The sequence below is a fragment of the Pseudomonas sp. B15(2017) genome (assembly GCF_002113215.1).
Taxonomy (GTDB): domain Bacteria; phylum Pseudomonadota; class Gammaproteobacteria; order Pseudomonadales; family Pseudomonadaceae; genus Aquipseudomonas.
The window spans coordinates 57,672-115,342 of sequence record NZ_NEJZ01000014.1; the positions used below are offsets into that span (position 1 = coordinate 57,672).

At 60.2% G+C, this 57,671-nt stretch carries 49 protein-coding genes and 1 pseudogene (1 of these 50 only partly in view); 29 read left to right on the forward strand and 21 right to left on the reverse strand.

Translation table 11 applies throughout. The features are described 5' to 3' along the window. Positions 1 to 29: 29 nt before the first annotated feature. The 3 genes from CAF73_RS19965 to CAF73_RS19975 are packed head-to-tail and all read left to right on the forward strand — an operon-like array spanning position 30 to position 1,795. On the forward strand, positions 30 to 419 hold the full coding sequence (locus CAF73_RS19965) for a carboxymuconolactone decarboxylase family protein (protein ID WP_085703660.1): 390 nt from the start codon (positions 30 to 32) through the stop codon (positions 417 to 419). 58 nt (positions 420 to 477) lie between these two features. Continuing rightward, positions 478 to 1,230, forward strand: a complete 753-nt coding sequence (locus CAF73_RS19970) for a GntR family transcriptional regulator (RefSeq protein WP_085690311.1) — start codon at positions 478 to 480, stop codon at positions 1,228 to 1,230. Between the two features lies 1 nt (position 1,231). Continuing rightward, the gene (locus tag CAF73_RS19975) at positions 1,232 to 1,795 is read left to right on the forward strand and encodes an NUDIX hydrolase (RefSeq protein WP_085698309.1); all 564 of its coding nucleotides are present in this window, start codon (positions 1,232 to 1,234) and stop codon (positions 1,793 to 1,795) included. A 160-nt stretch (positions 1,796 to 1,955) separates the two neighbouring features. Here CAF73_RS19975 and CAF73_RS19980 read toward each other — a convergent pair whose 3' ends face one another. Further along, complete coding sequence (locus CAF73_RS19980) at positions 1,956 to 2,252, reverse strand: DUF1330 domain-containing protein (RefSeq protein WP_085698308.1); 297 nt, start codon at positions 2,250 to 2,252, stop codon at positions 1,956 to 1,958. Positions 2,253 to 2,317: 65 nt separating this feature from the next. Here CAF73_RS19980 and ribBA point away from each other — a divergent pair, with 65 nt between their 5' ends. The 5 genes from ribBA to CAF73_RS20005 all read left to right on the forward strand — a co-directional run bounded on the left by ribBA (position 2,318) and on the right by CAF73_RS20005 (position 7,550). Then, positions 2,318 to 3,427, forward strand: coding sequence for a bifunctional 3,4-dihydroxy-2-butanone-4-phosphate synthase/GTP cyclohydrolase II (ribBA, locus tag CAF73_RS19985; RefSeq protein ID WP_064380429.1), 1,110 nt, complete (start codon positions 2,318 to 2,320; stop codon positions 3,425 to 3,427). 166 nt (positions 3,428 to 3,593) lie between these two features. After that, on the forward strand, positions 3,594 to 4,619 hold the full coding sequence (locus CAF73_RS19990; protein WP_085703580.1) for an ABC transporter substrate-binding protein: 1,026 nt from the start codon (positions 3,594 to 3,596) through the stop codon (positions 4,617 to 4,619). Continuing rightward, complete coding sequence (locus tag CAF73_RS19995; protein ID WP_085703581.1) at positions 4,616 to 5,563, forward strand: ABC transporter permease; 948 nt, start codon at positions 4,616 to 4,618, stop codon at positions 5,561 to 5,563. Before CAF73_RS19990 ends, CAF73_RS19995 begins: the two co-directional genes overlap by 4 nt. A 6-nt stretch (positions 5,564 to 5,569) precedes the next feature. Then, on the forward strand, positions 5,570 to 6,379 hold the full coding sequence (locus CAF73_RS20000; protein WP_007957396.1) for an ABC transporter permease: 810 nt from the start codon (positions 5,570 to 5,572) through the stop codon (positions 6,377 to 6,379). Between the two features lie 16 nt (positions 6,380 to 6,395). Next, a complete protein-coding gene (locus CAF73_RS20005; RefSeq protein WP_085703582.1) occupies positions 6,396 to 7,550 on the forward strand; it encodes an ABC transporter ATP-binding protein in 1,155 nt (384 codons plus the stop codon). Positions 7,551 to 7,692: 142 nt separating this feature from the next. On the opposite strand, the gene map is transcribed toward CAF73_RS20005, so the two are convergent. Both map and CAF73_RS20015 read right to left on the reverse strand, forming a co-directional pair. Beyond that, positions 7,693 to 8,484: a type I methionyl aminopeptidase gene (map, locus tag CAF73_RS20010; RefSeq protein WP_085703583.1), complete on the reverse strand. Its 792-nt coding sequence runs from the start codon at positions 8,482 to 8,484 to the stop codon at positions 7,693 to 7,695. Next, the gene (locus tag CAF73_RS20015; RefSeq protein WP_085698303.1) at positions 8,481 to 8,741 is read right to left on the reverse strand and encodes a ParD-like family protein; all 261 of its coding nucleotides are present in this window, start codon (positions 8,739 to 8,741) and stop codon (positions 8,481 to 8,483) included. Before CAF73_RS20015 ends, map begins: the two co-directional genes overlap by 4 nt. A 338-nt stretch (positions 8,742 to 9,079) precedes the next feature. Between CAF73_RS20015 and CAF73_RS20020 the strand changes: the two genes are divergently transcribed. The 5 genes from CAF73_RS20020 (at position 9,080) to yecR (ending at position 13,775) form a co-directional block, all read left to right on the forward strand. After that, the gene (locus CAF73_RS20020) at positions 9,080 to 10,456 is read left to right on the forward strand and encodes a cystathionine beta-synthase (protein WP_085698302.1); all 1,377 of its coding nucleotides are present in this window, start codon (positions 9,080 to 9,082) and stop codon (positions 10,454 to 10,456) included. After that, on the forward strand, positions 10,453 to 11,631 hold the full coding sequence (locus CAF73_RS20025) for a cystathionine gamma-synthase (protein WP_011334626.1): 1,179 nt from the start codon (positions 10,453 to 10,455) through the stop codon (positions 11,629 to 11,631). Before CAF73_RS20020 ends, CAF73_RS20025 begins: the two co-directional genes overlap by 4 nt. Before the next feature lie 690 nt (positions 11,632 to 12,321). Further along, entirely contained in the window at positions 12,322 to 12,873 is a 552-nt protein-coding gene (locus CAF73_RS30235) for a hypothetical protein (protein WP_176247749.1), read from the forward strand. Positions 12,874 to 13,091: 218 nt separating this feature from the next. After that, a complete protein-coding gene (locus tag CAF73_RS20035) occupies positions 13,092 to 13,406 on the forward strand; it encodes a hypothetical protein (protein WP_085698300.1) in 315 nt (104 codons plus the stop codon). A 60-nt stretch (positions 13,407 to 13,466) separates the two neighbouring features. Continuing rightward, positions 13,467 to 13,775 carry a YecR family lipoprotein gene (gene yecR / locus CAF73_RS20040; protein ID WP_085698299.1) on the forward strand — a complete coding sequence of 103 codons (309 nt, stop codon included), beginning with the start codon at positions 13,467 to 13,469 and terminating at the stop codon, positions 13,773 to 13,775. Here the strand turns inward: yecR and CAF73_RS20045 are convergent. Beyond that, positions 13,747 to 15,384, reverse strand: a complete 1,638-nt coding sequence (locus CAF73_RS20045) for a hybrid sensor histidine kinase/response regulator (protein WP_085703584.1) — start codon at positions 15,382 to 15,384, stop codon at positions 13,747 to 13,749. The two genes, yecR and CAF73_RS20045, sit on opposite strands and share 29 nt — an antisense overlap. Positions 15,385 to 15,497: 113 nt before the next feature. On the opposite strand from CAF73_RS20045, the gene CAF73_RS20050 reads away from it, so the two are divergent. Next, positions 15,498 to 16,103, forward strand: coding sequence for a response regulator transcription factor (locus CAF73_RS20050; protein WP_085703585.1), 606 nt, complete (start codon positions 15,498 to 15,500; stop codon positions 16,101 to 16,103). Positions 16,104 to 16,109: 6 nt separating this feature from the next. Here the strand turns inward: CAF73_RS20050 and CAF73_RS20055 are convergent, their stop codons facing one another. The 6 genes from CAF73_RS20055 to CAF73_RS20080 all read right to left on the reverse strand — a co-directional run bounded on the left by CAF73_RS20055 (position 16,110) and on the right by CAF73_RS20080 (position 20,838). Then, positions 16,110 to 16,274, reverse strand: coding sequence for a rubredoxin (locus CAF73_RS20055; RefSeq protein ID WP_085703586.1), 165 nt, complete (start codon positions 16,272 to 16,274; stop codon positions 16,110 to 16,112). Between the two features lie 17 nt (positions 16,275 to 16,291). Then, entirely contained in the window at positions 16,292 to 16,630 is a 339-nt protein-coding gene (locus tag CAF73_RS20060) for a hypothetical protein (RefSeq protein WP_085703661.1), read from the reverse strand. A gap of 14 nt (positions 16,631 to 16,644) precedes the next feature. Beyond that, on the reverse strand, positions 16,645 to 17,358 hold the full coding sequence (locus tag CAF73_RS20065) for a hypothetical protein (RefSeq protein ID WP_256574749.1): 714 nt from the start codon (positions 17,356 to 17,358) through the stop codon (positions 16,645 to 16,647). Between the two features lie 26 nt (positions 17,359 to 17,384). Next, entirely contained in the window at positions 17,385 to 18,107 is a 723-nt protein-coding gene (locus tag CAF73_RS20070) for a hypothetical protein (protein ID WP_085703587.1), read from the reverse strand. A gap of 28 nt (positions 18,108 to 18,135) precedes the next feature. Continuing rightward, positions 18,136 to 19,461 carry a saccharopine dehydrogenase C-terminal domain-containing protein gene (locus CAF73_RS20075; protein ID WP_085703588.1) on the reverse strand — a complete coding sequence of 442 codons (1,326 nt, stop codon included), beginning with the start codon at positions 19,459 to 19,461 and terminating at the stop codon, positions 18,136 to 18,138. Positions 19,462 to 19,839: 378 nt separating this feature from the next. Beyond that, entirely contained in the window at positions 19,840 to 20,838 is a 999-nt protein-coding gene (locus CAF73_RS20080) for a bile acid:sodium symporter family protein (RefSeq protein ID WP_085703589.1), read from the reverse strand. Positions 20,839 to 20,922: 84 nt separating this feature from the next. Between CAF73_RS20080 and CAF73_RS20085 the strand changes: the two genes are divergently transcribed. Together CAF73_RS20085 and CAF73_RS20090 are read left to right on the forward strand one after the other, a co-directional pair. Further along, positions 20,923 to 21,711, forward strand: coding sequence for a helix-turn-helix domain-containing protein (locus CAF73_RS20085; RefSeq protein WP_085698295.1), 789 nt, complete (start codon positions 20,923 to 20,925; stop codon positions 21,709 to 21,711). Between the two features lie 138 nt (positions 21,712 to 21,849). Further along, positions 21,850 to 23,562, forward strand: a complete 1,713-nt coding sequence (locus tag CAF73_RS20090) for an amidase (protein ID WP_085703590.1) — start codon at positions 21,850 to 21,852, stop codon at positions 23,560 to 23,562. 36 nt (positions 23,563 to 23,598) lie between these two features. Here CAF73_RS20090 and CAF73_RS20095 read toward each other — a convergent pair whose 3' ends face one another. Then, complete coding sequence (locus CAF73_RS20095; protein WP_371918976.1) at positions 23,599 to 24,630, reverse strand: Dyp-type peroxidase; 1,032 nt, start codon at positions 24,628 to 24,630, stop codon at positions 23,599 to 23,601. Between the two features lie 109 nt (positions 24,631 to 24,739). Here CAF73_RS20095 and CAF73_RS20100 point away from each other — a divergent pair, with 109 nt between their 5' ends. Further along, positions 24,740 to 25,717: a TerC family protein gene (locus CAF73_RS20100; RefSeq protein ID WP_085703591.1), complete on the forward strand. Its 978-nt coding sequence runs from the start codon at positions 24,740 to 24,742 to the stop codon at positions 25,715 to 25,717. 37 nt (positions 25,718 to 25,754) lie between these two features. Here CAF73_RS20100 and CAF73_RS20105 read toward each other — a convergent pair whose 3' ends face one another. Together CAF73_RS20105 and CAF73_RS20110 are read right to left on the reverse strand one after the other, a co-directional pair. Continuing rightward, complete coding sequence (locus tag CAF73_RS20105; protein WP_085703592.1) at positions 25,755 to 26,855, reverse strand: polyamine ABC transporter substrate-binding protein; 1,101 nt, start codon at positions 26,853 to 26,855, stop codon at positions 25,755 to 25,757. A gap of 252 nt (positions 26,856 to 27,107) precedes the next feature. Continuing rightward, positions 27,108 to 28,514, reverse strand: a complete 1,407-nt coding sequence (locus CAF73_RS20110; protein ID WP_085703593.1) for a cytosine permease — start codon at positions 28,512 to 28,514, stop codon at positions 27,108 to 27,110. 325 nt (positions 28,515 to 28,839) lie between these two features. Between CAF73_RS20110 and CAF73_RS20115 the strand changes: the two genes are divergently transcribed. Continuing rightward, a complete protein-coding gene (locus tag CAF73_RS20115; RefSeq protein ID WP_085703594.1) occupies positions 28,840 to 29,325 on the forward strand; it encodes a flavin reductase family protein in 486 nt (161 codons plus the stop codon). 67 nt (positions 29,326 to 29,392) lie between these two features. After that, entirely contained in the window at positions 29,393 to 30,436 is a 1,044-nt protein-coding gene (locus tag CAF73_RS20120) for an LLM class flavin-dependent oxidoreductase (RefSeq protein ID WP_085703595.1), read from the forward strand. Between the two features lie 341 nt (positions 30,437 to 30,777). Here the strand turns inward: CAF73_RS20120 and CAF73_RS20130 are convergent, their stop codons facing one another. From CAF73_RS20130 to CAF73_RS20140, 3 genes are all read right to left on the reverse strand, one after another. Next, entirely contained in the window at positions 30,778 to 40,665 is a 9,888-nt protein-coding gene (locus tag CAF73_RS20130; protein WP_085703597.1) for a hemagglutinin repeat-containing protein, read from the reverse strand. A 24-nt stretch (positions 40,666 to 40,689) separates the two neighbouring features. Next, positions 40,690 to 42,396, reverse strand: coding sequence for a ShlB/FhaC/HecB family hemolysin secretion/activation protein (locus CAF73_RS20135; protein WP_085703598.1), 1,707 nt, complete (start codon positions 42,394 to 42,396; stop codon positions 40,690 to 40,692). Between the two features lie 148 nt (positions 42,397 to 42,544). Further along, entirely contained in the window at positions 42,545 to 42,994 is a 450-nt protein-coding gene (locus CAF73_RS20140; protein ID WP_085703599.1) for a helix-turn-helix domain-containing protein, read from the reverse strand. A gap of 179 nt (positions 42,995 to 43,173) precedes the next feature. Between CAF73_RS20140 and CAF73_RS20145 the strand changes: the two genes are divergently transcribed. The 6 genes from CAF73_RS20145 (at position 43,174) to CAF73_RS20170 (ending at position 49,589) form a co-directional block, all read left to right on the forward strand. Continuing rightward, positions 43,174 to 43,992, forward strand: coding sequence for an alpha/beta fold hydrolase (locus tag CAF73_RS20145; protein WP_085703600.1), 819 nt, complete (start codon positions 43,174 to 43,176; stop codon positions 43,990 to 43,992). A 259-nt stretch (positions 43,993 to 44,251) separates the two neighbouring features. Then, positions 44,252 to 45,559 (forward strand): NAD(P)/FAD-dependent oxidoreductase, encoded by a 1,308-nt coding sequence (locus tag CAF73_RS20150; RefSeq protein WP_085698285.1) that lies wholly within the window; start codon positions 44,252 to 44,254, stop codon positions 45,557 to 45,559. Positions 45,560 to 45,617: 58 nt separating this feature from the next. Next, complete coding sequence (locus CAF73_RS20155) at positions 45,618 to 46,034, forward strand: RidA family protein (RefSeq protein ID WP_007950460.1); 417 nt, start codon at positions 45,618 to 45,620, stop codon at positions 46,032 to 46,034. A 27-nt stretch (positions 46,035 to 46,061) separates the two neighbouring features. After that, the gene (locus CAF73_RS20160) at positions 46,062 to 46,739 is read left to right on the forward strand and encodes a DUF1028 domain-containing protein (RefSeq protein ID WP_039766940.1); all 678 of its coding nucleotides are present in this window, start codon (positions 46,062 to 46,064) and stop codon (positions 46,737 to 46,739) included. Then, entirely contained in the window at positions 46,736 to 47,884 is a 1,149-nt protein-coding gene (gene argE, locus CAF73_RS20165; RefSeq protein WP_085703601.1) for an acetylornithine deacetylase, read from the forward strand. The genes CAF73_RS20160 and argE overlap by 4 nt, the downstream gene beginning before the upstream one ends. A gap of 289 nt (positions 47,885 to 48,173) precedes the next feature. Further along, positions 48,174 to 49,589, forward strand: coding sequence for a cytosine permease (locus CAF73_RS20170; RefSeq protein ID WP_085703602.1), 1,416 nt, complete (start codon positions 48,174 to 48,176; stop codon positions 49,587 to 49,589). Between the two features lie 70 nt (positions 49,590 to 49,659). Here the strand turns inward: CAF73_RS20170 and CAF73_RS20175 are convergent, their stop codons facing one another. Beyond that, positions 49,660 to 50,157: a helix-turn-helix domain-containing protein gene (locus CAF73_RS20175; RefSeq protein WP_085698281.1), complete on the reverse strand. Its 498-nt coding sequence runs from the start codon at positions 50,155 to 50,157 to the stop codon at positions 49,660 to 49,662. 99 nt (positions 50,158 to 50,256) lie between these two features. Between CAF73_RS20175 and CAF73_RS20180 the strand changes: the two genes are divergently transcribed. Together CAF73_RS20180 and CAF73_RS20185 are read left to right on the forward strand one after the other, a co-directional pair. After that, positions 50,257 to 50,895 carry an isochorismatase family cysteine hydrolase gene (locus CAF73_RS20180; RefSeq protein ID WP_085703603.1) on the forward strand — a complete coding sequence of 213 codons (639 nt, stop codon included), beginning with the start codon at positions 50,257 to 50,259 and terminating at the stop codon, positions 50,893 to 50,895. Beyond that, positions 50,892 to 52,463: an aldehyde dehydrogenase (NADP(+)) gene (locus CAF73_RS20185; protein WP_085703604.1), complete on the forward strand. Its 1,572-nt coding sequence runs from the start codon at positions 50,892 to 50,894 to the stop codon at positions 52,461 to 52,463. Before CAF73_RS20180 ends, CAF73_RS20185 begins: the two co-directional genes overlap by 4 nt. A gap of 46 nt (positions 52,464 to 52,509) precedes the next feature. Here the strand turns inward: CAF73_RS20185 and CAF73_RS20190 are convergent. Together CAF73_RS20190 and CAF73_RS20195 are read right to left on the reverse strand one after the other, a co-directional pair. Continuing rightward, positions 52,510 to 52,785: pseudogene (locus CAF73_RS20190) on the reverse strand ((Fe-S)-binding protein); the annotation flags it as partial. A 10-nt stretch (positions 52,786 to 52,795) separates the two neighbouring features. After that, a complete protein-coding gene (locus CAF73_RS20195; RefSeq protein ID WP_065259876.1) occupies positions 52,796 to 53,677 on the reverse strand; it encodes a LysR family transcriptional regulator in 882 nt (293 codons plus the stop codon). A gap of 103 nt (positions 53,678 to 53,780) precedes the next feature. On the opposite strand from CAF73_RS20195, the gene CAF73_RS20200 reads away from it, so the two are divergent. After that, positions 53,781 to 55,172 carry an aldehyde dehydrogenase family protein gene (locus CAF73_RS20200; RefSeq protein WP_085698278.1) on the forward strand — a complete coding sequence of 464 codons (1,392 nt, stop codon included), beginning with the start codon at positions 53,781 to 53,783 and terminating at the stop codon, positions 55,170 to 55,172. A 118-nt stretch (positions 55,173 to 55,290) separates the two neighbouring features. Here CAF73_RS20200 and CAF73_RS20205 read toward each other — a convergent pair whose 3' ends face one another. Further along, positions 55,291 to 56,121 carry an oxidoreductase gene (locus CAF73_RS20205; protein WP_085703605.1) on the reverse strand — a complete coding sequence of 277 codons (831 nt, stop codon included), beginning with the start codon at positions 56,119 to 56,121 and terminating at the stop codon, positions 55,291 to 55,293. 129 nt (positions 56,122 to 56,250) lie between these two features. Here CAF73_RS20205 and CAF73_RS20210 point away from each other — a divergent pair, with 129 nt between their 5' ends. Beyond that, the gene (locus tag CAF73_RS20210; RefSeq protein WP_085703606.1) at positions 56,251 to 57,156 is read left to right on the forward strand and encodes a LysR family transcriptional regulator; all 906 of its coding nucleotides are present in this window, start codon (positions 56,251 to 56,253) and stop codon (positions 57,154 to 57,156) included. Between the two features lie 6 nt (positions 57,157 to 57,162). Here the strand turns inward: CAF73_RS20210 and CAF73_RS20215 are convergent, their stop codons facing one another. After that, positions 57,163 to 57,671: the final stretch of a DUF1624 domain-containing protein gene (locus tag CAF73_RS20215; RefSeq protein WP_085703607.1), read on the reverse strand. It continues 661 nt past the right edge of the window; the window shows 509 of its 1,170 coding nt (coding positions 662-1,170); the start codon falls outside the window, past its right edge; it ends in the stop codon at positions 57,163 to 57,165.

The following is a 57,671-nucleotide window of genomic DNA, read 5'->3' on the forward strand; positions in this document are numbered from 1 at the left end:
CACAGGGAATGGTGGTGTGAGAGGTAATGATGAACAACGAGAAGTATGAAAAGGGCCTGAAGATCCGCACACAGGTGCTGGGCGAAGCCTATGTGCAGCGCTCGATCGAGAGCGCCGACGACTTCACCCGTCCGCTGCAGGAAATGGTCACCGAATACTGCTGGGGCCACGTCTGGGGACGCGACGGTCTGTCGCTCAAGGAGCGCAGCATGATCAACCTGGCGATGATCTCGGCGCTCAACCGCCCGCACGAACTGAAACTGCATGTGCGCGGCGCCTTGCGTAACGGCCTGAGTCGTGAGCAAATACGCGAAATTCTGCTTCAGGTCGGTATTTATTGCGGCGTCCCGGCAGCCGTGGACAGTTTCCGGCTCGCCCGTGAAGCCTTCGCCGAAGCCGACGCCGAGGCCTCCAGTTAACCCCTCGGCTGTTTGAATGCCCGTCTGGCATGGACAGCCAACTTAAAGAGCGGACCCCATGAAACGCCTGCCACTCGACGACAGCTTCAAGGTCAATCGCAACCCCGTCACCCTGCGCGAAATCGTGCTGGATAAACTGCGAAGCGCCATCATGAACTTCCAGCTGCTGCCGGGCGATCGCCTGGTGGAGCGCGATCTGTGCGATCGCCTGGGCGTGAGCCGTACGTCGGTGCGTGAAGCCTTGCGTCACCTGGAATCCGAAGGCCTGGTGGAATTCGCCGACGCCAAGGGCCCGCGCGTGGCGATCATCACCCTCGCCGATGCCGTCGACATTTATGAACTGCGTTGCGTGCTTGAAGGCCTGATCGTCCAGCTGTTCACCCTGCGTGCCAAGGCCAAGGACATCAAGGCCCTGGAAAAAGCCCTCGACGAGAACCGCAAGGCGCTCAAGGACGGCGAACTGCAACAGGTGATCGACTCGGTGCAGGGTTTCTACGACGTGCTGCTGGAAGGTTCGGGCAACCATGTGGCGGCCACCCAGTTGCGCCAGTTGCAGGCGCGCATCAGTTACCTGCGGGCGACGTCGGTATCCCAGGAAAACCGTCGCGGCGCCAGTAATCACGAAATGGAAAAAATGGTCGAGGCGATCAAGAGCGGTGACGCACTCGCAGCGCATCAGGCCTGCGTCGATCACGTTCGTGCGGCGGCGGCAGTGGCCCTCGATTACCTGAAGCGCAAACAGGAAGAAACCGGCGCCACACCGGCGATCACCCTGCCCATAGCGCTGAAAGAACCACGCATAGGTCACTGACATGTTCAGCCCGAGCTTTTGCCCGAAATGCGGTGGCACTGACCTTGGTCAGCAAGTACCGCCGGGCGATACGCACGAGCGCCTGATGTGCCGCGGCTGCGGCTACATCCACTATGTGAACCCGAAAATCATCGCCGGCTGCATCATCGAGCAGGACGGCAAATACCTCTTGTGCCAACGGGCGATTCCCCCGCGCCCCGGCACCTGGACCCTGCCCGCCGGTTTCATGGAAAGCGGCGAAACCACCGAACAGGCCGCCCTGCGCGAGGTCTGGGAAGAAAGCGGCGTACGTGCGGAAATCGTCTCGCCGTATTCGATCTTCAGCGTGCCGAAGATCAGCGAGGTCTACATCATCTTCCGCGCCCTCGCGCTGGAAATCACCGGCCAGTACGGCCCGGAAACCCTCGCCTGCAAATTCTTCGCCCCCGAAGACATTCCGTGGGACCAGATCTACTACCCGGCGATCCGGCAGATCCTCGAACGCTACATCGAGGAACGCCAGGCCGGGGTGTATGGCATGTACATGGGTAATGACGACAGCGGCAAGATTCATTTCATGCGTTGACAGTCACCTTCCTCCTTTTTCTGCTCGTTCCCACGTCGAGGCGTCGAACCGTCCGCGTGGGAATGCCTGTTCGGACGCTCCGCGTTCGGCGGTTCAGGGACGCGGAGCGTCCAGGGCTGCATTCCCACGCAGAGCGTGGGAACGATCAATACCGTGGAGTTCAGAGGTGGCCGATGCCTTCAACGATGACAATCTCCGCCCTAGCCCATTCCTCCCTGTAACTTTTCGCTTCCTGATACGCCGCCGAGCGATAACACGCCACGGCCTGTTCGTAGCTGTCGAATTCGATCACCACGCTGCGCTGCGGTGTCGTCCGCCCTTCCATCGCTTCGCTGCGCCCGCCTCTGGCCAGAAACTTCGCGCCGAACTCCGCAAACGCCTTCGGCGCGCGCTGGGTGTATTGGCTGTAGTGATCGGGATCGGTGATGTCCACGTGAGCAATCCAGTACGCCTTCATAGTGACCTCTTGGCTGATTCTGTATTATGGTATACCACAAATTTCATCCACATCGAGAGTCCAGCATGGCCTTCAACAGCATCGAAGAAATCATCGAAGATTATCGCCTCGGCAAAATGGTGCTGCTGGTCGATGACGAAGACCGGGAAAACGAAGGCGACTTGCTGCTGGCTGCTGATCGTTGTACGCCCGAGGCAATCAGTTTCATGGCCCGCGAAGCTCGAGGGCTGATTTGCCTGACTCTGACCGACGATCATTGTCAGCGCCTGGGACTTGAGCAAATGGTGCCGAGCAATGGCAGCGTGTTCAGTACCGCGTTCACGGTTTCCATCGAAGCGGCGGTGGGCGTGACTACCGGGATTTCCGCAGCCGACCGCGCTTGCACGGTGGCTGCTGCGGTGGCGCCGAACGCTCGCGCTGAAGACCTGGTGCAGCCCGGTCATATCTTCCCGCTGCGGGCCAAGGAAGGTGGCGTGCTGACCCGCGCCGGCCACACCGAGGCCGGTTGTGATCTGGCGCGGCTCGCCGGGTTCACGCCAGCCTCGGTGATTGTCGAAGTGATGAACGACGATGGCACTATGGCCCGCCGTCCGGATCTGGAAGTCTTCGCGCGCAAGCACGGGATCAAGATCGGCACCATCGCCGACCTGATCCACTATCGCCTGAGCACCGAACACACCATCGAGCGCATCGGCGAGCGGGAACTGCCGACGGTGCATGGCACGTTCCGTTTGATCACTTTCGAAGATCGTATCGAGGGCGGCGTGCACATGGCGATGGTCATGGGTGAGCTGCGCCGCGAAGAGCCGACGCTGGTGCGCGTGCATGTCATTGATCCGCTGCGGGATCTGGTCGGCGCCGAATACAGCGGGCCGACGAACTGGACATTGTGGGCGGCGCTGCAACGGGTCGCGGCCGAAGGGCATGGCGTGGTGGTGGTGCTGGCCAATCATGAGTCTTCGCAGGCTTTGCTGGAGCGCATTCCGCAACTGACTCAACCGCCACGGCAGTTCAGTCGTTCGCAATCGCGAATCTATTCCGAGGTGGGCACCGGGGCGCAGATTCTGCAGAACCTGGGCGTCGGCAAGCTGCGCCATCTGGGCCCGCCGCTCAAATATGCCGGTTTGACCGGCTACGATCTGGAAGTGGTCGAGAGCATTCCGTTCACCGAATAATCCCGTTTGCCAGATAGCCGGTAAGGCAAAGTGCTTGCACAAAGTTTGGAATACCATAATATGATATTCCATAGACCGGACGACCTGAAAAACCGTCCAGCTACTGCTCCCGACAGGCGGGCAACAACGCAAGCCCGCTCAAAAACACAACAATGAGGGCGTAAAAATGGTGTTGAACAAAGCTGCAACCGCGATCTTTCTTGCGGGACTGCTGAGCGTGACCGGCCAGGCCGCGATGGCCGCCGAGAGTGTGAACTTTGTCAGTTGGGGCGGTAGCACCCAGGATGCGCAGAAACAGGCCTGGGCCGATCCGTTCAGCAAGGCCAGCGGCATCACCGTCGTGCAGGACGGCCCGACCGACTACGGCAAACTCAAGGCCATGGTCGAAAGCGGCAACGTGCAATGGGATGTGGTCGACGTCGAAGCCGATTTTGCCCTGCGTGCTGCGTCCGAAGGCCTGCTCGAGCCCCTCGATTTCAAACAGATCCAGCGCGACAAGATCGACCCGCGTTTCGTCAGCGACTACGGCGTCGGCTCGTTCTTCTTCTCCTTCGTCCTCGGCTATAACGAGGGCAAACTCGGCGCCAACAAGCCACAGGACTGGAGCGCGCTGTTCGACACCAAGACTTTCCCCGGCAAACGCGCCCTGTACAAATGGCCGAGCCCAGGCGTGCTTGAACTGGCTCTGCTCGCCGACGGCGTGCCGGCCGACAAGCTCTACCCGCTGGACCTGGATCGCGCCTTCAAGAAACTCGACACCATCAAGAAAGACATCGTCTGGTGGGGCGGCGGCGCGCAGTCGCAGCAACTGCTGGCTTCCGGTGAAGCGAGCATGGGCCAGTTCTGGAACGGCCGGATTCACGCTCTGCAAGAAGATGGCGCACCGGTCGGCGTGAGCTGGAAACAGAACCTGGTCATGGCCGACATTCTGGTCGTGCCAAAGGGTTCGAAAAACAAGGACGCGGCGATGAAGTTCCTGGCCAGCGCCAGCAGTGCCAAAGGCCAGGCGGACTTCTCCAACCTGACCGCCTACGCCCCGGTCAACGTCGACAGCGTGCAGCGTCTGGACTCGACGCTGGCCCCGAACCTGCCGACTGCCTACGCTAAGGATCAGATCACTCTTGATTTCGCGTACTGGGCCAAGAACGGTCCGGCCATCGCGACACGGTGGAACGAATGGCTGGTCAAATGAAAATGGCGGCCACCGCGTCCCGTCCCTCCACTGCCACCGGGAGCGCCACGAGCGCTACCGGGTCGGCCGCCGGAAAAAAGGCCAGTGTCATGGCGCCAGCCCCGTCCCTCAAGCAACGCTGGCGCGGCGCCGGTAACCTCGCGCCGGCGCTGTTGTTCCTCGGTCTGTTCTTTCTCGCCCCGCTGATTGGCTTGTTGCTGCGCGGCGTGCTGGAACCGGTGCCGGGCCTTGGCAACTATGAGCAACTGTTTGCCAACTCGGCGTACGCACGGGTGCTGTTCAACACCTTCTCGGTGGCCGGACTGGTGACGGTGTTCAGCCTGCTGCTGGGCTTCCCGCTGGCCTGGGCGATCACTCTGGTGCCGCGCGGCTGGGGCCGCTGGATCCTCAACATCGTGCTGCTGTCGATGTGGACCAGCCTCCTCGCCCGCACCTATTCCTGGCTGGTGTTGTTGCAGGCCTCGGGCGTCATCAACAAGGCGCTGATGGCGCTGGGCATCATCGATCAGCCGCTGGAAATGGTGCACAACCTGACCGGCGTGGTGATCGGCATGAGCTACATCATGATCCCGTTTATCGTGCTGCCGTTGCAGGCGACCATGCAGGCCATCGACCCGATGATCCTGCAGGCCGGTTCGATCTGCGGCGCGAGCCCCTGGACCAACTTCTTCCGGGTGTTCCTGCCGCTGTGCCGGCCGGGTCTGGCGTCCGGCGGGTTGATGGTGTTCGTGATGTCGCTCGGTTACTACGTCACCCCGGCGTTGCTGGGCGGGGCGCAGAACATGATGTTGCCGGAGTTCATCATTCAGCAGGTGCAGTCGTTCCTCAACTGGGGCCTGGCCAGCGCCGGCGCCGCGTTGCTGATCGTCATCACGCTGGTGCTGTTTTACGTCTACCTGAAGCTGCAGCCGGAATCCCCGGTTGGCGCCAGTCACGCGAGGTAAACCGACATGCTCCTGACGCCCAATGCCATGAGTCGCCGGATGCGCTTCGGCCTGTATTTCACCACCGGGCTGATCGGCCTGTTCCTGCTGTTGCCGATCGTGTTCATCGTCCTGCTGTCGTTCGGTTCGTCCCAGTGGCTGGTGTTCCCACCGCCGGGCTGGACGCTGAAATGGTACGTGCAGTTCTTCTCCAATGCCGACTGGATGAGCGCAGCGCTGGCCAGCCTCAAGGTCGCCGTGCTGACCACGATCTGCGCCGTCGCCCTCGGTTTGCCGACTGCCTTTGCGCTGGTCCGTGGACGCTTCCCCGGCCGGGAAATGCTCTACGGTCTGTTCACCCTGCCGATGATCGTGCCGCTGGTGATCATCGCGGTGGCGGTGTACGCGCTGTTCCTCAAACTCGGTTACACCGGGACGATGTTCGCCTTCGTCGTCAGCCATGTGATCGTCGCGCTGCCGTTCACCATCATCTCGATCATCAACTCGCTGAAGCTGTTCGATCAGTCGATCGAAGACGCGGCGGTAATCTGCGGCGCGTCACGCCTGCAAGCGGTGTTCAAGGTGACATTCCCGGCGATTCGACCGGGCATGGTCGCCGGCGCCCTCTTTGCCTTCCTGGTTTCGTGGGACGAGGTGGTGCTCAGCGTGATGATGGCCAGCCCGACCCTGCAAACCCTTCCCGTGAAAATGTGGACCACCCTGCGCCAGGACCTGACGCCCGTGATCGCCGTCGCCTCGACGCTGCTGATCGGCCTGTCGGTATTGGTCATGGTGATCGCCGCCGCTTTGCGCCGGCGCAACGAAATCAGCGCCTGAGCGCCAGGAGTACGACATGAGTGCCGTGATCAAAGACGCATCCCAGCAGAACGACAAACCCCTGGTCAGCCTGCGCAACCTGAACAAGCACTACGGCGATTTTGCGGCCGTGGACAACATCTCGCTGGACATCAAGGACGGCGAGTTCCTGACCTTCCTCGGCTCCAGCGGCTCGGGCAAAAGCACCACGCTGTCGATGCTCGCCGGCTTCGAAACCCCGAGCAGCGGCGAGATCCTGGTCAACGGCCAGTCGCTGGTGAACGTGCCGCCGCACAAGCGCGACATCGGCATGGTGTTCCAGCGCTATTCGCTGTTCCCGCATCTGTCGGTGCGCGACAACATCGCGTTCCCGCTGGCGATACGCAAACTCGCTGCAGCCGAGCGTGACAAGCGCGTCGATGCGATGTTGAAACTGGTACAACTGGAACAATTCGCCCATCGCCGCCCTTCGCAACTGTCCGGCGGCCAGCAGCAGCGGGTCGCCATTGCACGGGCGCTGGTTTACGAGCCACGTATTCTGTTGATGGACGAACCGCTCGGTGCGCTGGACAAGAAGCTGCGTGAAGACTTGCAGGATGAACTGCGTCAGTTGCACCGTCGCCTCGGCATCACCATCGTTTACGTGACCCATGACCAGGAAGAAGCCATGCGCCTGTCCCAGCGCATCGCAATTTTCAGTCACGGCAAGATTGTCGGGCTCGGCAGCGGTTATGACCTTTATCAGAACCCGCCGAATGCGTTTGTGGCGTCGTTTCTGGGCAACTCGAACTTTCTCAAGCTCAAGGCGCAGGGTAATGCGGCGGCGAGTTTCGAGGGGCAGTCGCTTTCGATTCGCCTGACGGCCGGATTGCAGACCGGGCAGGATGTTTTGCTGATGGTGCGCCCGGAAAAGGCGTTGGCGTTGAGCGTGCAGCAAGCGAATGACGAGCCACTGGCGGCGGGTTGGAATGAGGTTTCGGCGAAGGTGGTCGAGGTGTTGTTTCTGGGTGAAAGTCAGACTTGCAGCGTGGTCACATCGGGTGGCACTTCCATGACGGTCAAGGCGCTATCGGCAGCCGGGATGCCGTTGAAGGCTGGCGATCCGGTGCGGGTTCGCTGGGCGACGGCGGATGCATGTGTCTACACCGACTGGGCCGAAAGCGACCTCAACAAGGCCGCCGGATCGCACTAAGGTCTTCAGAAAACAACGCACTCCTGTGGGAGCGGCGGTGCGACGATTCGACTTGCCCGCGAATAGGCCGGCACATTCAACATCAATACTGAATATGCTGACGCCTTCGCGAGCAAGCTCGCTCCCACAAGTCTTGCACCAGTCAGTTAATTGGCGGATACCCTTCGATCTGATCGGGCCAGGCTGTCAACACCTCAAACCCGTCTTCCGTCACCGCCACCATGTGCTCCCACTGCGCCGACAACGACTGATCCTTCGTCACCACTGTCCAGCCATCCGCCAGGCTCTTCACATGCCGCTTGCCGGCATTGAGCATCGGCTCGATGGTGAAAATCATCCCCGCCTTCAATTTCAGCCCCTGCTCCGGGTAACCGTAATGCAGCACCTGCGGTTCATCGTGATAAACCTTGCCGATCCCGTGCCCGCAATATTCGCGCACCACGCTGAACCCTTCTTTCTCCGCCAGCGTCTGGATCGCATGACCGATGTCACCCAACGTGGCGCCCGGCCGCACGACGCGGATGCCCGCGCACATGGCGTCGTAAGTGGTCTTGATCAGATGCCGCGCCTCGGGCGTCGGCTCACCGACCACGTACATGCGGCTGGTGTCGCCAAACCAACCGTCCTTGATCACCGCGATGTCGAGGTTGACGATGTCGCCGTCCTTCAACACGCGCTTCGACGGAATGCCGTGGCAGACCACTTCGTTGACTGACGCGCAGACGGTTTTCGGAAAGCCGTGATAACCGACGTTGGCCGGAATCGCCTTCTGCACATTGACGATGTAGTAGTTGCACAACTGGTCGAGCTGATCGGTGGTGACGCCAGCCTTGACGTGCGGCACCAGCATCGCCAGTACTTCAGCAGCCAACTGCGCAGCCACCCGGGATTGGGCGATTTCGGCCTGGGTGTTGATCTTGATCGGGTTTCTCATACCTTGGCCGCCTCTTTGACCGAGGCGTTCTGCGCGGCATCGGCCAATGCGCAGACTTGCTGCAGATCCAGACCGCCCGACTGTTCGGCGCGAATCAGCAACCGGCAAATGGCATGGTGATCCAGGTCGGGATACAGCTCGGCGAGCATGCCGATGCGCATCCAGTGTTCAGCCTGCGCGTTGATCGAACGGCTGAGTGCGTTGCTGGAGATGCGCAGATTCTCGTGCATGTCCTCTGAAATCTTTACGATGCCCATGGCAATATCCGATACGAAATGTATATGGATCGTATATTAATCGTGTATCGACCGGGATTGCAAATGTTGGTGTCCGGTCGCGCGCGGTGGTCACCGGCCTGTTGCGCTTGTCTCTGCGTTTGTTGAACGCTGAAGACGCCCTTTCAATACTCGATGACGCCTGCGTATAAACCCTGCAAGTCACTTCCTTCCCCTCGCTGATTTCGTTCTATCGTTAGATCGAAATGGCAGCATTTACGGCCGTTTAAAGGTTGCGACAGCTCAGGTCTGGGCCTATGTTGCACGCGAGCTTTTTCCCCGCGAATGGAACGCGATCAACACCACAAAGAGGTGAAGAGATGTCAAAGGATTCACGCCCTGCCGTACTTGGGCTGATCGGCAATACGCCGCTGGTAAAAGTCACCCGCTTCGATACCGGTCCCTGCACCCTGTTTCTCAAACTCGAATCACAGAACCCCGGCGGTTCGATCAAGGACCGCATCGGCCTGGCCATGATCGACGCCGCTGAACGCGACGGTCGCCTGCAACCCGGCGGCACGATTGTCGAGGCCACCGCCGGTAACACGGGTTTGGGCCTGGCCCTGGTCGGACGCGCCAAAGGCTACCGCGTCGTGCTGGTGGTGCCGGACAAAATGTCCACCGAAAAAGTCCTGCACCTCAAGGCCATGGGCGCCGAAGTGCACATCACTCGCTCCGATGTCGGCAAAGGCCATCCCGAGTATTACCAGGATGTCGCCGCGCGTCTGGCCAAAGACATTCCCGGCGCCTTCTTCGCCGACCAGTTCAACAACCCCGCCAACCCGCTGGCCCACGAGTGCAGCACCGGGCCGGAAATCTGGGCCCAGACCGAGCATGACCTGGACGCCGTCGTGGTCGGTGTCGGTTCGGCCGGCACGCTGACCGGCCTGACCCGTTTCTTCAAACGCGTACAACCTGATCTGGAAATGGTCCTGGCCGACCCGGTCGGTTCGGTGATGGCCGAATACAGCCGCAGCAAGCACTTGGGCACCGCCGGATCCTGGGCGGTGGAAGGCATCGGCGAGGACTTCATTCCTTCGATCACCGATCTGTCGAGCGTGCGCAGCGCCTACTCGATCAGCGACGAAGAAAGCTTCGATCACGCGCGCCAGCTGTTGAAAGCCGAAGGCATTCTCGGCGGCTCGTCCACCGGCACCCTGCTCGCCGCCGCGCTGCGTTACTGCCGCGAGCAGACCGAGCCGAAACGCGTGGTCAGCTTCGTTTGCGACACCGGCACCCGCTATCTGTCGAAGGTCTACAACGATCAGTGGATGACCGATCAGGGCCTGTTGCAGCGCAAACGCTACGGCGACCTGCGCGACCTGATTGCCCGTCGCTTCGAAGACGGCAAGGTCGTCAGCGTCGGACCGGACGATACGCTGATGACCGCGTTCCAGCGCATGCGCCTGGCAGACGTTTCGCAACTGCCGGTGTTGGTAGATGGCAAGCAACTGGTCGGCGTGATCGATGAATCGGACATTCTGGTGCGCGTGCACGAAGACGCCTCGCTCTTCAGCAAACCCGTTTCCAGCGCGATGACGGACAAGTTGCAAACCCTCGCCCCCGGCGCCACGCTGGCTGAACTGGAAACCGTGCTCAGCAGCGGCCTGGTGGCCATCATCGCCGACGCTTCAGGCTTCCACGGCCTGATCACTCGCGTCGACATGCTCAATCAATTACGGAGATCCCTGGCATGAGCCAGCACGACAAGAACGCCCGTCAACAAGGCTTCGCCACCCGCGTGATCCACGCCGGGCAAACGCCGGACCCGACCACTGGCGCGCTGATGCCGCCGATCTACGCCAACTCCACCTACCTGCAAGACAGCCCCGGCGTGCACAAGGGTTTCGACTACGGCCGCTCGCACAACCCGACGCGTTTTGCTCTGGAGCGTTGCGTGGCGGATCTGGAGGGTGGCACCCAGGCGTTTGCCTTCGCTTCCGGGCTGGCGACGATTTCCACCGTACTCGAACTGATCGACGCCGGCTCGCACATCGTCTCCGGCAATGACTTGTATGGCGGCACGTTCCGCCTGTTCGACAAGGTGCGCCAGCGCAGTGCGGGGCATCGTTTCAGCTACGTCGATCTGGCCGATCTGTCGGCGTTCGAAGCCTCGCTGCAGGACGACACGCGCATGGTCATGGTCGAGACCCCGACCAACCCGCTGCTGAGCCTGTCCGACCTCGCCGCCATCGCGCGCATCTGCAAGGCGCGCGGGATCATCTGCGTGGCCGACAACACCTTCGCCAGTCCATGGATCCAGCGTCCGCTGGAACTGGGTTTCGACATCGTGCTGCACTCGACCACCAAATACCTGAACGGTCACTCCGATGTGATCGGCGGAATCGCGGTGGTCGGTGACAATCCTGCGCTGGCCGAACGCCTGGGCTTCCTGCAGAACGCCGTTGGCGCCATCTCCGGCCCGTTCGACGCGTTCCTGACTCTGCGCGGCGTGAAGACCCTGGCACTGCGTATGGAGCGTCATTGCAGCAACGCACTGGAACTGGCGCGCTGGCTGGAGCAACAGCCGCAGGTCAAACGCGTCTACTACCCGGGCCTGGAATCTCACCCGCAGCATGAACTGGCCAAGCGGCAGATGCGTGGTTTCGGCGGAATGATTTCCCTGGATCTGAACAGTGATCTGGCGGGCGCCCGGCGCTTCCTGGAGAACGTGCAGATCTTTGCGTTGGCCGAAAGCCTTGGCGGCGTGGAAAGCCTGATTGAGCACCCGGCGATCATGACTCACGCGACCATTCCGGCCGAAACCCGTGCCAAGCTTGGCATCGGTGACAGCCTGGTGCGTCTGTCGGTGGGCGTCGAGGATATCGAGGACCTGCGTGCGGATCTGGCGCAGGCGCTGGCCAGCATCTAACCCGCAGAAACGTCAAAGCCCGCACGAAGCGGGCTTTGGTGTTCGAGTAGGCGGCCAGTGCTGGTCTCTGGCTTACGAGGTTTCTCAGGACTCCCACAGTACAGGCAATATGCTCTGCTGCTTCACACGGCATAAGGGCTGGAACCCAGCGCGGGGTTCTTTCTAACCGTGTACCCTTCGGAACGCGCCCAACGCTTCCTCGCTATCCGCTTGCGCATCAGTCTGCGTCTTCGCCTACATGCTTGAGCCTAGCAAACACGCTGCATTGCGCTACGCGGTTTTTAGACTGATTGTTTTCTAGCGCTGCCCTGCAAGGAAGTTAACCGACTATCGCTTTCACGGCCCGTAAGCCTGCCTCCCGCCAAGGGCGAACTATACTTTTCAGCTGGCTGTCCAGATTTCCTGTAAACCATCGACACCCGTGCACCCTGCGGTGCCCTGTGCCACTCACCAATCTGGTTGACCCCGGGCCGACGAGCCTTCCGTCAATGATCAAAGATCGAATGACGGATAAAGCTCGGTTGCTGTGTGGCTGATGGGGCGTGGAGAAAATCATGAAGCACACGCTTTGGCCGGGCCTCGTCCTGGCAGTTGCGGCAACGGTGGCAATGCCCAATGGCTGGGCTGCGAAGGCGCAGGCATTGGCGTCGGACGGGGCGGATCATGTGGGTGCGGGAGCGGTGGCTTCCGATGGATCGGATCATGTTGGCGCTGGCGCCGTTGCTTCTGACGGCGCGGATCATGTCGGTGCAGGCGCCGTTGCTTCTGATGGCGCGGATCATGTCGGTGCAGGTGCCGTTGCTTCTGACGGCGCGGATCATGTCGGCGCGGGTGCCGTTGCTTCTGACGGCGCGGATCACGTTGGCGCAGATGCCGTTGCTTCTGACGGCGCGGATCACGTTGGCGCAGGTGCCGTTGCTTCTGATGGCGCGGATCATGTCGGTGCAGGTGCCGTTGCTTCTGACGGCGCGGATCACGTTGGCGCAGGCGCCGTCGCCTCTGACGGCGCGGACCACGTCGGCGCAGGTGCCGTTGCTTCTGACGGCGCGGATCATGTCGGTGCAGGTGCCGTCGCCTCTGACGGCGCGGATCACGTTGGCGCAGGCGCCGTTGCCTCTGACGGCGCGGATCATGTCGGTGCAGGCGCGCTCGCCGCCGATGGCGCAGACAAGGTCGGTGCCAGCCGACTCGCCTACTCCCGCGCAGGCGTCGGTTCGGACCAGGTGGCTTCCGCCCTCATGAGCGGCAGCTATTCCGACCAGTTCAACAGCCCTCAATAACCGCTATCGGCGCAACCAGCCTGCCGCTGGTTGCGCCGCACTAGCACATTTGTGCTAATCGACCACCCCGTTCCCTGGCGTTATATTCCCTCGCAACCCCCGACACTCCCCAACATTGCCGCTGCGCAGTGCGCGGGATCGTTGTGCCTGGAAAAACAACAACACCAAGGAAGAAACACCATGAAACTACACGCCAGCCTCGCCAGGATCACAGTCCTCGGTGCCCTGCTTCTCGGCGCCAGCGGTTGCCAGACCGCCAAACCCACTGAAGACAGCATGCGCGAACGCGCCCAGACCGTCATCGGCCAACCGGTCACCAGGATCGGCAACATCCGCAACGACAGCACGCTGACCTACTACACCGCCTACACCGCCGCCGGCGAATACAACTGCGAGTTGCCCAGTGGCGCGATCATCGCGGTGGCCAGCATGGGCATCATGACACCTCCGCTGTCCTGCCTGCCCAAAGGTGCGTCGCCGATTCCGTACCAGTAATCCGGCGCAGAAAAACCGTCTTAGTGCCTCCTCTCACCCGGTAAAGGATTCCGCTCGATCATGAAAACACTCATCGCCAGCCTCACCCTCGCGGCCTTAGCGCTCACCGGCTGCGCCACCCCCAAACAATGGGAAGCCACCGGCGGCAGCAAGACCGATGGCGTTGTCCAGGTCTCCTATGAACTGGGCCAGTTCGAAAGCGGGCAAACCTCCGCCGCTCAAGGGTTGGCCGCAGCTGAAGGCCGTTGCAAGGTCTGGGGCTACAAGAGCGCCGAAGTATCAGGCTCGGAGAAAAACATCTGCCGCACCATGGGCCAGTACAACTGCCTGCAAACCACCATTACGCAGGACTATCTGTGTAAGCGCTGACAGCTTCGGTCTGCCGGTCGCGCAGCGCACGCAAGGTCGCGCGCAGCTCGGCCGGGCGTACCGGCTTGGACAGAATGGCGATCTGCCGATCATGCAGAGCCGCCTGGATTTTTTCGATGTCATGCCCGGTGATGATCATGGCCGGTACCGCATGACCCCGCTGACGACGAACCTCATCAATGCACTCGATGCCGGTGCTGTGGGAGCCGAGGTCATAGTCGGCAACGATGATGTCGCAGTCCGTGACCAGCCCCTGCCCGCTCAGCTCGGCCTGCACGACGCAGCCCCAACGCTCGAGCAACGCTGAAGTCGCCAGCAGAACGTTGCGATCATCCTCCACCAGACACACCTTCAACCCCGTCAGCAACCCGATTTGCCGAGGCTCCTCTCGATTGACCGGCATCTGTGGCGGCGCCAGCGGCAGCCCATGCAAGGTCACCGCCGTGCCATGCCCCAGCCGTGAGCGGATCGCGACATCGACACCGATCAACTGCCCCAGACGCCGGACAATCGACAGCCCCAGGCCCACGCCTTCAACGTCTTTGTCACGCAGCTGGCGAACCCGATAAAACTCTTCGAACACCTTGGGCAAATGCTCTTCGGCGATCCCGTTGCCGCGGTCATAGATCGAGATGGCCAGTCCCGCGCCGCGCTTGCGCACACCGATCAGCACCGGCCGGTGTGCACCGTATTTGAAGCAGTTGGAGAGCACATTCTGGACCATGGTCGCGAGCAACGCCGGATCGGAACGCACCCAATGTTCACAGCGCCGCAAGCGTAACTCCACACCCGCCCAACGTGCGGCTTCGGCGTTCTGGCGGATCAGATCCGCCAGCCATTCGCCCAGTTCAAGCGTCTGCAGGCGGGGCAGAATCCGCCCGTTATCGAGGGTGTAGAGATCGAGAATCGAGCGAAACAGCTGCGACACGTTGAGCAGCGAACGGTCGATGCTGTCCACCAGCCGCCGCTCCTCTTCGCCCAGCCGCGACTCACGCAGACACGCGGTAAACAACCCAATGGAGTGGATCGGCTGACGCAGGTCATGACTGGCCTGGGCCAGGAAACGCGATTTTTCCAGATTGGCAGCCACCGCCTCTTCCGATGCCTTGCGCGTGCGCTCCAGCAGCAGGTGCGCATACACCGGAATCACCGTGCTGGTGATCATCAGCATCAACACCATGAACGGTTGCGCTTGCCAGTACGGCGTCAATCGATAGACCGCCAACAGCGCGAGCAATGCCAGCACCGTGGCGATCGCCAGGTAGCGCGAGCCGTAACGCATGCCGTTGCCGAGATTGACCCAGACCATGACGGCGTAGATGGGCAGCGCCGCCTCGCCGCCGACCACCAGCCCGAAACTGGTGCCGGTGTAATCGTGGAGCATGCCGAAAATCCGCCGCGCCGGATAATGCCCCGGCCAGCGCACGATGGCCTGGCGCAGCACAACGGAGGCCAGCAAAAACAGGGCAATGTAGGTGACCACCGGCAGGTAAGTATCGAAGCGCTGGCCCGGCAGGAAACCGAGCACGGCCATGTAAACCAGCGCGATGCTGGCGATGATTATGCGCAGATTGGCCTGGTCGAGCTCGGTGTTCTTTTCGAACTTCATGGCGGAACGTCCTTGTGCGGCAGTCGTCATAACAGCACGAATCAACAGGCAAACCCTTCGCCCGGTGCTAAGGTGCATGCCGTGAGAAATGCTGACCCAGGGAGGGTTTTGCCATGGCGTGCCGAATCATCATAGCCGACGATCACCCGTTGTTTCGCGAAGCGCTGCTGCGCACTGTCCAGCGTTTGCTGCCCGACGCCCTGATCGAAGAAGCCGGCGACCTCGACACCGTGCTCGCCCTGCTGCCGGCCGGCGATGAGCCCGACACCTTGATCCTCGACCTGCGTTTTCCCGGACTGACCTGTGTCAGCCAGCTCGCGGAACTGCGTCGGCGCCTGCCGAGAACCACGCTGATCGTGGTGTCGATGGTCGATGACGAAGTGCTGATCGGCGAAGTCATGGCTGCCGGTATCGATGGTTTTATCGGCAAGAACATCGCCCCGGACGAGATCGGTCAGGCAATCCGGGCGATTCGTGAAGGTGAGGTTCTGGTGAAATTCGCCCCGTCCGGCCTGCTGCCGCTGGACACCGGCCCCCCCCTCACCCCGCGTCAGCAAGAGGTATTAAGGCTGATCGCCCAGGGCAAAACCAACAAGGAAATCGCCCGTGAACTGGACATTTCGCCGTTCACGGTGCGGATTCATGTGTCGTCTTTGCTGCGTACCTTGAACGTACCGTCACGAGCCGCAGCGGCGGTGAAGTACAGTGGGGCGGGCTGACAGCCGTTATTCGAAATCCTCCTTGGGCATCTGACAATCGGGGCACAGCCAATCGTCATGCACGTCCTCCCAGGGGGTACCCGCCGCGATCCCGTTCTGCGGATCGCCCACCGCCGGGTCGTACTCATATCCACATACCGAGCAGGTCTTGATAGCGTCTTGCGTCGACATAAACAATCTCCTTTTGCTTAAAGTGCCACGGTTGAAATCAGTCCTGCTGCGCCAAGCAGGAAACCGATCAACGCTCCCCGCTCTGGCAATTCGCGAAGCATGGCGTAGATGACGATCGGTTCCAGCACCAGCAGCAACGTCAGGGAAGCGACCGTCACGACCCAGATATTGCCTGTCCCCTGGTAGCCCAGCCAATACGCCAAAATCAGGCTGATGCCGGCGATGCAGATCAAGAACATGGGCTTTAAGAACATGGACGGCGTTTCCATGACCCGACCCGGAAGTTTCGAGGCGTAAACCTCACTGTAGATCGTCAGGATCTCGCCAAAGACCATCAATACGAGAGCCACGACGATGTAATATTCCTTCTTCACAGTGACCTCTTTTGCAGTATGGAGAGAATTTCATCAATCACGGCACCACCAACCTCATCGCTTTCGAGCAAAAAGTGCGGCCCGTCGTGATCGAACAGAAACGTGTTTTTGTAAGCCTCCCCCTCGAAACCCGCGATCGCGTTCAACACGTCCTCGGCCTGATTAAGCCTGTCGGCATGGAAGGTCTTGAGGATCTTCACCGCATTGCCGAAATGAATCGCTTCATCGGCGATCAGGTTCTTGATCCAGCTGTTGAAGCCTGAATGACCGAAATTTTGATAAAAGGTGTCCTTCTTGTAGGTCTTGACCGAGACATATTCGTCATAGGCAAACAGCAGCAACAGATTGAACTCACTCGACAAGATGTCTTCCAGACCTGAAAAGTCGCCGACCCGGTGTTTCAGTGCATTGACCAGTTCAGCTTCCCCCGTACCGAAAACCAGCCGGTTCAGTTCAAAGAAGCCGTCCGCATGGTTGCGTTCATCCGCGTACCAGAAATCCAGGTACTGCACGAAATATGGCGAAAACTCCCTGCGTTTCGGATAGAGAAAGTTGTAAAGATTTATGGAGTCGTATTCGGAAACGAGGTCGGCCATGAAAAACTCCCGGAACGACGCATCGATGCCCGGATTGACCCACCCGCTGGAACTGATGTCTTCAAAGATCGCCCTGGAACTCCAATTACGCTTTTTCAGAAACGCCGCTTCCATGTCCCACCTCCTTGTGCCTGACGCTGTCACTCACTGAACTTCTTGATGATTGCCGGAATGATCATGTCCTTGATCTCGTGTTTGGCAATCGGGAAGTCCGGCGCATTGTGATCCAGAACAAAAGTTCCCGTGTAGCTGGGCTTCTCGAAATCGATCTGGAATATCTCGTCCAGAATCGCCGGAATCTCATCCATTCGATGGGGAAACAGCTCTCTGGCTTTCTTTACAAACGAAAAGAAGTGGGTGACTTCATCTTTCTTCGTCTTGCGTATCCAGGCGGATAACTGTTGAGAGTCGAAACGATCATAACTTTCGATACTTCGGTGATAGACATGCGTCGTGATGATCTCGTCGTACGCCAGTGTCACCAGGAGTTTCAGCGGGTCGGCAGCTATCGACTCGATGATACTGAAGTCGGGCTTGCGAAGTTCGACACTCAACGAGACTTCGTCAAAAGGAATGCGGGTATAAGCTGCGTAGATCAGCGCAAACCCATAAGCATGATAGATCTCATCCTTTAGCCAGGGATTGAGCACATCCTGCAGACTCGCGAAGACCTGCGGATAGTTCGCTTCCAGATACCAGTACAGACGTCGGGCATCGTATTCAGTGATCACCGAGTCAAAGAAGATCTCTTTCCATTCCTGCCATTGCGAATCTTCCAGTTCTACCGGCGGGAACCTGAAGCCAGACAGAACGGCTGAAGCTTCTGGAGTGGTACGCGTTACCGATCCGATGGACATCGACATACATTCATCCTTGATTTTGACAGTGGAATTACACCAGGAAGTGATTGAACGAGAGGGAATCTGACGCATTTGTCGGACGCCAGTCGATCTGCTGACAAACGATCGGCTGCCAATACGTCTCGGCGATGTCGTAAACAAACTTCCAGTCCAGCGCCTCACTTTCCAGTACACCCGCTTGCGGGTGAGCCTGCGCCCATGCCATTCCTGCAACGATGCTCGACACGACTTGCAGGCTGGTGGCGCTGTTGTGCCGGGCCATGTTCCTCGCTTTGCCGATAGAGAGGTTCGACCCCATCCACATTGACGGGTATTTATCGCTGATCAGAAAAACGCCCAATTCGTCGATGCCGGAGAGGATGTTTTCTTTCAGCACCTCCTTGGAAAGAACACGCTCTTCATTTCCGCCAGTCAACAGACTCATCGACTCCACGGCCTGATCACAAGGGTGATAGGCGTAATAGACGGTAGGCCGGTAGGCATCACCCAGAGTCAGGTACTCGGCGATGGACAACGATTCGTTGTGAGTCAGCAAATAGCCGGTAAAGTCCAGACAGTTCGGCGACCAGCTCTTGACCCTGATTTCACGCCCCTGCTCTTTCAGGGCCAGCGCATAACTGTTCAACGTCGCGCCCTCAGGCACTTGAGTTTCATGACTGCCCCAACCCATTTCAGCAGGTTGCAGACATTCGGTTATCAAGCCGTCCACAGACCAGGTGCACAGGAAGTGACCCGATGAACGTTCGACATTGGCGAATTGAGTATCACGTTCCGATATCTGTATGACCCGGATGCCCAGTTGCCGGGACAATCCTGCCCAGTCCTGTTGCCGGGTGCCGTCAAAAGTGATGCCGTTCAGGGCGGCCATATGCGTCAGTGCCTTTTTTAAAAGCACAGAAATGAAACCGGGATTGGCCCCATGCGCCACGATCGCGGTAGCGCTTTCACGCGGTCGATCGCTGGAGAAGTACTTCAGACTTTCGCGCAACGAGAAATTGCTCGTCAGATTCGAATCCTGCTCGGCGCTGTACTCCCAAGGTTCTATGCACGTGTCGAGATACAGGGACTGGAAGCTCTGAGCCAGCGCAATCAGCGCCTCACTCGAAACCGACACTGCCAGATTCAGCAGAAACGTGTCTTCATTCAGGTGATGCCCGATCACCTCCTTGAAGTTTCGCGGCGTTATCAATTTTCTGATCAGACATGCCGAATACTCATCGGCAATCGACTGCCTGACTTCATCGACTGTTTTATCGAAAATAATGATTTCAGCGTCGTATCGCGTAACCAACAACGGCATCAAAGCCTGGGCAATACTGCCAAAACCGACAATGACGATCCGGTTTATTTTCTTCATGTGTAGAGTCCCTGCCACAATTCCGTTTCCAATCCTGGAAACACAGTCAACCGCTTGAGTCGCCGTGTGGCGTCAAGATGATCTGTTTTCTGGAAGATGAACTATCGGCTATTCAGCGACCGTTCATGAAAATGAAGAAGAGGGAATTTCGCTGTCCATAAATCCCTGCGCAGCTGAACTTCTTGTCCAGGCTTGTATTGATTTGAGATTGGATCCTAAACACGCAGCGATAGCGTTACAACCGCCCTGCGGGAGTTTTTTCAATATATTTCAAAGCATATTTCGAGTTTTCATTTCTCTGACAAACACAACTTGTTGATTATCCTGAAATAACTCGAAAGCCGGCGGCGCTCGTCACGAGCACCACACATGTCTGCCTTACGGATCCACTTGCGCCATCAACGCCTGAACAGTCTCCTGTCGCTTCGCATAGCGCTGCGCCAGCACCGCACAAACCATCAATTGAATCTGATGGAACAGCATCAGCGGCAGAATCAGCACACCGATCGCACTCCCGGCAAACAACACCTGCGCCATCGGCACACCGGTGGCCAGGCTTTTCTTCGAGCCGCAGAACAGGATGGTGATGCGGTCTTCCTGACTGAAACCAAATGTCCTGCCCAGCAGCGTGGACGCCAACAGCACCAGCGCCAGCAGAATGCAACAGACCACTACCAGCCCCAGCAGGTCGATCACCGGAATCTGGTGCCAGATACCCTCGTTCACCGCCTCGCTGAACGCGCCGTAGACCACCAGCAGAATCGAGCCTTGATCGACGAATTTCAGCCAGTTCTTGTTGCGACCGACCCAGGCGCCGATCCAGCGCCGAGCGATCTGACCGGCGATGAACGGCAGCAGCAATTGCACGCTGATTTTCACGATCGCGTCGAGGGTCGAGCCGCCGTCGCCGTGGACGTTGAGCAGCAGCGTCACCAGCAGCGGCGTGAGGAAAATCCCGAACAGACTGGACGCCGCCGCACTGCAGATCGCCGCCGGAATATTACCCCGCGCCAGCGAAGTAAAGGCAATCGCCGACTGCACCGTGGCCGGCAGCGCACACAGGTAAAGCATGCCCATGTACAGCTGATCACCGATCAGCGGTGACAACAGCGGCTTGAGCGCCAGACCCAGTAGCGGGAACAGGACAAAAGTCAGACCGAACACCAGCAAATGCAGGCGCCAGTGGCCGGCGCCGGCGATGATCGATTCCCGCGACAGCTTGGCGCCGTGCAGGAAAAACAGCAGCGCAATCGCAATGTTGGTCAGCCAGCCGAAACCGGTCGCGACCTGGCCGCTGGCGGGCTGGAAGCTGGCCAGCAGCACCACGCCGATCAGGGTCAGGGTGAAGTTGTCGGGCAAAAAGCGTGGGCGCGTCATGGTTTGTTCATCCGGGGGTTGCCAGTACGTGGAAGCGACTCTAACGTGACTGGAAATTACCGACTAACGCCGAAGAACCCACAGATGCCGCCAAAAGGACACGACAAGAGCGTCAGACGCAGCATTCCCGGGTTACCCAGCCTGCCGCGTCCGCTGTACGGGCGCACTGAATCACTGCCCAATCGCGCGCTGACCCGCCGTCACAGTCATCCGTGGGTGCAGTTGTCCTACGCGATCCAGGGCGTGCTCGAAGTGCAAACCGCCGTCGGTCGTTTCGTCGCACCACCGGAACGGGCGGTGTGGATTCCGGCGGGCGTGCCGCATCGGGTATTCAGTTCGCCGCACACGGAAATGCGCAGCCTTTACATTGATTGCAGTGTCGCCAACTGGGCGCCCGAGCGTTGTCATGTACTCGGCGTCAGTGATCTTTTGCGGGAGCTGATTCGGGCCTTCAGTCAGATACCTGTCGAGTATGACCAGAGCGGCCCGCACGGGCGTTTGGCCCAGGTGATCCTCGATCAACTGGCCGATGCCCCGCCTATCGATCTGATGCTGCCATTGCCGCAGGACAGTCGCTTGCGCCAGATTTATCAAAGTCTGGAGCAACATCCGGAACAGCAGACCACCCTGGCGCACTGGAGCGAAAAATTCGGCGTAACCGAGAAAACTCTGACTCGGCTGTTCCTGCGCGACACCGGTTTGACCTTCCGCACCTGGCGTCAGCGCCTGCGTCTGTTGAGGGCGCTGACGCCGCTGGAACGTGGCGAACGCGTCACCGACGTGGCTTTGGCCTGCGGTTACGACTCGACGTCAGCGTTTATTGCGGCGTTTCGCCAACAGTTCGGTGAAACGCCGGGTGAGTTTTTCCGATGAAATTAACCGATATTTATCGACTTTGTGCATGCCATTGGGCAAATTTCAGGGTAGAGTTTCGCCCATCAAGAATCTTTGACATCTTTCGACGATAACAATGATCAACCACCCTTTAGCGAACCTGTCGGCGGTAACAGCATGATCGAAGTCACTGAAGTTTCCATTGCCCAATTGCGCGCGGCGCTCGAATCCGGCCAGACCACAGCGGTTGAACTGGTGCAGGCCTACCTGGCGCGCATCGACGCCTTTGACGGCCCGGGTACCGCCACTGCCCTGAACGCAGTAATCGTGCGAAATCCTGACGCACTGAAAGAAGCGCAGGCCTCGGACGACCGTCGTGCCAAGGGGGAAACCCTCGGTCCGCTGGACGGCATCCCTTATACCGCCAAGGACAGTTATCTGGTCAAAGGCCTGACCGCCGCGTCCGGCAGCCCGGCCTTCGCCGATCTGGTGGCCCAGCGCGACGCGTTCACCATCGAACGCCTGCGTGCGGGCGGCGCGATCTGCCTGGGCAAGACCAACATGCCGCCGATGGCCAATGGCGGGATGCAGCGCGGGGTCTATGGCCGTGCCGAAAGCCCTTACAACGCCGACTACCTGACGGCTCCCTTCGCTTCCGGCTCGTCGAACGGTGCCGGTACCGCCACCGCTGCAAGCTTCTCGGCATTCGGTCTGGCGGAAGAAACCTGGTCGAGCGGTCGCGGCCCGGCATCCAACAATGGCCTGTGCGCCTACACGCCATCGCGCGGGGTGATTTCGGTACGCGGCAACTGGCCGCTGACGCCGACCATGGACGTGGTGGTGCCATACGCCCGCACCATGGCTGACCTGCTGGAAGTGCTCGATGTGGTGGTCGCCGAAGACACCGACACCCGAGGCGATCTGTGGCGCCTGCAACCTTGGGTGCCGATCCCGAGCGTCGCCTCGGTTCGCCCTGCTTCCTATCTCGAACTCGCGGTGAAAAGTGATGCACTGGCCGGCAAACGTCTGGGCGTACCGCGCATGTACATCAACGCCGACCCCGAGGCCGGCACCAGCGAAGCACCGGGCATCGGCGGCCCGACCGGGCAGCGCATCAACACCCGCGCCTCGGTAATCGATCTGTGGAAACAGGCCCGTCAGGCCCTTGAGGCCGCCGGTGCCGAAGTGATCGAAGTGGATTTTCCACTGGTCTCCAACTGCGAAGGCGATCGTCCGGGCGCACCGACCGTGTTCAATCGCGGCATCGTTTCGAAAGAGTTCATGCACCACGAACTGTGGGATCTGTCGGCCTGGGCGTTCGATGATTTCCTGCGCGCCAACGGTGATCCGAAACTCAATCGACTGGCGGACGTCGACGGCCCGAAAATCTTCCCGCACGACCCCGGCACACTGCCCAACCGCGAAGGCGACCTCGCCGCCGGCATGGACGAATACGTGCGCATGGCCGAGCGTGGCATCACGCCGTGGGATCAGATCCCGACCCTGCCGGACGGCCTGCGCGGCCTGGAAAAGACCCGCAAGCTCGACCTCGAAGACTGGATGGATCGCTTGGGCCTCGACGCCGTGCTGTTCCCGACCAACGCCGACGTTGCCCCGGCTGACGCCGACGTCAACCCGGCTTCGGCGGACATCGCCTGGAGCAACGGCATCTGGGTCGCCAACGGCAACCTCGCGATCCGCCACCTCGGCGTACCGACCGTCACGGTACCGATGGGCGTGATGGCAGACATCGGCATGCCGGTCGGCCTGACCTTCGCTGGTCGCGCCTATGATGATTCGACGTTGCTGCGCCTTGCTGCGGCGTTCGAGGCGACCGGTTCGAAACGACGGATACCGCCACGTACGCCAGCACTGGCGACAGGCAAGTAAATGCAAAACGGCGGGATCAATTGATCCCGCCGTTTTTTATCGCTCTGCCAGCTCTTCCAGCAAATCCGCCGAAGGCACGAAGAACAGACTGCCCGTGACGGCCGTGCTGAAGTCCAGCAAGCGGTCGTAATTGCCGGGCGGCTTGCCAACGAACATGTTCTCCAGCATCTGCTCCAGCGGCTCCGGGGAGCGCGCGTACCCGATGAAGTAAGTGCCGAATTCGCCTGCCCCTGGCCGGCCGAACGGCATGTTGTCGCGCAGGATCTTCACCTCTTCGCCATCCTTGGTGATGGTCGTCAACGCACTGTGGGAATTGCTCGGTTTGACTGAGTCGTCCAGTTCGATATCGGACAGTTTGGTACGCCCGATCACCCTCTCCTGCGCCTCAACCGACAATTCGTTCCAGGCCTTCATGTTGTGCAGATACTTCTGCACCAGCACGTAACTGCCGCCACTGAACGGCTGATCTTCATCGCCGACCAGAGTGAAATGCTCGGCTTTGCGGCCGACCGGATTTTCCGTGCCGTCGACGAAACCGATGATGCTGCGCATGTCGAAATAGCGGAAACCCTGCACCTCGTCGGTCACCGTCACGGCGCCGTCCAGCGCCGACATCAACTGCGTCGCCAGTTCGAAACACAGGTCCATCTGATCGGCTCGAACGTGCAACAGCAAGTCGCCAGGCGTGGAAACAGCCCGCCGCCCTTCTACACCGAACTCGCGAAAATCATGCAGGGACGCGGGGCGTGGACTGCCGAACAGTCGATCCCATGCGCTGGAAGAAAATCCGCACACGCAGGACAGATTTCCCGATGGAACGCGCTTGCCGACCGAGCGCGTCAGGCCCGCTATATCGGCGCACCAGCCACGGACTTTTTCAGCGGCCTCGGCCTCGGCGTTGAGAGTGGCCACGATGAATATGGCAGCGCTGGTGATCGGGCTGCAGACGGCTTGAGGATCTGGCGTGTCGATGATCGTGACTCCCGAAGTGGTGAACTGGCTCGACAGCGAGGTTAGCAAAGAAGCGTTGAACGAAGTATTACCCGCGCCTGCCCTGTCGTCCGACATTTCGTTTTTAACGAACAATACCCACGAAATAAACGATTTTTCTTTGTCGGAAGGCTCCTACTAGGATGGCCGCGTCTACCCCGAAAAACATAACGACAGGGAGAACGGCATGAACCCCATCAACATCGGCGAACCCTGGATGTGGGTCGCCTTCATCGTTTTTGTCCTCGCCATGCTGGCCGTCGACCTGTTCGTCTTCGGTGGGCGCAAGGCGCATCGGGTCTCTGTGCGAGAAGCTTCATCCTGGGTGATCGCCTGGTGCATGCTGGCAATGGCCTTCGCCGGGTTGCTCTGGTGGTATCTGAACGGCGAATTCGGTCCCGACATCGCCAAGGTCAAGACCCTGGAATTCCTCACCGGCTATTTGATCGAACAGTCGCTGTCGATCGACAACATGTTCGTGTTCGTGATGATCTTCAGCTACTTCGCCGTGCCGCCGGAGTTGCAGCGCAGGGTGTTGCTGTACGGCGTACTTGGAGCGATCGTGATGCGCGCGGCGATGATTTTTGCCGGGGTGTGGCTGGTGTCGCAGTTTACGTGGCTGCTGTACGTGTTCGGTGTGTTCCTGATCATTACCGGGATCAAGATGTTGATGTTCGCCGATCAGCAGCCAGATCTTGAAAAAAATCCGATCGTGCGTTGGGCCCGTGGACATTTACGCATCACCAATAGCTTGCACGGCGAGCGCTTTTTCGTGTTGCAAAACGGCGTGCGCTGGGCCACGCCGATGTTTCTGGTGCTGGTGCTGATCGAGGCCAGTGACCTGATGTTCGCGGTCGACAGCATCCCGGCGATCTTCGCGGTGACCACCGATCCGTTCATCATTTTTACCTCGAATATCTTCGCGATCATGGGCTTGCGGGCGCTGTACTTTCTTTTGGCAGACATGGCCGACCGCTTTCATCTACTCAAATACGGGCTGGCGCTGGTGCTGGTGTTTATCGGTGGGAAGATGACGGTTATGCCGTGGTTTCACATGCCGGTGGAGTGGTCGCTGGCGATTGTCGGCGGGGTGATTCTGACATCGGTGTTGCTGAGTCTGATCCTGACGAAGGACAAGTCGCCCGAGGAAAGTCAGGCGAAATAATGGCCGAGGGAGCGAATTCGCTCCCTCGGCTTTTAACCTATTTATCGGATTTGATGCTGGTCCACACCCGGGTCCGCACCCGCTCCAGCTTCTGAGGCAACGGCTGCACCACGTACAGTTTCTTCAGCGCTTCGCTGGTCGGCGTCAGGTTGGGGTTGCCAGTGATTTCCTTGTTGATCAGCGGCAGCGAATCCTTGTTGGCGTTCGGGTAGCCAAGAAAATCACTGATCGAGGCGATGACCTTCGGATCGAGCAAGGTGTTGAGGAATTCGTGGGCTTCTTCAACGTTCTTCGCGCTCTTCGGAATGGCGAAGGTGTCGAACCAGATCGGTGCGCCCTCCTTCGGCAAGCGCCAGTCGACCACCACGCCGTTTTTCGCTTCTTTGGCGCGGTTGCCGAACTGGTAGAAGCTGCCGGAATAACCGATGGCCACGCAGATGTCGCCGTTGGCGATGTCGGTCATGTACTTGGCCGAGTTGAAGTAAGTGACGTAAGGGCGAACCTTGAGCATCAGGTCCTTGGCTTTCTCATAGTCGGCCGGGTTCTGGCTGTTCGGATCGAGGCCCAGATAATGCAAGGCCAGCGGCAGAATTTCCGATGGGGAATCGAGCATCGCCACGCCACAGGATTTCAGCTTCTCCATGTTCTCCGGTTTGAACACCAGATCCCAACTGTCCACCGGTGCATTCTCGCCGAGCGCTGCCTTGACCTTGGCCGGGTTAAAACCGATCAGCACCGTACCGACCATGTAGGGCACGCCGTACTGGTTACCGGGGTCGTTGGCGTCGAGCAACTTGAGCAACGCCGGATCCTGGTGACTCCAGTTCGGCAGCTTGGACTTGTCGAGTTTCTGGAACACGCCGGCCTTGATCTGGGTCTCGAGGAACTGGTTCGACGGCACCACCAGGTCGTAGCCGGAGTTGCCGGTCAGCAGCTTGGCTTCGAGGGATTCGTTGGTGTCGAAGGTGTCCCAGGTCACTTTGATGTTGCTTTTGGCGGCGAAGTCCTTGGGCACCGACGGCAGAATGTAATCCGCCCAGTTGTACACCCGCAGTTCGCGCTGTTCGGCCTGCACGGCGCCGGCCAGCAGCGTCAGCCCGCAAACAGTGGCGCCCAGAATGCGTTTCATCGTGACCATATTGTGTTTCCCCGAATGCAGCGTGAGTCGATGGTTTTTATGTTCTGTACACGGCAGCGGCTGTCAGATCAGCCAAGGGCAAGGAAGGTGCAGCATTTTGTTGTGGCTTCGATTCTTCCTGACAGCGTAGACGCAGCACAGTAGCCCATTGGCCAAAAGGGGATCGAAATGGCCAATTTGCGTGACCGCCGGGATGCGGAAACAACAATGCCCGACAAAGTGCCGGGCATTGTTTGAGAAGACTGCAGAAGATCAATCAGTAAAACCCAACCGCGCCGCCCTGCTCTGTTGCGTCTGGCCACGGGTCGCCAGGCAGTAATACAGCGGGCAGGTGACGATCAGGCCGACCAGCCACGACAGGTCCGCGCCTTCCACCAGATTGGCGTACGGCCCGACATACAACGATGTATTGGCGAACGGCAGCTGCACGATGATGCCGATGAAGTAGGCAATGATCGCGTGTAGGTTGAAGCGCCCATAAATGCCGCCGTCGGCGCGGAAGATCGAGGCGATGTCGTAACTGCCGCGCTTGATCAGGTAGAAGTCGATCAGATTGATCGACGCCCACGGCACCAACACCAGCAGCAACGCCAGAATCAGCCCGATGAACTCGGAAATGAAATCCGCCGATGCCCCCAGCGCCACCACACAGCAGCTCGCCAGCACCACGCTCGACAAGATCACCCGCACCTTGATGCTTGGCGTCCACTGGCTGGCGAAGGTCTGAATCGAGGTGATGATCGACAGCACCGCGCCATACAGATTCAGCGCGTTGTGGCTGATGATGTTGAGCAGGAACAGCACCATCAGAATCGGCCCCAGCCAACCGGTGGACTGCTTGACCGCCGCCATCGCTTCGGTGCCTTCCGGCGTCGCCAAAACCGCCACTGCGCCGAAGGTGAACGACAGAATCGTGCCCAGGGTGGCGCCCAGATAAGTCGCGATAAAGGGTTTGCCGATCCCGATGTCCGCCGGCAGGTAACGAGAGTAGTCCGAGACGTACGGCGAGAAACTGATCTGCCAGATGATCCCCAGCGACACCGTCGCCAGCCAACCGGACAGATTGAAGCTGCCTCGGGTGAAGAAGTCCGCCGGTAACTCATGGGCAAAGATGTAGATGAAACCGGCCAGCAGCGCACTGCCCATCACCCAGGTGCCGATGCGGTTGAGCGTGTGGATGAAGTTGTAGCCGATCACGCCGATGGCGGTGGCACTGAGGGCGCCGATCAGGATGCTCAGCGGCGCCGGTACCGACGGCGCAATGCCGACGATGGACTTGCCGGCCAGCACAATGTTGGAAATAAAGAAGCCGATATAGATGATCGCCGCGAAGAACACGATCAACAGCGCACCGTAACGCCCGAACTGGCCCCGACTCTGGACCATCTGCGGAATGCCCATGCGCGGGCCTTGCGCCGACGCCAGGGCGATCACCACGCCGCCGATCATGTGCCCCAGCGCAATCGCCAGCAGCCCCCAGAACAGGTCGAGATGAAACACCTGGACCACCATGGCGCCGGTGACAATGGGCAGTGGCGCAATGTTGGTGCTGAACCAAAGGGTGAAAAGGTCGCGGGCCTTCCCGTGGCGTTCCGCGAGTGGGACGTAGTCGACCGTGTGATTCTCGATCAACGGATCTTGCCGGGACATCTGGGACATAAAAATGAACTCGATTGGGTCTGTTCTTATCGTTGTATGAAGCCAAACCGGGGGTGCTTCTTGGCCGCCCCTCAGATGCAGACCATATTATGGTATTCCAAACTTTTCACAAGACTGATCCGCTGTTTGCGACGGCATCTGATCCGGCATACTCCCTGATAGCCAGCGTTCACGGCTAGAGCAAAGCCCTGTAAATGCTGACTTTCCGACGGATGAACCACGTTTATCGTTTCACCAAAAAAGCGCTTGCAATCGATGTATTACGGTATACCATCAGACCCACAAACGAATAAAAACACGCTTCACCGCACTCGAGGATTGACCAATGATCGATGCTGCCGTCTACAAACAAGTCATGGGCTCGTTCCCGTCCGGCGTTACCGTCATCACCACGCTGGATGACGACGGCCAGATCGTCGGCCTGACCGCCAGCGCCTTCAGTTCGCTGTCGATGGACCCCGCCCTGGTGCTGTTCTGCCCCAATTACAGTTCCGATTCCTATCCCGTCCTGATCAAGAACAAACGCTTTGCCATTCACGTGTTGTCCGGCGGTCAACAAGGCGAAGCCTATGCGTTCGCCCGCAAAGGCAAGGACAAGGCGCAGGGCATCGAGTGGACGCTGAGCGAACTGGGCAATCCGATCCTGGCCAACGCGACAGCTATCATCGAATGTGAGCTGTGGCGCGAATACGAAGGCGGCGACCACGCGATCATGGTCGGCGCGGTGAAAAATCTCATCGTCCCTCAGCAGGACGCCGGCCCGCTGGTGTATTGCCACGGCAAGATGGGCGCCCTGCCTGCCTTCGCCTGATCCGCACGATTGCACTTAAACAGGCCGGCAAGCGACCGGCCGACCACAAGAGATTCGAGGTAGCGTCATGAAATTTTCCCTGTTCGTACACATGGAACGCTGGGACGAAAGCGTCAGCCACCGTCAACTGTTCGAAGACCTGACCGAACTGACGTTGATGGCCGAGGCCGGCGGTTTCAGCACCGTGTGGATCGGCGAACACCACGCGATGGAATACACCATCTCGCCGAGCCCGATGCCGCTGCTGGCCTACCTCGCGGCCAAGACCACCACCATTCACCTGGGCGCCGGCACCATCATCGCGCCGTTCTGGCATCCGCTGCGGGTTGCCGGTGAATGCGCGTTGCTCGATGTGATCAGCAACGGCCGGATGGAAGTGGGCCTGGCGCGCGGTGCCTATCAGGTGGAATTCGATCGCATGGCCGGCGGCATGCCCGCCTCCAGCGGCGGCCAGGCCCTACGGGAAATGGTCCCGGTGGTCCGCGCCCTGTGGCAAGGCGACTACGCCCACAACGGCGAGATCTGGAAATTCCCCACCTCCACCAGCGTGCCGAAACCGATCCAAAAGCCCAATCCGCCGATGTGGATCGCCGCCCGCGACCCGGACTCGCACAACTTCGCCGTGGCCAACGGCTGCAACGTGATGGTCACGCCGTTGATGAAGGGCGACGAAGAAGTCCTCGATCTGAAGAACAAGTTCCAGACTGCGCTGGACAACAACCCCGACGTGCCGCGTCCGCAATTGATGGTGCTGCGTCATACCCACGTGCACTCGGCGGATGATCCGGAAGGCTGGAAGGTCGGCGCAAAAGCCATCTCACGTTTCTATCGCACGTTCGATGCGTGGTTCGGCAACAAGGAAGTACCGGTGAACGGCTTCCTCGCACCGAGCCCGGAAGAGAAGTTTGCCGGACGGCCGGAGTTTGAGCTGGAGAGCCTGCACAAGACGGCGATGATCGGCACGCCGGAAGAGATCATTCCGCGAATCAAGTACTACCAGGAACTGGGGGTGGATGAGTTCAGCTTCTGGTGTGATAACAGCTTGCCGCATGCGGAGAAGAAGAAGTCGCTGGAGCTGTTTATCAAGCAAGTGGTGCCGGCGTTTCGGTGATACGCCGCAGGGGGTATCCACAATAAAAAACGCCCCGACAGGTTCGGGGCGTTTTTTTAGGGGGAGGCATTCTTCCAGGGCTCAGTCTTTTTGCTTTTCGTGTCTGATTTTGCGCCTGGCAAGGAATGCTTGTAAGAACAAGGACACGACAGCGAAAGATGAGTAAATTCCGGCCCCTATCAATGTTCTGATGACCCCCTTCAGGCTAAACGCCCACTCACCATGTTTAAAGTAATAAGCAACTGTGGCTATCGCCACGACACAGGCGCCTACCAAAACAAAGAGCATATAGGTTCGGATCAATAAACCGACAATCTGGCGGATACTGATTTTGTCAGTCTTCACTTTTTGCCACCCAGATCTTGAATATAATCTCCGATAGCCTCAGAACCATAAGACACCGCCGAATTGCCCACGGTCGTCGCCGCCGTGTCGCCGAGGTAAGGCTTGAGTGTATTGCTGATAACAGGCCCCCCCTTGAACCCGATGGTCGTCCCGGCAAACGAGCCGATCATCGGCAGGATTGGATCTTCACCCTTGATCAAACTGCCGGCATAGGCGCCGCTAAGCCCCACACTCTGGGTAGCGACAAAGCCCTTGCCTTGAGTCAAGGCACCGACCAGCGTCGCAATGAATGCATCGGAATAGCTGAATTTCTCTCCTTTGGTCAGTTGATAGCTGACATTCGCCCCGCCCGATATGGCTGCCCCCGCCGCCATGGCGACGAGACCTGCAGTCAGCTCGGTTCCGACCAGCGGACCGGCCGTAAAGATCAGGTAGCCCTGGATCATCCCTTTTGCAGTCGGCCCCTCAAAGCCGACGCCTTCTCGCTCGTCCTTCAGTACTTTGGCGATTTGCTCATTCGAGTAACCCTGTCCGACGGCCCACTCGGCAAGGGACATTGCTGCAGCTCCCGATGGTATCAGGAACATGTCATTGTTTTCGGCCGCGTTTTTCCCGGCCTGCGCAGCTGCGACAGCAGATGCGGTATCACCCCCGATGATGCCACCGGAAATGCCGCTGGCCAGGGTGGCCAACGCCGATACGCTCTGCTTCTGACTTTCGGTCAACGACCTCACATCCGTCGTGCCATACAACGCCTGCATGATCAGATCGGTACTCACCGCCGAGACGGCCGCACCGGTGGCACCTGCCGCGGCATTGCTGCCTTGAACGGCCGCAGTCAATGCGCCGAGAACGGCGTGGGCCATGACCCTGGCCTCTTCATTGCCCGCAGTCATCTTCTTGATGGTTTCAGCCAGGTAGGGAGCGGAAGCCCCCACCAGCGCCTGCGCAATGTTGCCACCTGCCAGACCCTGGATCGCTGCGGTCACCGCCTGTGCAGCCTGCTGGAAACTGCCACCGGTGCCATAGCTGGACATAGTGTTCTTGTAGGCGTTGGTCGCTTGAAGCACGGCAATGTAAGCCTGGCGATCTTCATAGGAAGCATCCGGACTGGCGCCCGGCATCTTGCGTTGCTCCGGTGTCAGCTCTGCCTCGGCAGCCTTGCTGGCTGCAATCATGCCCTGGGTTCGAACGATGTCCATCGTCTGGCTGCCGATCTCACCGATCAGTTGCGCCTGACGAAGTCGTTGCTGTTCTTTCTCCTTGTTGAAGATCGGACTCAGCGCGTTGTTGGCATTCTCCACATCGCGACTGAGCGTCGACACGTCCTGCTGCTGATTGTTCTTGTCACGGATGAGCAGCGTTGCACCGGAAATCGCCGAGTTCGTGGTGCTGCTGGCGTGACCGCTGTTGTTGCTGCCGACAAGCAGCATGCTGCCCATGTTCCCGAGAAGCTGGGCACCCGCACCACCGCTGCTGCTGGCACTGACGCTTTGGTGCTGACTGGAGAAGTCAGCCTTGTTGTCGATGTCCGCCCAGCCTAGCGTTCCGGTACTCAGGATGTTTTTGTCAGCGGTCGCGGTGCTGGCGATGACACTGCCGTTGAGCTGAGTATGTCCGCCGACCTCCAGCTGGAAACCGCCCTTGCCGGCATAAATCCCTGTCTGTTCCTGCACACTGTCAAAGTTGGATTTGATCTTGTCCTTGCTGACGCTGAGCGATCCACTGCCCGTCATCGAACCGAAGGTAAAGCTGGCGCCCCCACTGACATTGGTCTGTTTGGAGTCGTAGCGGTCAGTGTCCTGCAGGCTGGTCAGCGTCAGGTTGCGGCCGACATTCGCCACCACCTGCTGGGCATTGGCCTGAGCGCCGATCAGATTGGTGTCGCGCCCACTGCCGATCTTCAGTTTGTTGCCCGCATCCAGCGTGGTTTCGGTCCATGTCGTGCCGTTGCCGGATTCCTTGCCTACGCCTTTGTTGCCATTGGCAAAGATACTCAGCCCGGCACCGCTGGAGCCAACCCCAAGACTGATACCGACAGCGCCGCCGCTACTGGAATTCGATCCTTCAACCTTCTGCGTGTTGGCCGCAGCCAGAAGATTAACGTCACGATTGGCAACCACCACCATGTCGTTGGTGGCTTGCAGTTTGCTGCCCTGGATGTTGATGTCACCGTCAGCGAAACCGGCCTTGCCACTGCCCGTCGCAACGATGTACAGGTTTTTGCCGGCGGTCAGCGTACTGCCCGGACTGACACTTTGTTCCTGGACTTGAGTCGAGGTGGATTTCTGCGTGCCCAGAGACAAACTGATGCCTGCGAAACTGCCAGCCTCGGCGCCCGAGCTCAATGCCTGCGCAGCCTGGTAAGCCTGATAGCCTGAAAGCCCTGCCTTGACGCCCTGAAGTGCTGCCAGACGCGTGTCATCTTCATGCCTGGCTGCCTGCGCAGTCTGATAGGCAGTATTCACGGCCTCTCCGACAACACCCGACAACGCCAGCGTCAGACCGCTTTTTTTACTTTCCTGAGTCTGTCGAGTGGTGCTTTCGTTCTGCGCAGCAAGAATATTGACGTTTTGAGCGGCCAGGCTGATATCGCCACCGGCAATAGCGTCCGACGCTTTAATGGTGAGGTTTTTCCCCGCGGTGATGTTCACGTTACCCAGCACACTGCCCACCGTACTGCCCTTCTGGGTCTCGGTATGAGTGGACTGAGTGGAGGCGAGCCTGGAGGAGCCCAGGGTCACGCCAATCCCCCCGGAACTCATCAACCCCGACTTTTTGGTCGACTGACTATGCTCGGCACTGAAGGTCTCGACACCGCTTTCGATACGAATGTCATTGCGGGCCTGCAGATCCGTCTGCCGCGTCGACACCACATTACTGGCGGAGACCAGCAGATCATGTCCCGCCTGCACCAGCACAGTCTCACCGCCCAGGGTCGACCCGGATAGCCAGGTGCTGCTCGAAGAATCACTGCTCGCCTTGCTGGTGCTCGACAACCCCAGACCACTGGACTTGGAGGATGCCGAGGCATTGAACGCGCTGTTTTGCGCGGCCGTGACGTTCACGTCATTGCCTGCCATCAAGTGGAGGCCGCCCTTGTCGCTATTGACTTTCGAGCCCTCGATATTGATGTCGTTCGCTGCCACCAGCATGGTCTTGCCCTGAGCCTGAATGACCGACCCGACCGCCTCTTCGCTGCCACTCTCGGTCATGGTCGAGCTCTTCTTGCCGAACGAACCTTTCTTGGTTTTGGTGTAATAGGAGTAATCGGTATCGGCGGCGCTCTCGAGGTTCAAATTGTCCCCGGCGAAGACAAAGGCTTCACCCTGCGTCGTTGCCTGGCTTGCGATGAGCGTCAGGTCGTTGCCGGCTCTCAGGGCCAAATCCCCACCCGCCTTGATGGTGCTCGACTGCTGACGTACATGATCCTCCTCCGCACGGAACTTCTTGTTCCAGCCGCTGGCATGAGATTCGTCAGCCGCCGAGCTGATCGTCAGGTCGCCTTTGGCATTGATATCGACATTGCCTTTGGCCTCGACATTACTGGCCACAACGCTGACGTCACGCTGGGCCGTAACCTTGAGCGTGCCGCCGACGTTGACGTCCGAGCCATGCTGCTTGACCGTCGAATACTGATAGTTGGTATTGCTGCGGTCTGTCGTCTGTTCGGTCGAGTCGATGTGTACATCACGCCCGGCCGTCAGCGTGGTATCGCCGCCACTCTTGAGCACACTGCCGGTGTTGTTGATGTCCCGACCGGCGCCGATAACCAGTGCGTTCGCCGCTTCGATGCGCGAGGCGTTGTCGACGAAGTCGGTTTCTTCGCTGAGACGGCCATCACTGCTGCGGTGGGTGGTCACGGTGCGTTCGTTGATCACGTCGCCGCGTTCGGCGGTGAGCGTGACATCTCGACCGGAAATGATCCCCCCGGCCTTGTTCGTCAGGTTGTCGGTCGCCGTCAGCTTCAAGAGGTTGCCGGCTTCGACCAGACCGCTGCTCACCAGATCCTTTTTAGCCGTGGCATCGAGGTTTTGGCTGGCGCGCAACGTGCCGGAGTTTTCAAGGTTTTCACCGGCAATCAGCGTGACGTCCTTGCCCTGGATCAACGAGCCCGTGGCCGCAAGGCGATTATTGGCGTTGGCCAGGTACAGCACCGGCACCAGGACTTTTTCGCCGTTCACCTCACGCTCTTCGAGCCAGACGATGTCGTGCGTCAGTGCCGCGACCTGCTGCGCACTGAGACTGACGCCCACACTCAGGTTCAAGCTGTTCTTGCTGGCGATGGCGTTGTCCATCAGGTACTTGAAGACCCCTTCGTCGGAGGTCTGACCGTCGATGAAGCGCTGCCCCGTCCGGGCGACGACAGCCTGCTGGACCAGTTTCTGTTCGAACAGGCCATCACCCAGGCGCTTGGCGCTCTGATCGGCGTCGTAGCCCAGGCCCTGGAGCAGGTAATCCGAACTCATGAACTGCTTGAGGTCAGTGAGCACCGGGTTGGTTTCGATCAAGTATTTGTGCGGCTGGGACTTGCCGGCGTTGCTTGGCAGACCCTGTACGCGGTTGACGGTCACCGGTGTGGTCGACACGCCGCCGGTGACTTTGCCTCCGGTGAGCGTCCAGCTTTGCGGGCCGGTAGTGGCCGGCGCGCTGCCACCCTCCTGGCTCAGACGGAAAAGTCCGTTCTGACCTGTCGGCAGGCTGAAGCCCGGCAAGTCGATCGGGCTGACCTGTTGCTGGGCCAGGTCCGGGGGCAGTTGCGGATTGATCTTGACCACGGTGGAGTAGCCGTTGCCAACGCCGGTATCGGTATTGGTCTTGCCCGCCGCGACGTAGCTGTAATAAGGCCGAACCACGCTGTTGTCGATGGTCTGAGCCGCATCCAGCCGGATGTTGCCGCCGGCCTGTATCACCGCGTCGTAGGAGCTGCCCGAACCCGTGACGGTGGAAACGCTTTCGGTCAGCTTGCCACCGCCCAGAAGGCTGATGAAATGGCTCAAATCCGCTTCGACGGTGGCCGAAGGCGTGCCGCCGTTCTTGTCGTTGAAGGCTTTGGCGGCGGGCTCGGCGGCGAAGATCTGGTCAACGTAGTTCCAGTAAGTTCGCTTGGTGATGATCTCCTGCTCTTGCAGGCCTTTGTTGGTGATGGTGCCGGCAGTCACATTGATATTGCCGGTGGCCGCGATGGTGCTGCTGGTGTTATTCAGCGCCTGGGCGTTGATCGACATATTGCCGCCGCTGGTCAGGCTCGCGGCAGCACTGCTGTTGTCGACTTTCAGTCGATCGGTTTCGGCGATTTCCCAGTGCCCGTTGCGTCGGCCGCCACTGCGAAAATCACACCCGGCAATCGGGATCAGGTTGCAGTCGATTTGCGTGATGACTACCGAGCTCTTTTCATGTGCCGTGTACTCGAGAATGTCCCTTACGTTGTTCACGGTCAGGGCATTGATGGTCAGGTCCTGCGCGCTGTAGATCTCACCAGAACGGTTGTCCAACAAGTCTGCCTTGCCGCTGTCGCGATCCCGGCCGATGTGCACATTGCTCAGACCGTACACGTTGCCGTAGGCATTGGTGAAACTGGACAACAGCAGACGCATGTCACCGCCACTGGTGATCAGGCCTCTGTCGTTCAGGAGTGCGCCAGTGGTCAGGGTCAGGTCTTTGCCGGCGCCGAGGGTGCCGTAGTTGTTGACGGTGGCGGCAGTGAGGGTCAGATCGCCGCTGGATGTCAGCCGCCCCTGATTGCTCAACAGGCCGTTAATATTGACCGTGGTGTTGCCGCCACCGCCAATGCTGGTCCCGGTACCGAGGGTCAGTTGACTGCTCTTGAGCGTCAGGTCGCCAAGGCTGCTGGTGCGACCGTTGCCGGAATAGTTGCCCCACAAGGTCAGATCCAGCGATCCGTCACTGGCGATCAACCCGTCGTTGTTCCAGTAACCTCCGCTACCTGTCAGCTTGCTGGCCGCCAGCAATTGACCACTTGCGGTCTGGTTGAGGTTGTTGATGTTGACGGTCAGGCGGTCGGCCTGGATCACGCTGGCGTTGGTCCAGCTATCCGCCGCCAGCGTCAGGGCTCCACGCGTGACGAAGCTGCCGCCGGCGCTACCGAGTTGAGCGGTGGCAATGTCGAAAATCCCGCTCCCGACGTGCAGCACGTTACCGCCCGCGTTCAACAATCCACCCGCCCCAAGGCTGAAGTCACTGTTGGCGCTTTCAACGGCGCCGTTGCGGTTATCGAACAGTCCGCCGACGGTGAACGCGGCTTTGCCGGTGTTGCCCAGTGCGCGCAACTGACCGGTCTGGTTATCGACGCTGGCGGCGCCGACGCTCAGGGTGCTGGCGCTTTCGATGATGCCTTTGCGGTTGTTCAGGGCGCCGCGCAGGCTGAGATCGATTTGTTGGCCGGCGATCTGGCCACCCGTGTCGCCACTATTATCGAAATCCCTGCCGGTGACGCTGACGCGCTGCCTGGCGACCAGCACGCCGTTGCGGTTGATGAAATTGCCGGTGTTGCCCAGATCAAGGGTCGTGTCACCGCTTTGCGCAGCGATCCGTCCGCTCTCGTTGTCGAGACCGGCCAGGGCCTTGAGTGTGACATGCTGAGCCTGGATCACCCCTCCCTGCCCATTGCGCAACAAGCCGCCGATCTGTGCAGTGAAAGCGCTTTTGAGGCTGGAAAGCACACCGCCGCGGCTGTCGAGGCTGGCGGCATTGACGTCGAGGTTGCCGGACTTGGCAACGAGTCGACCCTTCTGGTTATCGATCGCACCACCGACCTTGACGGTAAGTGCGCCTTCGCTTTGCAGCGATCCCCCGGCGTTGTCGAGGCTGGCGGCGTTCAGTTGCAGATCGGCCGCATCACTGTAGATCAGGCCGCCACTGTTTTGCACAGCACCACTGGCAGTGAGCGTGAGGTTATCGTTTGCAGCTACGGTTCCGCCATTACGGTTGTCGAGACCGCCGGTCGACAGACTGAGCAGTTTCTGGCTCACCAGTTTGCCGCCCTGGTTATTGATCTGCGCGGCACGGGTGATCGCCAGCGGGCCGGCTGCAACCACCTGACCTCTGGTATTGATCAGCGTGCCAAGCAGGTCGAGATTGACAGCCGCATCACTGGCCAGAACGCCTTCGGTATTATCCAGGTCAGTGCCGATGAAACGGATGTCCTGCTTGGCGTTGATGGTCGCCTTGGTGTTGTCGAGGCGTTTGGCTGTAATGCCCAGATCGGCACCACTGTCGATCAGACCACCCTGTGCGTTGTTCAAAGTGCCGGTGAGGGTCAGGGTTTGCGCGCTCTCACTGGAGAGAACGCCGCTGTCCGAGTTGTCTAGACTGCCTGCATTGACTTTCAAGGTGCCTTTACTGACCAGCGCGCCGGTGTTGCTGTTACGGATATCGCCTGTGAGATCCACCAGCAGGTCGCCGTCACGGCTGGACAGGGTGCCGTGGTTACGGTTGTCCAGGCTGCCGCCGAGCAGGCTCAGGCCCTGCCAGCCAGAAATCAGGCCATTGAGATTGCGTGTACTCTCTGCGTTCAAATCCAGCCGCTGACGGCTGAAAAATTTGCCGTCGCTGTTGTCCATGTTACGTGCGGTAAGCGTGTAGCTGAGGTCGCTGGAAAGCTCGCCACCCTGGTTGTTCAGATCCCGCAGGTGGCTGATGCTCAACTGTCCCTTGGTGGTAATCAGTCCCTTGCTGTTGTCGAGATCGCCCATCGCACCGCTGAAATCAATGGCGATGGCACTGCCCAGCAGCGAACCGCCATTCTGGTTGTTCACGCTCGCGGCAGTGATGTCGAGATTGCGGGAGGCGTTGATCAGGCCCCTGTCCTGATTGTCGAGCCGGCCGTCAGCCCGCAGATTCAGATCCGCGCGGCTGGTGAATGTGCCGCCGTTATTGTTCAGGCTGCCGGTTTGAGCATCGATGCCGGCAGCAGCGATGAGCCCCTTGATATTGGTCAACGCCTGTTGCACATGCAGTGTCAGGGCTTGATTGCCGAGCAGTTTCCCGTTGCTGTTGTCCAGGCTTGCAGCCGCCAGTGTGAAGGCCTGGGCGCTGGAAATTTCGCCGTTACGGTTATCAACCTGTCGCAGGTTTTTCAGTACCAGCAGCGGTGCGTTGATCAGGCCGTTCTGGTTATTCAAGTCGCCGTTGTTCAGATCCAGCGTCAGTGACGTATCGCTGGTGAGTTGACCGCCGTCATGTTGATCAAGGCTGGCGGCATTCATCGCCAAAGCCTTGTTGCTGGCGATCCGACCCTTGTTGCTGTTATCGACGTGTCCGGCCTTGAGCGAGAGGCTGTCGAGCGACGTCAGTCTGCCGTTCTGGTTGTTGATCGCGCCTGTGGCAGTGATGCTCAGCGCCCTGCCGGCATTTACCAGACCTGCCACGTTGTCCAGGCTCCCCATGCGCAGCGTCGCATCCTGCAGGCTCGACAGTTCGCCGCCACGGTTATTGAACTGGCCGATGGTTGCGTCGAGTGATCCGGTGCTGTTGATCAGGCCGCCGCCATTGAGCGCCTGGCCGACGTTGAGGCTGAGGGCGCCGGTGCTCAGTACCCGACCCTTGTTCTGGTTGTCCAGTGTCGAAGCCGACACCCGAGTGTTCTGCGAGCTCAAAGTGCCGCCCTGGTTGTTCAGGGTTTGCCCCACGTTGACGGTGAGATTGCGGCTGGCGAGTACACTTTTGTTGACGTTGCCGAGGCTGCCGGCGCTGAGGTTGACATCACCTCCGTTGTTGCGGGTGTTATCCGCATTGACCCCGGCTTCGACGATGCCGTTGTTGGTCAGTAGCCCGCCGGCGCTGAGGTTGATGCTGTCGCGGGCCGCGATGGTCTGCTGATTGGTCAGACTGCCCTGGGTTTGCACATTGGCGCTGGTACCGGCGTAGACCGGGCCTTGCGCATCTAAGCTGGACGCCTTGATGTTGACGGCATTGGCCGCAGAAACCTGCGCCAGGGTCAGTTGCCCGTTGGCATCGATCTGGATATCACCGCCACTGGCCGCCAGGTTGCCCGCCAGCTTCACCCCGACACCGGCCTCGGTACCCACCAGTTTGATCGCCCCGGCGTACATCCCGCCGAGCGCGGACGAGTCGATCGCCAGTTGCGGCCTGGAACTGCCATCGTCGGCTCGCGCCGTAGCATCGAGGGTTTGCGCGTTGACGTCGTTGCGACCGGCCACGATGGTCAGGTTCTGTGCCTGGATTTCAGCGTTGATTTTTGCGCTGCGGGTGATGATCTCGAAGCGGTCGACGTTACTGGCATTGAGCCCCGCACCTTCGATGGCGACGCTGCCCTGATCGACCTGAAAGCGGTCCAGCCGCCCCATACCATCGATCACCGGCTTGCCGGTGGTCAGGGTCACCCGCGGTGAGTTGATGAACCCGCAACCGTTACAGGTGATGCCGTAAGGGTTGGCGACGATCACCCGCGCCGACTGCCCCGCGACTTCGGTGTAGCCGCGCAACTGACTGGGATTGCCACTGATTACCTCGTTGAGAATCGCCTGGGCCGCCACCCGATTGGTCAGGTTGGGGTTGCCGACGATGATCCCGCCCAGTTGTGTCTGCCCGGTCTGCGCCGCCACGTTGTTGAGGATGACGCCCTGCGCACCGACGTTGTAGTCATTGAATTGGTTGTGCGACAGGCCTGCAGCGTTGGGTGTGGCAATGTTGACGATAGGCACGCCGTTGCCCGCCTGACCCAGGCTTGTGCCGGGATTGGCCACCACGATGCCGTCCGCCTGCGCCCACATCGGTTGCCAGAACATGACGTTGGCCAGCAGGAACGCCAGTCCGCGCTTGGGCATGCCCCAGAAGTGCTCGTGTTTTTCTACATCTGCAGATGACTGTCGAGCAATAAAGGCGTACTGACGAACGTCCATGTCGGTGGTCTCGGGTAAATGTAATTAGATGAAAAAATCCAGACGGAAGTAGATCGGTGCCTCGCGCTCGGTCAGTGCGTCCGGCCGCTCCAGGGAATGAGCGAAGGTCACGCTTGCCGCCACATGCTCGCCCCGGGCGAACAGCTCGAGCGAGTTGCTCGACATCCGCCCGTGCTGGTCGCCGTTGTAGCGGTCGCCACGGATCACGCCCTGGTCGTAGCCGAGGCTGGTGCCGTATTCGGCGAACACCGGGCGCAGCCATTCGGCGCTCACCGGGCGCGACCAGCGCAGGTCGTTGCGCCAGTAACCGCCGCTGTCGCCGGACAGCGACTGGTCCTTGTAGCCACGGATCGACGACAACCCGCCGAGGCTGGTGCGTTGCGGGCTGAACAACACGTCTTCACTGCGCTGACCGGTCATCAGGCTGCTGAAGGTGAAGGACTCGCCCAACACTTTGAATGGCTGCAGATAGCTCAGGGTCGCGGTGTACTTGCGATAGCGCGCGTCGGGCTCGCCGGGGCCCGGATCATGGCTGCCCTGTGCGTCGAACGCCCCGATGCCTTCCTGCATGCCGGCGTCGAAGTTGACGAAGGCGCTGCCGATCCGCCGTCCGTGGTTGAAGCCGAACTGTGCTTCGCTGATACGGTTGCTGCTCAGCTTGAGCTTGCTGTCTTCGATGAAGTTGTTGCTGCGCAGGTACGAAAGACCGGCGCTGAGGGAGGTCTTGCTCACGGAATCGCGGTGGATCACCCGCTCGGCGCGCAACTGGTGGTTTTCACTGTCGCCGGTCTGCTTGAAATTGAAGCCGTTGGCGGCGATCTGCGAGCGGTATTCGCTCTGGCTGTAGGTGTAGCTGAAGTTCCACCAGCCCCACGGCAGGTTGTAGTTGAGCATGGCGTTGTTGGAAGTGTGCTGATGGTCGGTCATCGCATCGTGACCGCCACGCAGGCTCAACTGATCGGCCAGGCCCAGCGGACTGTCCCAATCGAAGGTGGTACCCCACTGCTGCTCACCGGTGCTGCGCTGGCCATCGTTGCTGCGCGACAGGCCGGCACGCCAGGGCTTTTGCGGGGTGTTGTTGACCAGTACTTCACTGCCACCGACGTTCTTGCCCGGCGAAAGCTCCATCTTGGCCTGGTTGGAGGGCAGGCGATTGAGCTGATCGACCATCTGCTCAATCTCGCGCAGGTTGACCAGCTCACCGGTCTTGCCGGGAAACGCCATCGACAACTCACGCTCCGAAAGCTTGCTGTTATCGGCGCCTTTCAAGCCTTCGAGTTTGCCTTCGACCACCAGCACTTTCAGGTGCCCGCTGGACAAGTCCTGTTGCGGCAGATAGGCGCGGCTGGTGACCAGCCCCTTCTCGATGTAATGGTCAGTGATGACTTTCAGCAGTTCATTGAGCTGAGGCACCCCAAGGCACTGGCCGATATAGGGCTGGAGCAGACGGGTTCTGTCACTGTCCAACAGGCTGTCGGCGCCTTTGAGCTCGATATCGTTGATCTGAAAGCAACGCGTGTCGGCGGGGGCTTGCGGCTGCGCCGGTTTGGCTTCCTTGCCGGGCAGATCCTTGAGCTCTTCCAGACGCCGCTGCTGCTCTTCGAGCAGACGGTTCTGGCGGTCCCGGATCAGGTCGGTATCGCCGGGAGTGGGTGCGGCGAAGGCAGTTTCAAGCGGAGAAAGGCACAGCAAAGCCAGGCACAACCTCGCCGCAAGGGCGGGTGAGTACATGTTCGATCCCTCGAGACGGAAATTGATATCAAAATAGTGGCGCGATAGTAATGAGCCACTATTCTGACGTCAATTTATGGTTTCACCGAAGTCGTCTTGCCGACGAACGGCATCGGTGAATCGGTTCGGGGATTCGACTCACATCACCTCAATGCTCAACCGCCAGTTTTGTCGCCACATCTTCCGGTGCCAGCCGCCGACCATCGGCCGACAGCAACTCAAGCTTCCTGATCGGTTGACGCTTTTGCGCATCCACCATCACCGACCCGGGTTCGCCAGGCTCGAACATGAACTCACCCCCCCACTGCGACAGCGCAACAATCACGGTTTGCAACGCCCGGCCCTTTTCAGTCAGCACGTATTCCTTGTAAGCGCTGCCATCGGACGCCGGCACCAGGCGCAGGATGTCGCGCTCCACCAGCCCTTTGAGCCGGGTGCTCAACATGTTCTTGGCGATTTCCAGGCTCTTCTCGAAATCGCTGAAGCGACTGATGCCTTCCAGTGCATCGCGGATGATCAGCAACGACCACCAGTCACCGATCAGGTCGAGTGTCCGGGCGATCGGGCAGGCATTGCCCGCAAGGCTTTTGCGCTTCATTTCGGGTTTCTCCGGTAAAACGGCAGGTTCGATGCGGTTGCATCTTACAACTCATGCCGCCAAACCGTTAACGCGTGCGCCACGAAACTTAGCACCTGCGTACAAGTGGCCAATGCCCTTTGTCGCGATAGTGAACGCTGCCATCACGGCATCCACGCAGCCCAACCCAAGGAGTTTTCATGAGCACCTTCACGACCCGAGACGGCACCGAGATCTATTTCAAGGACTGGGGCAGCGGCAAGCCCGTGCTGTTCAGCCATGGCTGGCCGCTGGACGCCGACATGTGGGAATACCAGATGGAGTACCTGAGCGGCCGCGGCTACCGCACCATCGCCTTCGACCGTCGTGGTTTCGGGCGCTCCGAGCAGCCATGGACCGGTTACGACTACGACACCTTCGCCGATGACATCGCGCAACTGATCGAGCACCTGGATCTACGTGACGTGACCCTCGTCGGTTTCTCCATGGGCGGCGGCGATGTCAGCCGCTACATTGCGCGCCACGGCAGCGAGCGTGTCGCGGGGCTGGTGTTGCTGGGCGCAGTGACCCCGCTGTTCGGCAAGAAACCGGACTTCGCCGAAGGCGTCGACAAGTCGGTGTTCGACGGGATCAAGGCCGGGCTGCTGAAGGATCGCGCGCAGTTCATCGCTGACTTCAACGCCCCGTTCTACGGCACCAACCAAGGCCAGAAAGTCTCCGATGGCGTGCTGACGCAAACCCTGAACATGGCGCTGCTGGCCTCGCTCAAAGGCACCCTGGACTGCGTCACTGCATTCTCGGAAACCGACTTCCGCCCGGACATGGCGAAAATCGATGTACCGACGTTGGTGATTCATGGCGATGGCGATCAGATCGTCCCGTTTGAAACCACCGGCAAACGCGCGGCTGAGCAGATCAAGGGCGCCGAGCTGAAAGTCTACGCAGGCGCGCCGCACGGTTTTGCGGTCACCCATGCGCAGCAATTGAATGAAGACCTGCTGGCATTCCTCGATCGCTGAGTCCGTGTGATCTGAACGCGCCTTGAAAAGGGCCGCCGACAACCCTGTCGGCGGCCCTTTTTTTCCTTGTCCCGGATTTCGGTGGCAAGCCAAAGCCCCGTATTTACGGGGCTTTCAGGCCTCTGCATCACGTTTTTATCTTCACATGCCAGCTTAATAATATTTTACCGATAACCACCCCCTCCCTAGTCTGATCCCAAGCACAGAGAACAGGTCGACAGCGACCTGAATCCAACGGCCTCGTGAGAAGGGATCAGAGATGACCACTGAAATAATAAAAACAGACACGCTTGTTGTCGGCGCCGGTCAAGCGGGTGTGGCCATGAGTGAACACCTGAGCAAACTCGGTGTGCCGCACCTGGTGCTGGAGCGCAGCCGCATTGCCGAACGCTGGCGCACCGGGCGCTGGGATTCGTTGGTGGCCAACGGTCCGGCGTGGCACGACCGCTTCCCGGGGATGGAATTCGATGATGTCGATCCGGACGGTTTCGCTCACAAGGAGCGCGTCGCCGACTACTTCGAAGCCTACGCCAGGAAATTCAACGCGCCGATCCGCACCGGCGTCGATGTGAAAAGCGTGGTGCGCAATGTCGGGCGTCCGGGTTTCACCGTCGAGACCTCCGAGGGCGTGATCGAAGCGGCGCGCGTCGTCGCCGCCACCGGCCCGTTCCAGCGTCCGGTGATCCCGGCGATTGCGCCGAAGGATGAACGTCTGCTGCAGATCCACTCGGCCGACTATCGCAACCCGCAACAACTGCCGGCCGGCGCGGTGCTGGTGGTCGGTGCCGGTTCGTCGGGCGTGCAGATCGCCGATGAGTTGCAGCGCTCGGGCAAGCAGGTTTACCTCTCGGTCGGCGCCCACGACCGCCCTCCTCGCGCCTACCGCAACCGCGATTTCTGCTGGTGGCTCGGCGTGCTCGGCGAGTGGGATCAGGCCGCGATGAAACCCGGCCGTGAACACGTGACCATCGCCGTCAGCGGCGCCCACGGTGGCCGTACCATCGACTTCCGTGGTCTGGCCCATCGCGGCATGACCCTGGTCGGCGTCACCGAATCGTTCAGCGACGGCGTGGTGACCTTCAAACAGGACCTGCGCGACAACCTCAAGCGTGGCGATGAAAACTACCTCGCGCTGCTGGATGCCGCCGATGCCTACATCGAGCGCAACGGTCTCGACCTGCCGCTGGAACCGGAAGCCCGCGAGACTTATCCGGATCCTGAATGCGTGAAAAACCCGCTGGCCGATCTCGATCTGGCCGCCGCCGGCATCACCTCGATCATCTGGGCCACCGGGTTTGCCGTGGACTATTCCTGGCTGAAAGTCGCGGCGTTCGACGACAACGGCAAGCCGCAGCACCAGCGCGGCGTGTCCAGTGAGCCGGGCGTGTATTTCCTCGGCTTGCCGTGGCAGTCGCGACGCGGGTCGTCGTTCATCTGGGGCGTGTGGCACGACGCCAAGCACGTGGCCGATCACATCGCCACCCAACGCAAATACCTGGCTTATCGCGATGCCGAACAACGCGAAGCCGCGCTGCACAACAACGCTGTCGACACCGTCGACGCTTGATTCCCCTCTTCAATCCCGGCGCCTGTCGCGCCGGGTCCGATTTCGTCAGGAGCCTCACATGAGTCAGCCAACCCACACCCGCATTCGTATGTTCAACACCAAGGACACCTACCCGAACCAGACGCTGGACAACGACCTGTGTCAGGCCGTGCGTGCCGGCAACACCGTGTATGTCCGCGGTCAGGTCGGCACCAATTTCGACGGCGAACTGGTCGGCCTCGGCGACCCGCGCGCCCAGACCGAACAAGCGATGCGCAACGTCAAGCAACTGCTCGAAGAGGCCGGCAGCGACCTGAGCCATATCGTCAAGACCACCACTTACCTGATCGACCCGCGCTACCGCGAGCCGGTGTATCAGGAAGTCGGCAAATGGCTCAAAGGCGTGTTCCCGATCTCCACCGGGCTGGTGGTGTCGGCTTTGGGTCAGCCGCAGTGGCTGATGGAAATTGATGTGGTTGCGGTGATTCCCGAGTAATTCGACCTTAGCGAAAGGAGGCCACACATGACATTTTCCATCGCCGCCCGTTGCCCCGAAACCGGTCAGTTCGGCATCGCCATCAGCTCCTCCAGCATCGCCGTCGGCGCCCGTTGCCCGTGGCTGTTGCCGGGGGTCGGCGCGGTGTCGAGCCAGAACATCACCTTGCCGTCGCTCGGCCCGGAAGTCCTCGCCCTGATGGAGCAAGGCCTGGCGCCCGAGGCCGCGCTGGACAAGGTATTGACCCGCAATGGTTACAGCCAGTATCGACAGATCACAGCGATCAACCACCTCGGCCAGACCGCGCATTTCAGCGGCGCGCAAACCCTTGGCGTGCACAACGCCGTGTCGGGCGAGCAATGCGTGGCGGCGGGCAACATGCTCGCCGGGCGCTCGGTGATCGAAGCCATGGTCAGCGCGTTCGAAGAAGGCGAAGGCCAATTGGCCGATCGCCTGATCAAGGCCCTGCACGCCGCCCAGGCCTTGGGCGGCGAAGCGGGCCCGGTGCATTCGGCAGCCGTGGTTGTAGTCGGCGAGTTGACCTGGCCCATCGTCAACCTGCGGGTGGACTGGGCCGATGAAGACCCGATCGGGCAATTGCAAAAACTCTGGGACGCCTATCGCCCGCAGCTTCAGGACTATATCGACCGCGCCCTCGACCCGGCGAAGGCGCCGGGTTATGGAGTCGCGGGAGACGACCGATGAGCAACAGCGTCGCGTTGCTCAAGACGCTGGTGGGGTTCGACACCACCAGCCGCGAGTCCAACCTGCAACTGATCGACTTCGTGCGCAGCTACCTCGAAAGTTTCGATGTGCCGTGCGAACTGATCTACAACGATGAGCGCAGCAAGGCCAATCTGTTCGCCACGATCGGCCCGGCCGATCAGCCGGGCATCGTGCTGTCGGGGCACACCGATGTGGTGCCTGCCGATGGTCAGCCGTGGACCGTGCCACCGTTCGAACTGAGCGAACGCGACGGCAAGCTTTACGGTCGCGGCACGGCGGACATGAAGGGCTATATCGCCTGCGTGCTCGCGCTGGTGCCGTCGTTGATCGAAGCACCTTTGCGTATGCCGGTGCATATTGCTCTGTCGTACGACGAAGAGGTCGGCTGCCTTGGTGTGCGCTCGCTGCTCAAGGTGCTGGAGCAGCGTCCGGTCAAACCGCTGCTGTGCATCATCGGCGAGCCGACCGAACTCAAACCGGTGCTCGGACACAAGGGCAAACTGGCGATGCGCTGTGATGTCCAGGGTCATGCCTGCCACTCGGCCTATGCGCCACTCGGGGTCAATGCCATCGAGTGCGCCGCCGAGTTGATCGGCGAGCTGGGGCGCATCGGTCGACAGCTCAAGGAGGAACACCTCGACCCGCGTTTCGACCCGCCGTACTCAACGGTGCAAACCGGTGTGATCAGCGGGGGCAAAGCATTGAACATCGTCCCCGCCGATTGCCGTTTCGACTTCGAAATCCGCGCCCTGCCCTCGCAGGATCCGGCGGTCGTCGCGCAGCAACTCAAGGCCTACGCCGAACAGCAAATGCTGCCGCGCATGCGGGCGGTCAGCGAGCAGAGCGATATCCGCTTCAGCGAGTTGTCGGCGTATCCGGGGCTGGCCACAGATGCCCGGAGCCAGGCTGCGCAATTGATCGCCACGTTCTGTGGCTCGGACGATTTCGGCACCGTAGCGTTTGGCACCGAAGGCGGATTGTTCGACGCGGTGGGGATTGCCACGGTGGTGTGCGGCCCCGGCAGCATGGATCAAGGCCACAAGCCGGACGAGTTCGTCAGCCGCGATCAGCTCAAGGCCTGCGATGCGATGCTGCAACGGATGCTGGCGTCGATTCGATTGTGAAAAAAGCGGTCTGGCTGCGGGATTCGAGTCGGCAGCCGCGCCGTAGCATCACCGACAGACAGCTGCTCCGATGGAGGTCAGCTGCGCTGTCGTTCATGGCGCTGAAAGGCCCGAGACAGAGCGTTTTCAGCTGACCGGAGAGCCTCGTTTTTTTAGCGCCTGAAGCAACAAAACTACTAATTTATCTCTCCCCTTTCCTTGCCCATGATCACCCCAACAAGAAATGCGCCGTCCGTGCCGGCGCTCACTGAAGTACGTCCACGTACTCGTCCTTGCCTTGGAGTTCGTCATGGCCACCTCTGCAACAACGTCCGCACCGCTCATTGAAAAACACACGATCGGCTATGTGCCACCCGAAGATCGCCACGGAAAGGTTCGGGATCTGTTCACCCTCTGGTTCGGCGGCAATATCGCGCCGTTGCCCATCGTCACCGGCGCCCTCGGCGTACAACTGTTTCACCTGAATCTGGTGTGGGGCATCGTCGCCATTCTGGTCGGCCATCTGGTCGGCGGTGTGCTGATGGCGCTGCACTCGGCGCAAGGCCCACAGATGGGTATTCCGCAGATGATCCAGAGCCGTGCACAGTTCGGCTCTCTCGGCGCGCTGCTGGTGGTGTTGATTGCCGGCGTCATGTACATCGGTTTCTTCGCCTCCAACATCGTGCTCGCCGGCAAGTCCCTGCATGGCGTGGTCGACAGCGTTCCGGTGCCGGTCGGCATCGTCATCGGTGCGCTGGGCTCGGGGATCATCGGCATCATCGGTTACCGCTTCATCCACGTGCTCAACCGCATCGGCACCTGGGTGCTGGGGATCGGCATCGTGGTCGGCTTCGGCTACATCCTCACCCACATCCAGACCGATGATTTCCTCACTCGTGGCAGCTTCAACATTTCCGGCTGGCTCGCCACCGTGTCGCTGGCGGCGCTGTGGCAGATCGCGTTTGCGCCTTATGTGTCGGACTACTCGCGCTACCTGCCGGCCAACGTGCCGGTGGCGGCAACCTTCTGGACGACCTATCTGGGATCGGCGCTGGGTTCGAGCCTGTCGTTCGTGTTCGGCGCCGTCGCCGTGCTGGCAACCCCGGTGGGCATGGACACCATGGACGCGGTAAAACTTGCCACCGGCGCCATCGGCCCGTTGATGCTGGTGCTGTTCCTGCTCAGCGTCATCAGCCACAACGCCCTCAACCTGTACGGCGCGGTGCTATCGCTGATCACGCTGGTGCAGACCTTCGCTTACCGCTGGATCCCGACCGCCAAGAGCCGCGCAGTGATTTCGATCATCGTCCTGCTGGCCTGCTGCTTCTCTGCGGTCGGCGCCTCGGCAGACTTCATCGGCCACTTCGTCGACATGGTGCTGGTGTTGCTGGTGGTGTTGGTGCCATGGACCGCGATCAACCTGATCGACTTCTACGCCATCCACAAAGGCCAGTACGACATCGGTTCGATTTTCCAGGTCGACGGCGGCATCTACGGCCGTTACAACCCGCAAGCCTTGCTGGCGTATGCGATCGGCATCGTGGTGCAGATTCCGTTCATGAACACGCCACTGTACGTCGGGCCGGTGTCGGCCCACATCAATGGCGCAGACCTTTCCTGGCTGGTGGGGTTGCTGGTGACGTCGCCGCTGTATTTCTGGCTGGCAAATCGTGACAGTGCTTATCGCCGGCGGCTGACCTCCGGGAAACTGGTGAACAGCCTGTAAGCCATCCGTTCCGCGCTGACACATGAAGGCCCTCAGATGTGAGGGCCTTTTTTGCTTTGTGGGGGAGCGTCTATTTCGTCTTGAACGCCTCGCGCCGAGCCTGTCGTTCGGCGGCGTACGACTCTTGCGGCTGACTGATCAAATCCTCACGGCGCAATACTTCACCGCAGTGATCGCACAGCGGCCCGAGGCCTGCGCTGTGGTTGCAGTTTTTGTGAATCATGTTCACCGCCAGCCCTTCCTCGGGGGACTTGCACCAGGTCTCGCCCCAGGCGCGTAACGCAATTACCACCGGATAAAACGCCTCGCCTTTCGCGGTGAGGTGGTACTCGTAGCGTTTCGGCCGTTCGTTATACAGACGACGTTCAACGAGCCCGTCTGCCTCAAGGCATTTCAATCGAGCGGCGACCATCTGCGGCGTAGCGCCGGTCTGGGCCAGGATCTCGTCGTAGCGATGGCTGCCCATGAACAATTCGCGCAAAACCAGCACCGTCCAGCGGTCGCCGACGATCGCCTCGGCCCGGGAAATCGGGCACAGCGTATCGGGAAGACTATCGTTTACAGCCATCAGGGCTTGCCTCTTTCACAGTTACTATGATTATCATATCAACACGATGCGGGAACAAGCCCTGAGCATCGATCACTCTCATTGCCGGAGTACACCGTCATGTCGAAACCTCTCTATCCGCTCGACAGAACCGCCTACCTGCTGGTCGATCCGTACAACGATTTTCTCTCCGACGGCGGCAAGATCTTTCCGCTGATCAAACCGATGGCCGAGCAGAACGGCCTGCTCGACAACCTGCGCAAACTCGATCGCGCCGTGCGGGCCCTGCCGATTCCGGTCGTCATCGTACCGCATCACCGCTGGGTCAAAGGCGACTACGAGAACTGGGATCACCCAAGCCCGACCCAATGCAAGATCATGCACATGCACCACTTTGCGCGCGGCGAATGGGGCGGTGAATGGCACCCGGATTTTGCACCGAGGGACGGCGACATCGTGGTTCAGGAACACTGGGGGTCCAGTGGATTTGCCAATACCGACCTGGATTTTCGCCTCAAACAAATAGGCATCACCCACGTCATCATTGTCGGCCTGCTGGCCAATACCTGCATCGAAGCCACCGCACGCTACGCGTCCGAGCTCGGCTACCACGTCACGCTGGTGCGCGACGCGACCGCCGCGTTCAAAGAGGAAATGATGCACGCCGCCCACGAACTCAACGGGCCGACGTTCGCCCATGTCATCACCACCACAGACGAACTGATCGCGAACCTTCAGTCGCAAGGTGGCGCGAAATGAGTCTGACCGGCCATCTGCTGATCGGCGCCGCCGACGTGCCTGCTACCGAAGGCACGATGAAGGCGCTGAATCCGGCAACCAATACGCCGATCGAACCGGAATTCGCCTTCGGCGGTGCAGAGCAAGTCGATCAGGCGGCAACCCTCGCCGACGCGGCATTCGACAGCTACAGCCATACACCGCTGGCCGAGCGTGTGGCGTTTCTCGAAAGCATCGCCGACAACCTCGACGCCGTCCGTGAGGAACTGGCCGCCCGTGCTGCGCTGGAAACCGGTCTGCCCCAGGCACAACTGGAAGGCGAAACCGTCAAGGCCGCCACCCAGTTCCGCCAGTTCGCCGAGGTGGTGCGAAAGGGACGCTTCCTTCAACTGGCCATCGACCCGGCGCAACCTGATCGCCAGCCGCGACCACGGATGGATCATCGCCTGCAGAAAGTCGCCATCGGCCCGGTGGCGATCTTCGGTGCGAGCAATTTTCCGATCTCCTATTCGGTCGCCGGCGGCGATACCGCATCGGCGCTGGCGGCCGGTGCGACGGTGATACTCAAGGCCCACAACGCCCATCCCGGCGCTTCGGAAATCCAGGCCCGCGCCATCCGCAAGGCGGTGCAGATGCATGGCCTGCACGAAGGGGTTTTCTCCATGGTGCGCGGTGGTGGCAATGCCATCGGTGAGGCGCTGGTCGATCATCCTTTGATTAAAGCGGTGACGTTCACCGGTTCGGAGCTTGGCGGCATGGCGCTTTATCGCCGCGCGCAATTACGGCCAGATCCGATTCCGGTGTTCACCGAAATGACCAGCGTCAATCCGACGTTCATCTTGCCCGCAGCGCTGGCGACACGAGGCGGTGAGATCGGCGATGGTTTTATCGAGCGGATGCTGGTGAATGTCGGGCAGGCCTGCCTGTGTCCGTCGATCCTGATCGCGGTCGAAGGCGAAGGCGAAGGTCTGCAAGCGCTACGTAGCGCCATGATCAAGCGGGTCAGCGAAGCGCCGGCGCGTACGATGCTGACGCCGGGGATTCACGCTTCATACGCCAAAGGATTAATGGCGATGGAAAGCCTGGGGGCAAATCGGGTGGCGGTCGGCGCGCCGGCGGACGGCCAGTTTGAAGGCCGCTCGGCGCTGCTGGACGTTGACGGCCATCGCCTGCTCAGTGAACCGGCGCTGGCCCATGAAGTGTTCGGCCCGGCGGCATTGTTGGTAACGGTCAGAGATGAGGAAGAGTTGCTGGCCGTCGCCCGTTCGTTCAAGGGTCAGTTGAGCGCAGCCGTTCACCTTGAAGACCGCGACCTCGATCTGGCACGACGCCTGCTGCCGATTCTCGAACGCCGCACCGGACGCATCGTGGTCAACGCTTTCGCCCATCCGCAGGAAGTGACCTTCGCCACCGTACACGGTGGGCCGTTCCCGGCCACTTCGGACAGCCGCTTCACCTCGGTCGGCATGACCTCGATAGAGCGCTTTTTGCGGCCGGTGGCGTATCAGGGCTTTCCCGATGCGTTGTTACCGGCAGTGTTGCGCGATGCCAATCCACTCGATCTGCCGCGCATTATCGACGGCCAATAATAAATGCCCGGTTCGGCAAATCACCGAACCGGGCACTCTCATTCAATCAAATGAGCAAGTCTTCAAAGAAGGCACCGTACGGAAGCTCAGGGTGCTTAATCTGGATTTCCAGAATCCACACACCGGCATTCGGCGCCTGATCGAAGTCCCCCAGATTGCCGCCCCGATAAATTGCATGCGGAAAATCACTGACCCGCTGGCCCTTGATGTCCAGGTTCAACTTCCAGCCCATCGCCTCGGCCTGATCCGTGGCGTAGCGGTACAGCTCGACACCGGTTACGCCCTGACGCCAGAAGGCCTCGACCTTGTCGAAGAGCTCTTTGAACAACGTGTCAAACCTCTTCTGCGCGCACCACACCACGCTCTTCCAGCAAGCGCACAAACATGCTCAGACTGCGCGAAACCGTACCCCGCCGCCATACCAGCCACGTCGTCAGATAGCGGAAATCCGCCGCCAGCGGCCAGACGCTCACCGTCGCGCAACCGGGCATGCTCTGCAGCATGCTGCGCGGCATCAGAGCCAGACCGGCGCCCGCACTGACGCAGGCGAGCATGCCGTGATAAGACTCCATTTCAAAAATCTTGCCCGGTACCGCAGCGTCGGTGCTGAACCATTTTTCGAAGTGATGGCGATAGGAGCAGTTCGAACGGAATGCATAGATGTTCTCGCCATTCACGTCCGCAGCGCGCTGGATCGGCCCGTGATGCAGCGGCGAGATGATGACCATTTCCTCTTCGAACGCCGGAATGCCTTCCAGCGCCGGGTGCAAGACCGGGCCGTCGACGAACGCGGCCGCCAGGCGCCCGGAAAGCACACCGTCGATCATTGTCCCGGACGGGCCGGTCGACAGGTCCAGATCGACCTTCGGATGTTGCTGGTTGTAGGTCGCCAGCAAACCGGGAATGCGTACCGCCGCCGTGCTCTCCAGCGAGCCCAGCGGAAATGCGCCTTGCGGCTCCTCGCCGGCCACCGTGGCCCGCGCTTCCTGAACCAGATCAAGAATGCGCCGCGCGTATTCGAGAAAACTCCAACCGGCCGGCGACAGCCGCAAGCGGCTTTTCTCGCGGATGAACAGGTCGACGCCCAGGTCTTCCTCCAACTGCTTGATGCGGGTCGTGAGGTTCGACGGCACCCGATGAATCTGCGCCGCCGCCGCGCTGATGCTGCCGTGCTCGGCAACGGCCTTGAAAATTTCCAGTTGCACCAGATCCACAGTCATTCTCCAATCGTGAAAGAAACGATCTTTATTATTCAGTTTCCAGAAACTGAACGCCACCCTACTCTGAGCGCATCCACTGACCTCGCAGGACGATGCCATGAGCCCGATTTCCAGCCAGACCCACGCCATTTCGATCAACCCCGCCACCGGCGAGCAGATCGGTCACTACGCCTTCGAATCCGCCGAGGCTCTCGACGCTGCGCTGACCCGCGCCGCATTCGGCTTCAACAAGTGGAAACGCAAGCCATTGCAAGACCGCTCCCGTGCCCTGACCGCTCTGGCCGGCGCTCTGCGTGACAGCAGCGAAGCCATGGCGACCATGATCACCCGGGAAATGGGCAAGCCGATCGCCCAGGCCCGTGGCGAAATCGAGAAGTGCGCCAAGCTCTGCGAGTGGTACGCCGAACACGGCCCGGCCATGCTCAACGCCGAAGCGACTCTGGTCGAAGGCGGCAAGGCGCGCATCGAATACCGTCCGCTCGGCCCGATCCTCGCCGTGATGCCGTGGAATTTCCCGATCTGGCAAGTGCTGCGCGGCGCCGTTCCGGCGCTGATCGCCGGCAACACTTACGTGCTCAAGCATGCGCCGAATGTGATGGGCAGCGCCTATCTGTTGCGCGACGCGTTCACCCGCGCCGGTTTTGCCGATGGCGTGTTTGAAGTGCTCAACGTCACTCCGCAAGGCGTGTCCACCGCCATTGCTGACCCGCGCATTGCCGCCGTAACCCTGACCGGCAGCGTTCGCGCCGGCATGGCCATCGGCGCACAGGCCGGTGCCGCGCTGAAGAAGTGCGTGCTGGAACTGGGCGGTTCCGATCCGTTTATCGTGCTCAACGACGCCGATATTGATGAAGCCGTGCAAGCGGCAGTCATCGGTCGTTACCAGAACTCCGGGCAAGTCTGCGCCGCCGCCAAACGTCTGATCATCGAAGAAGGCGTGGTTGAAGAGTTCACCCGCAAGTTCGTCGAAGCCACCCGCCAGTTGAAGATGGGCGACCCGTTGTCCGCCGACAACTACATCGGCCCGATGGCCCGTTTCGATCTGCGTGACGAACTCGATCAACAAGTACGCGCCACCCTGGAAGAAGGCGCCACCCTGCTGCTCGGCGGCGGCAAGGCCCAAGGCCCGGGCAACTATTACGAGCCGACCGTGCTGGCCGACGTCACCGACCGCATGACTTCGTTCAAGCAGGAACTGTTCGGCCCGGTGGCCTCGATCATCACCGCTCGTGACTGCGCCCACGCCGTGGCCCTGGCAAACGACAGCGAGTTCGGTCTGACTGCAACGATCTACACCGCCAACGTCGCCCTGGCCCAGCAACTGACCAGTGAACTGGAAACCGGTGGTGTGTTCATCAACGGCTACTCCGCCAGCGACCCGCGCGTGACCTTCGGCGGCGTGAAGAAGAGCGGTTTCGGCCGCGAGCTGTCGCACTTCGGCGTGCGCGAGTTCTGCAATGCGCAGACGGTGTGGCTGGATCGCAAATAATCCAATAGCCCAAAAACCATGTGGGAGCGAGCTTGCTCGCGATGACACCTTCACGATCAACATTGATGTTGAATGTCAGGCAGCCATCGCGAGCAAGCTCGCTCCCACAGGTTTTGTGTCAGTCCTTGAAATCCGTGGACAGCGCCAGCTCACTCCACTCGGCCAACTCCTGCGCCACCAAACGGTTCTTCGCCTCGATCCGCGCAATCGTGTCGCTGCCCAGCGCCAGCCGCTGCGGCGGGTTCGGCGTGTTGACCAGTGTCAGCATCGCTTCGGCGAGCTTCAGCGGATCGCCCGGTTGCGCATGGTTGGCCGCTTTGGCAAACGTGCGCATCTTGCCGACGGTTTCGTCGTAGTCCGGCAATACAAGCGCAGTCTTGACCAGTGATTGCTCGTCGAGGAAGTCGGTGCGGAAGAAACCCGGTTCAACCACCGTGGCATGAATGCCCAGCGGCGCCAGTTCCTGGTGCAACGCTTCGCTGATGCCTTCCACCGCGAATTTGGTCGAGCCGTAGACACCCCAGCCCATGTAAGCCTGATAACCGCCGATGGACGAGATGTTGATGATCCGTCCGCTGCGCTGGGCGCGCATGTGTGGCAGCACGGCGCGGGTGACGTTGAGCAGGCCGAACACGTTGGTGGCGAACAGGCGCTCGGTTTCGCTGGCGCTGGTTTCTTCAACGGCGCCCAACACGCCGAAACCGGCATTGTTGATCAGCACGTCGATGCGTCCGAAGCGCTTGATGCCTTCTGCCACCGCTTGGTGGGCTTCTTCTTCGCGGGTGACATCGAGGCGCACTGCCAGCAAATGCGGGTGATCGCCGAGGCGGTCGGTGATGTCCTGCGGGTTGCGGGCAGTGGCAATCACCGCGTCACCGGCGCGCAAGGCCTGTTCAGTGATAAGGGCGCCAAAACCACGGGAAGCTCCGGTAATCAGCCAGGTACGCATATCAACTCCTCCTGTCGGTGACCCTGCGAGATTGCCGGGCCTTCTTGATGAGTTGAGTCGACTTTAAAGCCGTGCTACTGATGTGATAATCCCAACAAATTTGCATGACTTTGTGAAAGGTGTTCACAAATGAAAAACCCGTCCACGGCGGACCTGTCGATCTTTCTCTGCATCGCCCAGCACCTGAATTTCAGCCGTGCGGCGATGGATCTGGGCCTGACACCTTCGGCCCTGAGCCATTCATTGCGAGCGCTGGAAAATCGCCTCGGTGTGAGGCTGTTCAATCGCACCACCCGCAGCGTTGCGCTGACCGAGGCCGGCGAGCGTCTGTATGCGCGGCTTAAACCGGCGTTTCGCGATATCGACGACGCCCTTGAAGACCTCAATCACTTTCGCGACAAACCTTCCGGCAACCTGCGCATCACTGCCGGGCGCCAGGCCTGCGAACTGGTGCTGCTGCCGATTGCCGGGGCGTTCCTGCCGGCCTATCCGGACATTCGCCTGGAAGTGGTCGAAAGTGATGCGCTAGTGGATATCGTCGCCAGCGGTTTTGATGCTGGTGTGCGGTTCGGCAATCGACTGCAAGCGGACATGGTGTCGCTGCCGATCGGCCCGACCCTGCGCTCGGTAGTGGTCGCGTCGCCGGAGTTTCTGGAACGGCACGCCGCGCCACAAAAACCGGGGGATCTGCGCACCCTGCCCTGCATCCGTCACCGGTTTCCCAGCGGCGCGCTGTATCGCTGGGAATTCGAGCGTGGCGGCATCGCTCAGGAAATCGAGGTCAACGGTCCGCTGACACTGGGTGATGTCAGCCTGATGATCGGCCCCGCATTACAGGGCTTGGGACTGGCCTATGTATTCGAGGACATGGCCCGCGAACATTTGGCGAGCGGACGGCTGGTGCAGGTACTGGCGGACTGGTGCCCGTACTATCCCGGCCTCCACCTGTACTACCCGAGCCGACGCCACGTACCGGCGCCGCTCAAGGCGTTTATCGATTTCGCCCGCAATGCTCGCGAGGGCAAAACGAGCTGAGCCGTTCTACAAATACTTCAACCAGGCGATGTCACGGCGTCGGGCCTTCAGTGCCGAAAACCAGCGCACCGCCGGAAACAACGCGACCGCCAGCACCACCGCCGCCAGCCACACCGCTGCCACAGAGGAGAAACCAAAATACGTGCCCTGATTAAGCCCGAACAGCGCCACGCCGATCAGGTACAACACCTTCAGGGCATACAGGTGCAGCAGGTAGAAAAACATCGGCGCCGAACCGAACACCGTCAGCCAGCGAATCCAGCGTCGATCCTGCGCGCGCTCGAACACCAGCAACAGCAGCAGCCCGACGCTCACCGTCAAGGTGATGAACAACAGCGACGGCGGGTATTTGGTGATGTTGAAAAAACTCATCAGGGTCTGCAGGCTGCTGTCATTGATCGACCACGGTTTCTCGCCATAACCGTTGACCAACCGCAGAGCCAAGAACCCCAGCAACCCGGCCATGCCACCGATCAGCAAACGGCGCTGGCGCAACCCTGCATCGGCTGCGCGGG

Coding starts and splice junctions, on each gene's coding strand:
- CAF73_RS20020 (WP_085698302.1), top strand. CDS start 9,080: ATGTCAAAGGATTCACGCCCTGCCGTACTTGGGCTGATCGGCAATACG.
- CAF73_RS19970 (WP_085690311.1), top strand. CDS start 478: ATGAAACGCCTGCCACTCGACGACAGCTTCAAGGTCAATCGCAACCCC.
- CAF73_RS19975 (WP_085698309.1), top strand. CDS start 1,232: ATGTTCAGCCCGAGCTTTTGCCCGAAATGCGGTGGCACTGACCTTGGT.
- CAF73_RS20155 (WP_007950460.1), top strand. CDS start 45,618: ATGAGTCAGCCAACCCACACCCGCATTCGTATGTTCAACACCAAGGAC.
- CAF73_RS20150 (WP_085698285.1), top strand. CDS start 44,252: ATGACCACTGAAATAATAAAAACAGACACGCTTGTTGTCGGCGCCGGT.
- CAF73_RS20200 (WP_085698278.1), top strand. CDS start 53,781: ATGAGCCCGATTTCCAGCCAGACCCACGCCATTTCGATCAACCCCGCC.
- CAF73_RS19965 (WP_085703660.1), top strand. CDS start 30: ATGAACAACGAGAAGTATGAAAAGGGCCTGAAGATCCGCACACAGGTG.
- CAF73_RS20185 (WP_085703604.1), top strand. CDS start 50,892: ATGAGTCTGACCGGCCATCTGCTGATCGGCGCCGCCGACGTGCCTGCT.
- argE (WP_085703601.1), top strand. CDS start 46,736: ATGAGCAACAGCGTCGCGTTGCTCAAGACGCTGGTGGGGTTCGACACC.
- CAF73_RS20080 (WP_085703589.1), bottom strand. CDS start 20,838: ATGACGCGCCCACGCTTTTTGCCCGACAACTTCACCCTGACCCTGATC.
- CAF73_RS20115 (WP_085703594.1), top strand. CDS start 28,840: ATGATCGATGCTGCCGTCTACAAACAAGTCATGGGCTCGTTCCCGTCC.
- CAF73_RS19990 (WP_085703580.1), top strand. CDS start 3,594: ATGGTGTTGAACAAAGCTGCAACCGCGATCTTTCTTGCGGGACTGCTG.
- CAF73_RS20130 (WP_085703597.1), bottom strand. CDS start 40,665: ATGGACGTTCGTCAGTACGCCTTTATTGCTCGACAGTCATCTGCAGAT.
- CAF73_RS20205 (WP_085703605.1), bottom strand. CDS start 56,121: ATGCGTACCTGGCTGATTACCGGAGCTTCCCGTGGTTTTGGCGCCCTT.
- yecR (WP_085698299.1), top strand. CDS start 13,467: ATGAAAACACTCATCGCCAGCCTCACCCTCGCGGCCTTAGCGCTCACC.
- CAF73_RS20050 (WP_085703585.1), top strand. CDS start 15,498: ATGGCGTGCCGAATCATCATAGCCGACGATCACCCGTTGTTTCGCGAA.
- CAF73_RS20105 (WP_085703592.1), bottom strand. CDS start 26,855: ATGGTCACGATGAAACGCATTCTGGGCGCCACTGTTTGCGGGCTGACG.
- CAF73_RS20170 (WP_085703602.1), top strand. CDS start 48,174: ATGGCCACCTCTGCAACAACGTCCGCACCGCTCATTGAAAAACACACG.
- CAF73_RS20175 (WP_085698281.1), bottom strand. CDS start 50,157: ATGGCTGTAAACGATAGTCTTCCCGATACGCTGTGCCCGATTTCCCGG.
- CAF73_RS20085 (WP_085698295.1), top strand. CDS start 20,923: ATGCCGCCAAAAGGACACGACAAGAGCGTCAGACGCAGCATTCCCGGG.
- CAF73_RS20065 (WP_256574749.1), bottom strand. CDS start 17,358: ATGGAAGCGGCGTTTCTGAAAAAGCGTAATTGGAGTTCCAGGGCGATC.
- ribBA (WP_064380429.1), top strand. CDS start 2,318: ATGGCCTTCAACAGCATCGAAGAAATCATCGAAGATTATCGCCTCGGC.
- CAF73_RS20000 (WP_007957396.1), top strand. CDS start 5,570: ATGCTCCTGACGCCCAATGCCATGAGTCGCCGGATGCGCTTCGGCCTG.
- CAF73_RS20180 (WP_085703603.1), top strand. CDS start 50,257: ATGTCGAAACCTCTCTATCCGCTCGACAGAACCGCCTACCTGCTGGTC.
- CAF73_RS19980 (WP_085698308.1), bottom strand. CDS start 2,252: ATGAAGGCGTACTGGATTGCTCACGTGGACATCACCGATCCCGATCAC.
- CAF73_RS20055 (WP_085703586.1), bottom strand. CDS start 16,274: ATGTCGACGCAAGACGCTATCAAGACCTGCTCGGTATGTGGATATGAG.
- CAF73_RS19995 (WP_085703581.1), top strand. CDS start 4,616: ATGAAAATGGCGGCCACCGCGTCCCGTCCCTCCACTGCCACCGGGAGC.
- map (WP_085703583.1), bottom strand. CDS start 8,484: ATGAGAAACCCGATCAAGATCAACACCCAGGCCGAAATCGCCCAATCC.
- CAF73_RS20145 (WP_085703600.1), top strand. CDS start 43,174: ATGAGCACCTTCACGACCCGAGACGGCACCGAGATCTATTTCAAGGAC.
- CAF73_RS20120 (WP_085703595.1), top strand. CDS start 29,393: ATGAAATTTTCCCTGTTCGTACACATGGAACGCTGGGACGAAAGCGTC.
- CAF73_RS20035 (WP_085698300.1), top strand. CDS start 13,092: ATGAAACTACACGCCAGCCTCGCCAGGATCACAGTCCTCGGTGCCCTG.
- CAF73_RS20015 (WP_085698303.1), bottom strand. CDS start 8,741: ATGGGCATCGTAAAGATTTCAGAGGACATGCACGAGAATCTGCGCATC.
- CAF73_RS20005 (WP_085703582.1), top strand. CDS start 6,396: ATGAGTGCCGTGATCAAAGACGCATCCCAGCAGAACGACAAACCCCTG.
- CAF73_RS20140 (WP_085703599.1), bottom strand. CDS start 42,994: ATGAAGCGCAAAAGCCTTGCGGGCAATGCCTGCCCGATCGCCCGGACA.
- CAF73_RS20070 (WP_085703587.1), bottom strand. CDS start 18,107: ATGTCGATGTCCATCGGATCGGTAACGCGTACCACTCCAGAAGCTTCA.
- CAF73_RS20100 (WP_085703591.1), top strand. CDS start 24,740: ATGAACCCCATCAACATCGGCGAACCCTGGATGTGGGTCGCCTTCATC.
- CAF73_RS20090 (WP_085703590.1), top strand. CDS start 21,850: ATGATCGAAGTCACTGAAGTTTCCATTGCCCAATTGCGCGCGGCGCTC.
- CAF73_RS20045 (WP_085703584.1), bottom strand. CDS start 15,384: ATGAAGTTCGAAAAGAACACCGAGCTCGACCAGGCCAATCTGCGCATA.
- CAF73_RS20135 (WP_085703598.1), bottom strand. CDS start 42,396: ATGTACTCACCCGCCCTTGCGGCGAGGTTGTGCCTGGCTTTGCTGTGC.
- CAF73_RS30235 (WP_176247749.1), top strand. CDS start 12,322: ATGGATCGGATCATGTTGGCGCTGGCGCCGTTGCTTCTGACGGCGCGG.
- CAF73_RS20095 (WP_371918976.1), bottom strand. CDS start 24,630: ATGTCGGACGACAGGGCAGGCGCGGGTAATACTTCGTTCAACGCTTCT.
- CAF73_RS20110 (WP_085703593.1), bottom strand. CDS start 28,514: ATGTCCCAGATGTCCCGGCAAGATCCGTTGATCGAGAATCACACGGTC.
- CAF73_RS20075 (WP_085703588.1), bottom strand. CDS start 19,461: ATGAAGAAAATAAACCGGATCGTCATTGTCGGTTTTGGCAGTATTGCC.
- CAF73_RS20210 (WP_085703606.1), top strand. CDS start 56,251: ATGAAAAACCCGTCCACGGCGGACCTGTCGATCTTTCTCTGCATCGCC.
- CAF73_RS20025 (WP_011334626.1), top strand. CDS start 10,453: ATGAGCCAGCACGACAAGAACGCCCGTCAACAAGGCTTCGCCACCCGC.
- CAF73_RS20160 (WP_039766940.1), top strand. CDS start 46,062: ATGACATTTTCCATCGCCGCCCGTTGCCCCGAAACCGGTCAGTTCGGC.